This window comes from uncultured Modestobacter sp., assembly GCF_947486615.1.
Lineage (GTDB): Bacteria > Actinomycetota > Actinomycetes > Mycobacteriales > Geodermatophilaceae > Modestobacter.
In genome coordinates, this window is record NZ_CANKUD010000004.1 from 226,841 (window position 1) to 281,604 (window position 54,764).

General features: G+C 74.8%; 58 protein-coding genes and 1 pseudogene (1 of these 59 cut by a window edge). 44 read left to right on the forward strand and 15 right to left on the reverse strand.

Annotated elements, in window-relative coordinates:
• Positions 1–358 precede the first annotated feature (358 nt).
• A complete protein-coding gene (locus Q1A09_RS09760) occupies positions 359–1,030 on the reverse strand; it encodes a DNA alkylation repair protein (RefSeq protein ID WP_299954088.1) in 672 nt (223 codons plus the stop codon).
• Positions 1,031–1,128: 98 nt separating this feature from the next.
• Here Q1A09_RS09760 and Q1A09_RS09765 point away from each other — a divergent pair, with 98 nt between their 5' ends.
• The 9 genes from Q1A09_RS09765 to Q1A09_RS09805 all read left to right on the forward strand — a co-directional run bounded on the left by Q1A09_RS09765 (position 1,129) and on the right by Q1A09_RS09805 (position 8,325).
• Positions 1,129–2,667 carry an acetolactate synthase large subunit gene (locus Q1A09_RS09765; RefSeq protein ID WP_299954090.1) on the forward strand — a complete coding sequence of 513 codons (1,539 nt, stop codon included), beginning with the start codon at positions 1,129–1,131 and terminating at the stop codon, positions 2,665–2,667.
• A gap of 130 nt (positions 2,668–2,797) precedes the next feature.
• On the forward strand, positions 2,798–3,433 hold the full coding sequence (locus Q1A09_RS09770; RefSeq protein WP_299954092.1) for a hypothetical protein: 636 nt from the start codon (positions 2,798–2,800) through the stop codon (positions 3,431–3,433).
• Positions 3,434–3,587: 154 nt separating this feature from the next.
• Positions 3,588–3,992, forward strand: coding sequence for a hypothetical protein (locus Q1A09_RS09775; protein WP_299954094.1), 405 nt, complete (start codon positions 3,588–3,590; stop codon positions 3,990–3,992).
• Between the two features lie 143 nt (positions 3,993–4,135).
• A complete protein-coding gene (locus Q1A09_RS09780; RefSeq protein ID WP_299954095.1) occupies positions 4,136–5,374 on the forward strand; it encodes a CpaF family protein in 1,239 nt (412 codons plus the stop codon).
• Positions 5,371–6,234, forward strand: coding sequence for a type II secretion system F family protein (locus Q1A09_RS09785; RefSeq protein ID WP_299954098.1), 864 nt, complete (start codon positions 5,371–5,373; stop codon positions 6,232–6,234). The genes Q1A09_RS09780 and Q1A09_RS09785 overlap by 4 nt, the downstream gene beginning before the upstream one ends.
• Positions 6,235–6,262: 28 nt before the next feature.
• Positions 6,263–7,204 (forward strand): type II secretion system F family protein, encoded by a 942-nt coding sequence (locus tag Q1A09_RS09790; protein WP_299954100.1) that lies wholly within the window; start codon positions 6,263–6,265, stop codon positions 7,202–7,204.
• Positions 7,205–7,232: 28 nt separating this feature from the next.
• The gene (locus Q1A09_RS09795) at positions 7,233–7,439 is read left to right on the forward strand and encodes a hypothetical protein (RefSeq protein WP_299954102.1); all 207 of its coding nucleotides are present in this window, start codon (positions 7,233–7,235) and stop codon (positions 7,437–7,439) included.
• Positions 7,436–7,846: a TadE/TadG family type IV pilus assembly protein gene (locus Q1A09_RS09800; RefSeq protein WP_299954104.1), complete on the forward strand. Its 411-nt coding sequence runs from the start codon at positions 7,436–7,438 to the stop codon at positions 7,844–7,846. Before Q1A09_RS09795 ends, Q1A09_RS09800 begins: the two co-directional genes overlap by 4 nt.
• Complete coding sequence (locus tag Q1A09_RS09805; protein WP_299954106.1) at positions 7,843–8,325, forward strand: hypothetical protein; 483 nt, start codon at positions 7,843–7,845, stop codon at positions 8,323–8,325. Before Q1A09_RS09800 ends, Q1A09_RS09805 begins: the two co-directional genes overlap by 4 nt.
• 48 nt (positions 8,326–8,373) lie before the next feature.
• On the opposite strand, the gene Q1A09_RS09810 is transcribed toward Q1A09_RS09805, so the two are convergent.
• Positions 8,374–9,948 (reverse strand): DUF4832 domain-containing protein, encoded by a 1,575-nt coding sequence (locus tag Q1A09_RS09810; RefSeq protein ID WP_299954108.1) that lies wholly within the window; start codon positions 9,946–9,948, stop codon positions 8,374–8,376.
• A 206-nt stretch (positions 9,949–10,154) separates the two neighbouring features.
• On the opposite strand from Q1A09_RS09810, the gene Q1A09_RS09815 reads away from it, so the two are divergent.
• Complete coding sequence (locus Q1A09_RS09815; RefSeq protein WP_299954110.1) at positions 10,155–10,970, forward strand: DeoR/GlpR family DNA-binding transcription regulator; 816 nt, start codon at positions 10,155–10,157, stop codon at positions 10,968–10,970.
• A 39-nt stretch (positions 10,971–11,009) separates the two neighbouring features.
• On the opposite strand, the gene Q1A09_RS09820 is transcribed toward Q1A09_RS09815, so the two are convergent.
• From Q1A09_RS09820 to Q1A09_RS09840, 5 genes are all read right to left on the reverse strand, one after another.
• Positions 11,010–11,930 (reverse strand): carbohydrate ABC transporter permease, encoded by a 921-nt coding sequence (locus Q1A09_RS09820; protein WP_299954112.1) that lies wholly within the window; start codon positions 11,928–11,930, stop codon positions 11,010–11,012.
• Positions 11,923–12,942: a carbohydrate ABC transporter permease gene (locus Q1A09_RS09825; protein WP_299954114.1), complete on the reverse strand. Its 1,020-nt coding sequence runs from the start codon at positions 12,940–12,942 to the stop codon at positions 11,923–11,925. Before Q1A09_RS09825 ends, Q1A09_RS09820 begins: the two co-directional genes overlap by 8 nt.
• A 3-nt stretch (positions 12,943–12,945) precedes the next feature.
• The gene (locus Q1A09_RS09830) at positions 12,946–14,259 is read right to left on the reverse strand and encodes a sugar ABC transporter substrate-binding protein (protein WP_299954115.1); all 1,314 of its coding nucleotides are present in this window, start codon (positions 14,257–14,259) and stop codon (positions 12,946–12,948) included.
• Positions 14,256–15,476 (reverse strand): Gfo/Idh/MocA family protein, encoded by a 1,221-nt coding sequence (locus tag Q1A09_RS09835; RefSeq protein WP_299954117.1) that lies wholly within the window; start codon positions 15,474–15,476, stop codon positions 14,256–14,258. Before Q1A09_RS09835 ends, Q1A09_RS09830 begins: the two co-directional genes overlap by 4 nt.
• Before the next feature lie 298 nt (positions 15,477–15,774).
• Entirely contained in the window at positions 15,775–16,572 is a 798-nt protein-coding gene (locus Q1A09_RS09840; protein ID WP_299954119.1) for a DeoR/GlpR family DNA-binding transcription regulator, read from the reverse strand.
• Positions 16,573–16,714: 142 nt separating this feature from the next.
• Here Q1A09_RS09840 and Q1A09_RS09845 point away from each other — a divergent pair, with 142 nt between their 5' ends.
• The 8 genes and pseudogenes from Q1A09_RS09845 to Q1A09_RS09880 all read left to right on the forward strand — a co-directional run bounded on the left by Q1A09_RS09845 (position 16,715) and on the right by Q1A09_RS09880 (position 23,708).
• Complete coding sequence (locus tag Q1A09_RS09845; RefSeq protein WP_299954121.1) at positions 16,715–17,593, forward strand: SIS domain-containing protein; 879 nt, start codon at positions 16,715–16,717, stop codon at positions 17,591–17,593.
• Positions 17,590–18,474 carry an ROK family protein gene (locus tag Q1A09_RS09850; RefSeq protein WP_299954123.1) on the forward strand — a complete coding sequence of 295 codons (885 nt, stop codon included), beginning with the start codon at positions 17,590–17,592 and terminating at the stop codon, positions 18,472–18,474. The genes Q1A09_RS09845 and Q1A09_RS09850 overlap by 4 nt, the downstream gene beginning before the upstream one ends.
• Complete coding sequence (locus Q1A09_RS09855) at positions 18,471–19,595, forward strand: N-acetylglucosamine-6-phosphate deacetylase (RefSeq protein WP_299954125.1); 1,125 nt, start codon at positions 18,471–18,473, stop codon at positions 19,593–19,595. The genes Q1A09_RS09850 and Q1A09_RS09855 overlap by 4 nt, the downstream gene beginning before the upstream one ends.
• A complete protein-coding gene (locus tag Q1A09_RS09860) occupies positions 19,574–20,536 on the forward strand; it encodes a 1-phosphofructokinase family hexose kinase (RefSeq protein ID WP_299954127.1) in 963 nt (320 codons plus the stop codon). Before Q1A09_RS09855 ends, Q1A09_RS09860 begins: the two co-directional genes overlap by 22 nt.
• Positions 20,533–21,372 carry a class II fructose-bisphosphate aldolase gene (locus Q1A09_RS09865; protein WP_299954129.1) on the forward strand — a complete coding sequence of 280 codons (840 nt, stop codon included), beginning with the start codon at positions 20,533–20,535 and terminating at the stop codon, positions 21,370–21,372. The genes Q1A09_RS09860 and Q1A09_RS09865 overlap by 4 nt, the downstream gene beginning before the upstream one ends.
• A complete protein-coding gene (locus tag Q1A09_RS09870; protein ID WP_299954131.1) occupies positions 21,369–22,160 on the forward strand; it encodes an acyltransferase domain-containing protein in 792 nt (263 codons plus the stop codon). The genes Q1A09_RS09865 and Q1A09_RS09870 overlap by 4 nt, the downstream gene beginning before the upstream one ends.
• Before the next feature lie 83 nt (positions 22,161–22,243).
• A pseudogene (locus tag Q1A09_RS09875) lies at positions 22,244–22,510 on the forward strand (ABC transporter ATP-binding protein); the annotation flags it as partial.
• Between the two features lie 160 nt (positions 22,511–22,670).
• Positions 22,671–23,708 carry an ATP-binding cassette domain-containing protein gene (locus Q1A09_RS09880; RefSeq protein WP_299954133.1) on the forward strand — a complete coding sequence of 346 codons (1,038 nt, stop codon included), beginning with the start codon at positions 22,671–22,673 and terminating at the stop codon, positions 23,706–23,708.
• Between the two features lie 86 nt (positions 23,709–23,794).
• On the opposite strand, the gene Q1A09_RS09885 is transcribed toward Q1A09_RS09880, so the two are convergent.
• A complete protein-coding gene (locus Q1A09_RS09885) occupies positions 23,795–24,025 on the reverse strand; it encodes a hypothetical protein (protein ID WP_299954136.1) in 231 nt (76 codons plus the stop codon).
• A 322-nt stretch (positions 24,026–24,347) separates the two neighbouring features.
• Here Q1A09_RS09885 and Q1A09_RS09890 point away from each other — a divergent pair, with 322 nt between their 5' ends.
• The 16 genes from Q1A09_RS09890 to Q1A09_RS09965 all read left to right on the forward strand — a co-directional run bounded on the left by Q1A09_RS09890 (position 24,348) and on the right by Q1A09_RS09965 (position 39,760).
• Positions 24,348–25,010: a GPP34 family phosphoprotein gene (locus tag Q1A09_RS09890; protein ID WP_299954138.1), complete on the forward strand. Its 663-nt coding sequence runs from the start codon at positions 24,348–24,350 to the stop codon at positions 25,008–25,010.
• 90 nt (positions 25,011–25,100) lie between these two features.
• Positions 25,101–26,855, forward strand: a complete 1,755-nt coding sequence (locus tag Q1A09_RS09895; RefSeq protein WP_299954141.1) for a hypothetical protein — start codon at positions 25,101–25,103, stop codon at positions 26,853–26,855.
• Positions 26,842–27,384: a hypothetical protein gene (locus Q1A09_RS09900; RefSeq protein WP_299954143.1), complete on the forward strand. Its 543-nt coding sequence runs from the start codon at positions 26,842–26,844 to the stop codon at positions 27,382–27,384. The genes Q1A09_RS09895 and Q1A09_RS09900 overlap by 14 nt, the downstream gene beginning before the upstream one ends.
• Positions 27,385–27,438: 54 nt before the next feature.
• Positions 27,439–28,341: an ABC transporter ATP-binding protein gene (locus tag Q1A09_RS09905; RefSeq protein ID WP_299954146.1), complete on the forward strand. Its 903-nt coding sequence runs from the start codon at positions 27,439–27,441 to the stop codon at positions 28,339–28,341.
• Positions 28,338–29,594 carry an ABC transporter permease gene (locus Q1A09_RS09910; RefSeq protein ID WP_299954147.1) on the forward strand — a complete coding sequence of 419 codons (1,257 nt, stop codon included), beginning with the start codon at positions 28,338–28,340 and terminating at the stop codon, positions 29,592–29,594. The genes Q1A09_RS09905 and Q1A09_RS09910 overlap by 4 nt, the downstream gene beginning before the upstream one ends.
• Positions 29,595–29,713: 119 nt before the next feature.
• The gene (locus Q1A09_RS09915; protein WP_299954149.1) at positions 29,714–29,884 is read left to right on the forward strand and encodes an LxmA leader domain family RiPP; all 171 of its coding nucleotides are present in this window, start codon (positions 29,714–29,716) and stop codon (positions 29,882–29,884) included.
• 43 nt (positions 29,885–29,927) lie between these two features.
• Positions 29,928–31,697, forward strand: a complete 1,770-nt coding sequence (locus tag Q1A09_RS09920; protein ID WP_299954151.1) for an ABC transporter ATP-binding protein — start codon at positions 29,928–29,930, stop codon at positions 31,695–31,697.
• 48 nt (positions 31,698–31,745) lie between these two features.
• On the forward strand, positions 31,746–31,922 hold the full coding sequence (locus Q1A09_RS09925; RefSeq protein WP_299954153.1) for a hypothetical protein: 177 nt from the start codon (positions 31,746–31,748) through the stop codon (positions 31,920–31,922).
• Positions 31,923–31,994: 72 nt separating this feature from the next.
• The gene (locus Q1A09_RS09930; protein WP_299954155.1) at positions 31,995–32,945 is read left to right on the forward strand and encodes an LLM class flavin-dependent oxidoreductase; all 951 of its coding nucleotides are present in this window, start codon (positions 31,995–31,997) and stop codon (positions 32,943–32,945) included.
• Positions 32,942–33,526: a flavoprotein gene (locus tag Q1A09_RS09935; protein WP_299954157.1), complete on the forward strand. Its 585-nt coding sequence runs from the start codon at positions 32,942–32,944 to the stop codon at positions 33,524–33,526. The genes Q1A09_RS09930 and Q1A09_RS09935 overlap by 4 nt, the downstream gene beginning before the upstream one ends.
• On the forward strand, positions 33,523–34,476 hold the full coding sequence (locus Q1A09_RS09940; protein ID WP_299954159.1) for a phosphotransferase family protein: 954 nt from the start codon (positions 33,523–33,525) through the stop codon (positions 34,474–34,476). Before Q1A09_RS09935 ends, Q1A09_RS09940 begins: the two co-directional genes overlap by 4 nt.
• Complete coding sequence (gene lxmK / locus Q1A09_RS09945) at positions 34,473–35,573, forward strand: class V lanthionine synthetase subunit LxmK (RefSeq protein ID WP_299954161.1); 1,101 nt, start codon at positions 34,473–34,475, stop codon at positions 35,571–35,573. Before Q1A09_RS09940 ends, lxmK begins: the two co-directional genes overlap by 4 nt.
• Positions 35,573–36,535 (forward strand): T3SS effector HopA1 family protein, encoded by a 963-nt coding sequence (locus tag Q1A09_RS09950; RefSeq protein ID WP_299954164.1) that lies wholly within the window; start codon positions 35,573–35,575, stop codon positions 36,533–36,535. Before lxmK ends, Q1A09_RS09950 begins: the two co-directional genes overlap by 1 nt.
• Positions 36,532–37,812 (forward strand): pitrilysin family protein, encoded by a 1,281-nt coding sequence (locus Q1A09_RS09955; RefSeq protein WP_299954165.1) that lies wholly within the window; start codon positions 36,532–36,534, stop codon positions 37,810–37,812. The genes Q1A09_RS09950 and Q1A09_RS09955 overlap by 4 nt, the downstream gene beginning before the upstream one ends.
• Positions 37,809–39,029: a pitrilysin family protein gene (locus Q1A09_RS09960; protein ID WP_299954167.1), complete on the forward strand. Its 1,221-nt coding sequence runs from the start codon at positions 37,809–37,811 to the stop codon at positions 39,027–39,029. Before Q1A09_RS09955 ends, Q1A09_RS09960 begins: the two co-directional genes overlap by 4 nt.
• Positions 39,026–39,760, forward strand: coding sequence for a bifunctional 2-polyprenyl-6-hydroxyphenol methylase/3-demethylubiquinol 3-O-methyltransferase UbiG (locus Q1A09_RS09965; protein WP_299954169.1), 735 nt, complete (start codon positions 39,026–39,028; stop codon positions 39,758–39,760). The genes Q1A09_RS09960 and Q1A09_RS09965 overlap by 4 nt, the downstream gene beginning before the upstream one ends.
• Before the next feature lie 23 nt (positions 39,761–39,783).
• Here the strand turns inward: Q1A09_RS09965 and Q1A09_RS09970 are convergent, their stop codons facing one another.
• The 3 genes from Q1A09_RS09970 to Q1A09_RS09980 form a co-directional block, all read right to left on the reverse strand.
• Positions 39,784–40,239: a hypothetical protein gene (locus Q1A09_RS09970; RefSeq protein ID WP_299954172.1), complete on the reverse strand. Its 456-nt coding sequence runs from the start codon at positions 40,237–40,239 to the stop codon at positions 39,784–39,786.
• 40 nt (positions 40,240–40,279) lie between these two features.
• Positions 40,280–40,543, reverse strand: a complete 264-nt coding sequence (locus Q1A09_RS09975) for a helix-turn-helix transcriptional regulator (protein WP_366139771.1) — start codon at positions 40,541–40,543, stop codon at positions 40,280–40,282.
• A 112-nt stretch (positions 40,544–40,655) separates the two neighbouring features.
• Complete coding sequence (locus Q1A09_RS09980; RefSeq protein ID WP_299954176.1) at positions 40,656–41,258, reverse strand: hypothetical protein; 603 nt, start codon at positions 41,256–41,258, stop codon at positions 40,656–40,658.
• A 630-nt stretch (positions 41,259–41,888) separates the two neighbouring features.
• Here Q1A09_RS09980 and Q1A09_RS09985 point away from each other — a divergent pair.
• The 3 genes from Q1A09_RS09985 to Q1A09_RS09995 are packed head-to-tail and all read left to right on the forward strand — an operon-like array spanning position 41,889 to position 45,364.
• Positions 41,889–42,128 carry a hypothetical protein gene (locus Q1A09_RS09985; protein WP_299954178.1) on the forward strand — a complete coding sequence of 80 codons (240 nt, stop codon included), beginning with the start codon at positions 41,889–41,891 and terminating at the stop codon, positions 42,126–42,128.
• Complete coding sequence (locus Q1A09_RS09990; protein ID WP_299954180.1) at positions 42,125–42,874, forward strand: ABC transporter ATP-binding protein; 750 nt, start codon at positions 42,125–42,127, stop codon at positions 42,872–42,874. The genes Q1A09_RS09985 and Q1A09_RS09990 overlap by 4 nt, the downstream gene beginning before the upstream one ends.
• A 3-nt stretch (positions 42,875–42,877) precedes the next feature.
• Complete coding sequence (locus Q1A09_RS09995; protein ID WP_299954182.1) at positions 42,878–45,364, forward strand: FtsX-like permease family protein; 2,487 nt, start codon at positions 42,878–42,880, stop codon at positions 45,362–45,364.
• Positions 45,365–45,435: 71 nt separating this feature from the next.
• Here Q1A09_RS09995 and Q1A09_RS10000 read toward each other — a convergent pair whose 3' ends face one another.
• Together Q1A09_RS10000 and Q1A09_RS10005 are read right to left on the reverse strand one after the other, a co-directional pair.
• Entirely contained in the window at positions 45,436–45,669 is a 234-nt protein-coding gene (locus tag Q1A09_RS10000) for a hypothetical protein (RefSeq protein WP_299954184.1), read from the reverse strand.
• A 261-nt stretch (positions 45,670–45,930) separates the two neighbouring features.
• Positions 45,931–46,167 carry a hypothetical protein gene (locus Q1A09_RS10005; RefSeq protein WP_299954186.1) on the reverse strand — a complete coding sequence of 79 codons (237 nt, stop codon included), beginning with the start codon at positions 46,165–46,167 and terminating at the stop codon, positions 45,931–45,933.
• Between the two features lie 174 nt (positions 46,168–46,341).
• On the opposite strand from Q1A09_RS10005, the gene Q1A09_RS10010 reads away from it, so the two are divergent.
• Positions 46,342–48,135: a bifunctional diguanylate cyclase/phosphodiesterase gene (locus Q1A09_RS10010; protein WP_299954189.1), complete on the forward strand. Its 1,794-nt coding sequence runs from the start codon at positions 46,342–46,344 to the stop codon at positions 48,133–48,135.
• Positions 48,136–48,160: 25 nt separating this feature from the next.
• Here Q1A09_RS10010 and Q1A09_RS10015 read toward each other — a convergent pair whose 3' ends face one another.
• Positions 48,161–48,475, reverse strand: a complete 315-nt coding sequence (locus tag Q1A09_RS10015) for a DUF6343 family protein (RefSeq protein WP_299954192.1) — start codon at positions 48,473–48,475, stop codon at positions 48,161–48,163.
• Positions 48,476–48,520: 45 nt separating this feature from the next.
• Here Q1A09_RS10015 and prfB point away from each other — a divergent pair, with 45 nt between their 5' ends.
• The 3 genes from prfB (at position 48,521) to ftsX (ending at position 51,491) form a co-directional block, all read left to right on the forward strand.
• Complete coding sequence (prfB, locus tag Q1A09_RS10020) at positions 48,521–49,630, forward strand: peptide chain release factor 2 (protein ID WP_299954195.1); 1,110 nt, start codon at positions 48,521–48,523, stop codon at positions 49,628–49,630.
• Positions 49,631–49,859: 229 nt separating this feature from the next.
• Entirely contained in the window at positions 49,860–50,549 is a 690-nt protein-coding gene (ftsE, locus tag Q1A09_RS10025; protein WP_299954198.1) for a cell division ATP-binding protein FtsE, read from the forward strand.
• A 57-nt stretch (positions 50,550–50,606) separates the two neighbouring features.
• Positions 50,607–51,491: a permease-like cell division protein FtsX gene (gene ftsX / locus Q1A09_RS10030; protein WP_299954202.1), complete on the forward strand. Its 885-nt coding sequence runs from the start codon at positions 50,607–50,609 to the stop codon at positions 51,489–51,491.
• 118 nt (positions 51,492–51,609) lie between these two features.
• On the opposite strand, the gene Q1A09_RS10035 is transcribed toward ftsX, so the two are convergent.
• Complete coding sequence (locus Q1A09_RS10035; protein ID WP_299954205.1) at positions 51,610–52,488, reverse strand: DUF559 domain-containing protein; 879 nt, start codon at positions 52,486–52,488, stop codon at positions 51,610–51,612.
• A gap of 134 nt (positions 52,489–52,622) precedes the next feature.
• Between Q1A09_RS10035 and smpB the strand changes: the two genes are divergently transcribed.
• The 3 genes in view from smpB to Q1A09_RS10050 are tightly spaced (at most 28 nt apart) and all read left to right on the forward strand, a layout consistent with a single transcriptional unit that may run on beyond the window.
• Positions 52,623–53,099 carry an SsrA-binding protein SmpB gene (smpB, locus tag Q1A09_RS10040; protein ID WP_222195993.1) on the forward strand — a complete coding sequence of 159 codons (477 nt, stop codon included), beginning with the start codon at positions 52,623–52,625 and terminating at the stop codon, positions 53,097–53,099.
• The gene (locus Q1A09_RS10045; protein ID WP_299954213.1) at positions 53,096–54,019 is read left to right on the forward strand and encodes an NADP-dependent oxidoreductase; all 924 of its coding nucleotides are present in this window, start codon (positions 53,096–53,098) and stop codon (positions 54,017–54,019) included. The genes smpB and Q1A09_RS10045 overlap by 4 nt, the downstream gene beginning before the upstream one ends.
• A 28-nt stretch (positions 54,020–54,047) precedes the next feature.
• Positions 54,048–54,764, forward strand: partial view of an amidohydrolase family protein gene (locus Q1A09_RS10050; RefSeq protein WP_299954216.1) — the 5' portion only. 174 nt of this gene lie beyond the right edge of the window; 717 of the gene's 891 nt are visible here — the first part of the coding sequence; the start codon lies at positions 54,048–54,050; the stop codon falls past the right edge of the window.

The window sequence follows — 54,764 nt, forward strand, 5'->3', positions numbered from 1 at the left end:
AGACGTCGGCGGCGGAACCGCTCGCTCTGGTCACGGGGCTCGTCGCGGTCGCGGGGGTCATCGCGCTCGCGGGGCTCATCGCGGTCGCGGGGCTCATCGCGGTCGCGGGGCTCGTTGTGGTCCATCGGCTCGACCGGGTCGGTGCTCTCGATCGGCAGCGTCGGGTCGGTGCTGTCGATCGGCAGCATCGGCTTGTTCGGCTCGGTGCTGAGCCTGGGGTCGAGCAGCTCGATCGGCTCGGCCGGGTCGTGGCTGTCGATCGGCTCGGCGCTGTCGGGGCGGTCGCTGTGGTCGGTGCTGTCCTGGGACTCGCGGCGGGCCCTCCGCTCCGCCGGGGACTGTTCGTGCTGCGGTGACGTCACCGGTCCAGGTGCTTGCCCGCCTCCCGACGGGAGAGCGGGCTGAGCTCGTGCCCGGCCAGGAAGCGGCGCACCCACGCGGGGTCGGTCGTGGCCAGGTCGCGCAGCGCCCAGCCGATCGCCTTGCGGACGAAGAACTCCGGGTCGCCGGCGTTGACCTCGATGACCTCGCTGAGCAGCGCGGTGTCGGTGCGCGCCTTCGCGCCGAGCTGGGCGGTGACCGCGCTGCGCCGCAGCCAGCGGTCCGGGCTGCGTGCCCAGCTCTGCAGCACCGGCCGCAGCTGCGCCGGGTGGGCGAGCAGCAGGTCGCGGACCCGGGGCTGGACGCCGTCGACCAGGTCCCACCACGCGCCGGTGGTGATCATCTCCTCGTGCAGCGGCAGCAGCTCCAGGGCGCCGCGGGCGATCGGCAGGCCGGTGAGCGCGATGGCGGCGTACCGCTCCTCCCGGGCGGCCGCCTCCCGCCAGAGCTGGCGGGCCGCCCGCTCGAGCTCGGCCGGCGTCGCCGGTGGGTGCGTGGCCGCCGCCGCGCGCGCGTGCCGGCGGACCTCCGGGAGCCGGACGCCGAGGCAGGGCTCGGTCGTCTTCAGGTAGGCCTGCATGCCGCGGCCGCGCTCCGGGTCGCCGACGGCGCGCAGCGCGTCCCGGACGGCGGTCACCAGCGTCGACATGCGGGCATCCTGCCGCAGCCGGATCGCCGTGCGGGAGAGCCCGTGCCAGGCTGCCGGGGAGGTCGCCCGCCGGTGCGCGGCCACGGTCGGGAGGTCCCGTGAACGGCGCGCAGGCAGTCATCCGCACCCTGGTCGAGGGCGGGGTGGACGTCTGCTTCGCCAACCCCGGCACCTCGGAGATGCACTTCGTCGCCGCCCTCGACGACGTCCCGGAGATGCGCGCGGTGCTGACCCTCTTCGAGGGGGTCGCGACCGGCGCCGCCGACGGGTACGCCCGGATGACCGGCACGCCGGCGGCCACGCTGCTGCACCTGGGGCCGGGGCTGGGCAACGGGATCGCCAACCTGCACAACGCCCGCCGCGCCCGCACGCCGCTGGTCAACGTCGTCGGTGATCACGCGCTGACCCACAAGCGGCTGGACGCGCCGCTGGAGTCCGACATCGACGCCCTGGCCGGCACCGTCTCCGGCTGGGTGCGCCGCTCGCTGACCACCAGTGACGTGGGCGCCGACACCGCCGACGCCGTCGCCGCGGCGGCGCGGGGGCAGGTCGCCACGCTGGTGCTCCCGGCCGACGTCTCGTGGAGCGACGGCGGTGCGTCGGCCGCCGTCCCGGCCCGGCGTCCCGCGCCGCAGGTGCCGGCCGCCGTCGTCGCGGAGGTGGCCGAGGTGCTCGGCGGCTCGACGGTGCTGTTCCTCGGCGGGGATGCGGTGCTCGAGCCCGGACTGCGGGCCGCTGCGCAGGTGGCCGCGGGCACCGGTACCCGGCTGCTGTCGCAGCGGTCCCCGGCGCGGATGCAGCGTGGGGCGGGGCTGCCCGACGTGCTCAAGCTGCCGTATCCGCCCGAGGGCGCCCGCAAGCAGCTGGACGGCGTCGAGCACTTGGTGCTGGTCGGCGCCGCGGAGCCGGTGGCGTTCTTCGGCTACCCCGGCATGGACGGCCGGCTGGTGCCCGAGGGCTGCACGGTGCACGTGCTGGCCGCCCCGGGGGAGGACGGCACGGCGGCGCTGCAGGCACTGGCCGAGCTGGCCGCACCGGACGCCGCACCGCAGGTGGCGCAGGCCCGCCGTCCGGAGCTGCCCACCGGCGACCTGGACATCAAGGCCCTCGCCGAGGTGGTCGGTGCCTTGCTGCCCGAGCGGGCGATCGTGGTCGACGAGGCGCTGACGAGCGGCTACTTCCTCCCCATGGCGACGGTCGGGTCGCCGGCGCACGACTGGCTCACCCTCACCGGCGGCGCGATCGGGCAGGGCATGCCGGTGGCCACCGGGGCGGCCGTCGCCTGCCCCGACCGGCCGGTGGTCTCGCTGCAGGCCGACGGCAGTGCGATGTACACGATCCAGGCGCTCTGGACCCAGGCCCGGGAGGGGCTCGACGTCACCACGGTCATCTGCGACAACGGCGCCTACGCGATCCTGGCCAGCGAGCTGGAGAACGTCGGAGCGGCCGGCGGGGGAGCGCGGGCCGGCAAGCTGCTGGACCTGGGCGGCCCGGCGCTGGACTTCGTCGCGCTGGCCACCGGGATGGGCGTGCCGGCCACCCGGGCCACGACGGCCGATGAGCTGGCCGACCAGTTCCGCAGCGCGCTCGCTGAGCCCGGCCCGCACCTGATCGACGCCGTCCTGCCCCGCGGGTGAGACGTTCGGTGCAGTCGCTGTAACCACTGGTTGCCGGGGCTGCAACGGGCTGCCCCCCGCTGGTCTCGCCGCGACGTTTCCCGTTGATCAACAACGGGCACCTCCCGCTCACCAATCGAGGAGGACCCCCGTGGACACCTGGCTGATCGTCGTCATCGTCGTGGCCGTACTGGTCGTGCTGGCGCTCATCGCCCTGGCCATCGTCAAGCGCGGCGGCGCGAGCAAGGAGCGCAAGCGCGAGCAGGCCCGTGAGCACCTGCAGGAGGCCCAGGTGCTCTCCGCCCGGGCGGAGAAGGACCAGGCGCTCGCCGACGAGCAGGCCGCCCGGGCCCGCCGGGAGCGCGCCGAGGTCGAGGAGCGCAGCGCGCTGGCCGAGCAGCAGGCGCGCGAGCACGCCGCGCAGGCGCAGCAGGAACGGTCGAAGGCCGCGGAGCTGACGGCGAAGGCGGAGAAGCTCGCGCCGGGCCTGGCCCAGTCCGACGGCCGGCATGCCCGCCAGGAGGAGGCGGCCCAGCAGGGTGGTGCCCGGCACGACGACGGGCAGCCGACCGCGCGCCACGGTGAGCCGGTGGGCCACGAGTCGGGGCGCCACGGTGAGCCGGTGAGCCACGGTGAGCCGGTGAGCCACGGTGAGCCGCTGGGCCACGGTGAGTCGCTGGGCCACGGTGAGTCGCTGGCCCATGGCGAGACCCTGCGCCGGGAGGAGCCGGTGGTCCCGGACGGCGCCGTGCGCCGGGACGGCGCGAACGGCGCGACCCGCGCCTGACCGCTCCGCCCTCGACGGGCCGTCTCCCCACTGTGGGGAGGCGGCCCGTCGTCTGTCCGGCCTCCCTCGTCGGGGTGAAGTGGTGAACCGCCGGATTGTGAGCAACCGAATGCGGGCAGTCACCAGTCAAGCGTTCAACTACCAAGGAGTCGTCATGGCTGCTCGTCTCGTCCGCACCGCTGTCGCCGCCGCCGTCCTCGCCGGGACCCTCGGGCTCAGCGCCTGCGGCTCGACCGACGCGGACGCCGAGGCGTCGCCGGCCGCGACCCAGCTGGCGCGCAACGACCACGCCCACGACCTCGCCGCGGCCCAGCGGGCGACCCTGGTCCCGGTGGCCACCCGGCTGGAGCTGCTCGAGCGGGAGAAGCAGCGGGCGCTGCTGGCCGGCGCGGCGGCCGCCGACGTCGACCAGCGGATCGCCGTCCACCGCGACCTCGCCGCGTCGATCGAGGCGGCGCCGTCGGCGGAGACGGTCCGGGTGCTGGTCGACGAGTCCGGCCTGGAGCTCGCCCCGGCCCTGGACGACTCGGCCGTCCCCACCTCCGTCACCGGCGACTGACCCCACCCGTGGGCCCCGTCGCCTGATCGGGTGAACCACCGGGTGAGAGGGTCACGCTTCGTCCACAGGGCGCCCCGCGAGACCGCTCCGTCCGCTTACAGTCACTGGACTCAATCGTCCGATGGCTGGTCAGCGGGGGTGTCGTGCCGGCTCCGAGCAGTGCTGTCGACCTCGTCGACGGCGAGGTCCGCGAGCTCATCCGCAGGCGTGGGCTCGACCCGTTCAGCGATCCGGTGCCGGTGCGGATGCTGGTCCGCGACGTCGTGGCCGACTACGCCGAGCGGTCGCTGTCCTCCGCGCTGCCGCCGGTCGGTGACCCCGAGGGCGTGGCCCGCGACGTGCTCGACCGGGTCGCCGGGTACGGGCCGCTGCAGCGGTGGCTGGACGACCCGGAGGTCGAGGAGATCTGGGTCAACGAGCCCGGCCGGGTGTTCGTCGCCCGCCGCGGCCGCAGCGAGCTGACCACCACGATCCTGGGTGCGGGCCAGCTGGCCGACCTGGTCGAGCGGATGCTGCGCAGCTCCGGTCGACGGATCGACATGTCGACCCCCTTCGTCGACGCGATGCTGCCCGACGGGTCGCGGCTGCACGTGGTGATCCCCGACGTCACCCGCCGCCACATGGCGGTCAACATCCGCAAGTTCGTGCTGCAGGCGCACTCCCTCGACGAGCTCGTCGCGCTGGGCACCCTGACGTCACAGGTGGCGCGCTTCCTGGAGGCCTCGGTCGCCGCGGGGCTGAACATCCTGGTCTCCGGCGGCACCCAGGCCGGCAAGACGACGCTGCTCAACTGCCTGTGCGCGGCGGTGCCGGCCCGCGAGCGGGTGGTCACCTGCGAGGAGGTCTTCGAACTCCGGGTGCCGCTGCCCGACGTGGTCGCGATGCAGACCCGGCAGCCCAACCTGGAGGGCGCCGGGGAGATCCCGCTGCGCCGGCTGGTCAAGGAGGCGCTGCGGATGCGCCCCTCCCGCCTGGTGGTGGGCGAGGTGCGCCAGGAGGAGTGCCTGGACCTGCTCATCGCGCTCAACAGCGGCCTGCCCGGCATGTGCACGCTGCACGCCAACAGCGCCCGCGAGGCCGTGGTGAAGATGTGCACCCTGCCGCTGCTGGCCGGGGAGAACATCGGCCACGCGTTCGTCGTGCCGACCGTCGCCTCCAGCGTCGACCTCGTCGTCCACGTGGGCACCGAGCCCAGCGGGCAGCGCCGGCTGCGGGAGGTCGTGGCACTGCCCGGGCGCACCGAGGGCAGCGTCGTGGAGACCGCCGACGTCTTCACCACCCGGGACGGCCGGCTGGTGCGCGCCGACGGCTACCCGCCGCACGCCGAGCGGTACGCCGCACACGGCTTCGACCTCGCCGCGCTGCTCGGGGACCGGGCGTGACCGTCCCCGGTGGGCTGCTCGGGCTGGCGCTCGGCATCGGGCTCCTGCTGATCTGGCGCAGCGGCAGCCGGGCGCCGGTGCGCCGGGTCGGCACCCCCAAGGCGGGACGCCGGCAGCAGCTGCTGGCCGCGGCCGGCCTGACCGGGATCAACCCCGCCCAGCTGCTCGCGCTGCAGGTCGCCCTGGGGCTGGCGGTCACCGTCCTGGTGCTGGTGACCACCCGGACGGTGACCATCAGCCTGGCGTTCGGCGTCTTCGGCGCCGCCGTGCCGTACCTGCTGGTGCGGCGGCTGGCCGAGAAGCGGCGGGCCGACCTGCGCGAGGTGTGGCCCGAGGTGGTCGACAACCTCGCCTCGGCGGTCCGGGCCGGGCTCTCGCTGCCCGAGGCGCTGTCCGCGCTGGCCGTCCGCGGCCCCGAGGTGCTGCGCGGGTCGTTCGCCCGGTTCGCCGCCGACCACCGGTCCAGCGGCCGGTTCAGCGATGCGCTCGACCGGCTCAAGGACGACCTCGCCGACCCGGTGGGCGACCGCATCGTCGAGACCCTGCGGGTGGCCCGCGAGGTCGGCGGCAGCGACCTCGGCCGGGTGCTGCGGACCCTCGCCGCGTTCCTGCGCGAGGACGCCCGGGCCCGGGCGGAGCTGGAGACCCGGCAGGGGTGGGTCATCCAGGCGGCGCGCCTGGCGGTCGGGGCGCCGTGGGTCGTGCTGCTCCTGCTGGCCACCCAGCAGCAGACGCTCACCGCCTACGACTCCCCGGTCGGCACCGCGCTCCTGCTCGGCGGCGGCGTGGTCTGCGTGGTCGCCTACCGGCTCATGCTGACGATCGGCCGGCTGCCGCAGGACGTGCGGGTGCTGCAGTGAACGGCCCCGGGGTCCAGGGGACCGCCTCGTGAGCGCCGGCCTGGTCGGCATGCTGCTGGGGCTGACCGCTGCCACCGGCCTCCTGCTGGCGGTCGGCTTCGCCCCGCCGTTCCGGCAGGTGCGGTTGGTCGACCGGCTGGCGCCCTACGTGCACGACAGCCCGGCGCCGTCCCGGCTGCTCGGCACGCTCACCCAGCCGGGGATGCTCACCGCCGCGCGTCGGGTGTTCGGCCCGGTGCTCGCCGACGGCGCCCGGTACGTCGACCGGGTGCTGGGCGGCCGGGTCGCGGTGCGCCGGCGGCTGGACGCCCTGGGTGGTGACAGCACGGTCGAGGACTTCCGGATCGAGCAGGTCGTCTGGGGCGGGCTCGGGCTGCTGGGCGGCGCCGTGCTGACCGGGGTCGGGTCCGCGTTCGCCGGTTCGGTCAACGTGCTGTCGGCGGTGCTGCTCTGTGTGGCCGGGCTGGTCGGCGGGGTGCTCGGCCGCGACTGGTGGCTGACCCAGCAGGTGCAGCGCCGCGAGGAGCTGCTGCTCGCCGAGTTCCCGGTGGTGGCCGAGCTGCTCGCGCTGGCGGTGACCGCGGGGGAGAGCCCGACCGCGGCGATCGGACGGATCACCCGGCTCTCCGGCGGCGAGCTGGCCCGGGAGCTGCGGTCGACGCTGGACCGGGCCCGCTCCGGGGTGCCGCTGGTCGAGGCGCTGCAGCAGCTCGCCGACCGCACCTCGCTGGAGGCACTCGCCCGCTTCGTCGACGGCCTGATCGTCGCCATCGAGCGCGGCACCCCCCTGGCCGAGGTGCTCCGTGCCCAGGCGGCCGACGTCCGGGAGGCCGGCAAGCGCCGGCTGCTGGAGGCCGGCGGCCGCAAGGAGATCGCCATGATGGTGCCGGTCGTCTTCCTGGTGCTGCCGGTCACCGTCGTGTTCGCCCTGTTCCCGGGGCTGATCAGCATCGTCTCGCTGGCGCAGTGACGCCGGTGACCAACAGGAAGGACGACGGATGCGTGCCTACGCGTACCTGATGACCGCACTCGCCGCGCTGGCCGACCGGCTGGAGGGGGAGGACCCCGAACGGGGCGACGTCCCGGGCTGGGTGATGATCACGGTGATGACGGCGGCCCTGGTGCTGGCCATCCTCATCCCGTTCCGGACGGCGATCGTCTCGGCCGTGCAGACGGCGCTGAGCTCGGTGACCACCGCGCAGTGATCGCCGCCGACGGGCACGCCGACGACCGCGAGCGGGGCAGCGCCGTCGTCGACTTCGTGCTGGTCGGCGTGCTCGTGGTGGCGCTGCTGCTGGCGGTGCTGCAGGTCGCGGTCTACGTGCACGTGCGCAACGTGGTCGTCGCCAGTGCCCAGCAGGGCGCCCGGTACGCGGCCAACGCCGGGGTGCCCGCGGAGGCCGGTGCGCCGCGCACCCTGGAGATCGTCGGCCGGGCGACGTCGGCGGGGACGGCGGCCGGGCTGACGTGCGAGTCGGTGCAGGAGGTCGACGAGTCCGGGCTGACGCTGGTCGTCGTCCGGTGCGCCGGGTCGGTGCCCAGCCTGTTCGCCCCGCTGGGCGACCTGCTGCCGCTGTCGGCGACCGGCCGGTCCGTCGAGGAGGCGCCGTGAGGTGGCTGCGCCGGAGGCTGGGCAGTGGCGCGGGGCTGGGCGGTGACGCCGAGCGCGGGTCGGCGATCGTGGAGTTCGTCTTCATCGCCCTGGTGGTGTTCCTGCCGCTGGTCTACATCGTGGCCGGCTTCTCCGCGGTGCAGCGCGGGGTGTTCGCGGCCAATGCGGCGGCGCGGGAAGCCGGGCGGGCACTCGGCACGGCACCGGACCTGCTGACCGGACAGGCACGGGCGGAGGCGGCGGTGGCGCTGGCGGTCGAGGACCAGTCGGTGGACGCGACCGACGTCGTCCTGGCCTACGCCCCGGCCGGCGCGGGCTGCGACGCGGCGGGGAGCTGGACGCCGTCGCTGGTGCCGGGGGAGGAGTTCTCGGTGTGCGTGATGGTGACCGTGCGGATCCCGCTGCTGCCGGAGTTCATCGACGCCAACACCGCCACCGGCCAGTTCCTCGTCGAGCGCGACCGCTACGTCGACGGCTGAGGGCGGGACGCCGGCCGGGGGTGGCGCGCACCCCCGGCCGGCGCGCGGTCAGCCGTCCAGCCGGACGGCGGGGATGCAGCCGGCCGCTTGGCGGCCGCTGTTCACCGTGACGGTCTGGCCGAGGTCGTTCCAGCCGGTGTCGGCCTCCCAGGTGCCCTCGTTGGCCGTCTGGATCGACCAGTCCGGGTTCCCGCTGAGCGACGCCTCGGCCGAGGGCAGCTCCAGGTGCGCGGCGTACTTCCCGGCCGGCACGCCGCACGGCGTCGCACTGATCGTGGTGGTGGTACCCGGCGCCCAGTGCCGCGCGTCGGCCGGTGCGGACGCCGCGGGAGCGCCGCCGGCGCCCACCGAGTCCACGAACGGCACCGCCCAGGTGCCCCGGGCGTTCTGCAGCACCAGCCGCGCCGGCCGCTGCTCGTACGGCGCGGCCCAGCCCTCGTTGCGCACCTCGACCGTCACGGTCGGCACGTTGCGCCGCTGGGCGCCGCCCTTGGCGACGGTGCTCTGCGCCAGCACGAACCGGTGGCCCAGCCGCTTGCTGGTCTCGGCGATGCCCTCGGCGCCCCAGGAGTTCAGCACGTCCTGGTTGTAGTCCCGGTTGAGGTAGCTGTAGTGGTAGCGGGCCATCTCGGCCGAGGCGCTGGCCCACTCCGAGCGGTCCGGGTTCACCGTGCAGGTCTCCCCGCCCATCGGCACGAACTGCGTCTCCTGCGCCAGGTACTCCTGGTCGAGCTCGATCGGGTTCGACAGGAAGGTGCCGTAGTCGTCGGGGCTGGCCAGGAAGCAGTCGTTGTGGTGCCCGATGCGGGCGATGTCCGACCCGTCGAAGGCCTGCTCCGCCGTCAGCGCACCAGCCTCCCCGGTGGGCACCCCGAGCACCTGCTGCTTGATCGCCATGGTGCGCACCTGCACCGTCTCGTCCTCCGGGAGGGCGTCCAGCAGGGCGTGCACGACCGCGGCCCGCTTCGCCCAGTCCTCCTCGGTGAGCACGCCGGGGTTCGCCGGGTCGGCCGCGAAGTGGTCGGTGTAATACCACTCGCCCCACAGCCCGACGAAGCCCGCCTGCACGGTGGCGATGACGTCGGCACCGCCCTGCAGCACCGGGGTGAGCTGGTCGATGTGGGCCAGCACGGTGTCCAGCGGGGCGTCGCCGTAGGGCGGGGAGTAGGGCCAGGCGCCGCCCTGGGCGTAGGCGAACCGGGCGATCACCGAGACGCCGGCCTCGCGGGCGGTGTCCAGGTCGGCGTCCACCAGGGCCAGCCACTCCGGGTCCAGGGTGGGGTCGTCGGCGTACTTCTCCAGGTAGAAGACCCGCAGCACCTGCGTGATGCCCTCGGCCCGGTAGCCGCGCAGGGTGGCGGCGTCCAGCGGCGTGTACCCCGACCCGTCCTCCCGGTAGTGGGTCTCGGTGTGGTGGTAGAAGCCGCGGGCCGGGTTGGCGATCACCCGGTCGGTCGGCGCGTACTGCACGGTGACGCCGGGAGCCCGGTGGCCGGTGCCGGCCGCCGCCTCCCCGGCCAGGGCGAGCTGGGCGGGGGCCAGCAGGCAGGCGGCGGCGAGCGCCGCGGTGGCGCCCCGCCGGGTCGACGTCCGGGACGGTCGCGAGCGGGTGGTCTGGGTCATGCTGAGAGTCTGCAGGCTGTCACCACCCGGTCACACGGCGCGCCGGGGAAGTGCTCAGTCGCGGTGAGCGATCGGCCCGGGGAACCGCCCGCAACCGGCGGTCTGGACGAGAATGGCGCGATGGGCCACCCCACCGCGCCGACCCCTCGCCCCGGGCGCGGGTCGGCCGGGCGGGGGTCGGCCGTGCGGCTCGGGGACGGCGACTGATGGTCGGCTCCCTGCGCGGCGTCCGGCTGCCGCACGCGACGACGACCAGACGGGCGACCCGGCTGCTGGCGCTGCTCACCCTGCTCGACGAGAGCGAGGAGGCCGTGCCCGCCGACCTCGCCAGCGCGCTCGGGGTCTCCGGGGCGACGGTCCGCCGCGACCTGGCCGAGCTGGAGGCGCAGTGCCTCGTCGTCCGCACCCACGGGCGCGCCCACCGGGTCGAGTCCAGCGTCGACGTCCCGGTGGCACTCAAGGACACCCGGTTCCGCGAGGCCAAGCGGCGCATCGCCGTGCGGGCGGCGGCGCTCATCCCGCCGGGCCGGCACGGGGTGGCCCTCAACGGGGGCAGCACGACCGCGGAGGTGGCCCGGACGCTGGCCGAGCGCGACGGCCTGACCATCGTCACGAACTCGCTCACGACCGCGGTCCAGCTGTCGTCCCGGCCGGGGCTGCGCGTGATCGTCAACGGCGGCTGGCTGCGCCCGCACTCCGCCGAGCTGGTCGGTCCGCTCACCGAGGGCACCTTCGCCGCGATGGAGGTGGAGTTCGCCCTGCTCGGCATCGACGGGGTCAGCGCGGCGGCCGGTGCCACCACCCACGACGACACGGAGGCGCGGGCCAACCGGGAGATGATCCTGCACGCCCAGCGGGTGGTCGTGGTGGCCGACGGGTCGAAGGTCGGCCGGGTGACCAGCGCGCGGGTGGCCGACGTGGCGGAGGTGCACGACCTGGTGACCGACACGACCGCGGACCCGGGCGAGCTCGCCCGGATCCGCGACGCCGGCGTCCGCGTGCACCTCGTCGACGCGCGCTGAGGGCCTCCGGCTGACCGGGGCCGGCCGGCCCCGGTCAGGTCACTTGAGCCCGGAGCTGGCCAGCCCGTCGATCACCCGGCGCTGCAGGGCGATGAACAGGATCAGGATCGGCGCCATCGCCATCAGGCTGGCCGCGAGGACCACCGGGTAGTCGACGGTCCGGTCGCTGACCAGCGTGGCCAGGCCGGCCGACAGCGGCATCCGCTCGCTGAAGGTCGACACCACCAGCGGCCACAGCAGCTCGTTCCACGACCACAGGCTCGCCGTGATGGCCAGCACGCTCATCGTGGGACGGGCCAGGGGCAGCATCACCCGCCAGAAGATCTGCAGCGGGTTCGCGCCGTCCAGCCGCGCGGCCTCCTCGAGCTCCGGGGGCATCGCCAGGAAGGCGGTGCGCATGAGGAACGTGCCGAAGGCGCTGAACAGACCGGGCAGCACCAGGCCGCCGAAGGTGTTGAGCAGGCCCAGCCCCTGCACGATCTGGTACTGCGAGAGCAGGTAGACCTGCGAGGGCACCATCAGGATCGACAGCACCATCACCAGCAGCACGTTGCGGCCCCGGAAGTGCATCCGGGCGAACGCGTAGCCGGCGAGGGTGCAGAACAGGATCTGGGCGAGCGTGCGGGCCACGGTGATCATCACCGAGGTCTGCAGCTGGCTCAGGAAGGGGAGCTGCCGGAAGACCTCCGCGTAGTTCTCCCACCGCAGCGTCTCCGGCCAGATGGTCGGGGTGACGCTCTGCACCTCGGCGTTGGTGCTCAGCGACATGATGAGCTGCCAGACGAACGGGAAGGCCATCACCAGCGCGCCCGACGCCAGCACGACGTGGGCGACGACGTGCGAGCCCTGCCGGCGGCGGCGTCGACGACGGCCGACGGCGCGGCCGCTCGGCGGTGTGGTGCCGCGCAGGGCCTCCCGCTGCTCGTCCGGTGTGCGCACCGCGATCAGGTCGTCAGCCACCGTGGACCCACCTCCGCTGGAACCGGAACTGGACCGCGGTCGCCACACCGATGATCAGCAGGATCACCATGGCGATGGCGGCGGCGTAGCCCTTGTCGTTCTGGACGAAACCGGCCTGGTAGAAGAAGTAGACCAACGACATGCTCCGGGGCAGGGTCGGGTTGGTGCTCCCCAGGATCGCGTAGAGCAGGTCGAACAGCTGGAAGCTGGAGATCACCGTGATGATCAGCAGGAACGAGATGCTGGGGGTCAGCAGGGGCACGGTGATCGACCGGAACTGGTTCCACCGCGACGCACCGTCGAGCTCGGCGGCCTCGTACAGGTCCGGGGGGATGTTCTTCAGCCCCGCGCCCAGCACGATCATGGAGAAGCCGAGGGACGACCACAGACCGACCAGCGCCACGGCGACCATCGCGGCACCGGGCGTGCTGATCCAGTAGGGGCCCTCGATCCCGACGAGCCCCAGGACGTAGTTCAGGACGCCGAAGTCGCCGTTGTAGATGATCCGCCAGACCATCGCGATCGCGGTCGGCATCGCCACGTAGGGCAAGAAGTACAGGACCCGGTAGAACGAGGCGAACCGCAGGTCCGGCAGGTTCAGCAGGCTGGCCAGGTACACCGCGATCGGGATGCCCAGCAGCACGATGGCCGTGTACAGCAGGGTGTTGCCCAGTGCCCGGTAGAGGGCCGCATCCGCGACGAGCTGGCGGTAGTTGTCCAGGCCGGAGAAGGTCGCCCCGCCGAACACGCCGAAGGTGGTGAGGGAGTACCAGGCCGTCTGCAGGATCGGCCAGAGGTAGAAGACGACGATGCCTGCGGCGAGGGGGGCCACGAACAGCCAGGGCCAGGCGCCGTCGTTCCGCTTCCGCCGGCGCCGGCTCTCCGGCTGCCCGGGGGCCCCACCCCGACCGACCGGGCCCCGGCCGGCCCGGACCCGGGGGACCGGGCTGCTCGGGGCCTGGCTGCTCGGCGCCTGGCCGGCCGGGGCCTGCTGCTGCACGCTGTCACTCATGGGTCACTCGGCCGCGAGCGCCGTGTTCATCCGCTCGGCCAGCTCGGCCGTCACCTCGTCGACCGGCCGTGCCCCGGAGAACGCCTCGGGCAGCAGCTCGGTCTCCGCGGCGTTCCACTCGGCGGTGTTGGCGCTGACCGGGAGCGGGCGGGCGTAGTCCAGCGCGTCGAGGAACACCTGCAGGTCCGCGCCCTCCAGGGAGTCGGCGAAGGCGTCCTGGGTGCCGGTGTAGGCGGGGATGACCGAGCCTGCCTCACCCAGTTGGCGCTGGGCCTCCTCGCCGGCCAGGAACACCTGCAGGGCCTGCGCCGCCTGCTTGTTCTCCGAGTCGGCCGCCACCACGTTGGACACGCCGTGGATCACCGTCGCCTGCTCCTCGCCGATCGGCAGGGGCAGGGCGGTCACCGTGCCGACGAGGTCGGAGTCGGTGATGGCGGACCGGAACCAGCTGCCGCCGAAGTACATCGCCAGCTTGCCGGAGACGAACCACTGGTCGGCGGTGGTGTCGGTGAGCTGCTGCATGCTGGGCGACCCACCGCTGGCGATGAGGTCGGTCCAGAACTGGATGCCCTGCTGAGTCTCCGGGGTGTCGTAGCCGGAGCTGTCGCCGTCGATGACGGACCCGCCGCTCTGGAAGATCGTGTTGTAGTACGTGGTCTGGCCGTCCATCCCGCCGGCCGCGCCGTAGACCCCCTGGCCGGAGAGCTTCTGGGAGATCTCCGCCGCGGTGGCCTGGAAGTCCTCCCACGTCCAGTCGCCGCTGGGCAGCTCGACGCCGGCCTGCTCGAAGAGCTGGGTGTTCACCCAGACGCCGATGGTGTCGAAGTCCTTGGGCACGCCGTACTGCACGTCGTCGAGCGTGTAGAGCTCGTTGAGCGCCTCCGGGTAGTTCGCCGGGTCGATGTCCCCGGCCTCGACGACCTCGGTGATCGGCTCGAGGAGGTCGTTGGCGGCGTAGAGCTGGAAGTTCGGCCCGTTCATCCAGAACAGGTCGGGCAGCGTCTGGCTGGACCCCTGCGTCTGCAGCTTCGTCCAGTACTCGCTGTAGGGCGTGACGTTCACGTTCACCGTGACGTCGGGGAACTCCTCGTTGAACGCGGCGATGTTCTGCTCGATCACCGGGACCTGGTTCTGGTCCCACACGCCGTAGGTGATGGTCGCCGACAGGTCGCTCGAGGCGGGCTCGTACGCGGCGGCCTCCCCGCCGCCGGACGAGCTGTCGCCGCAGCCGGCGACGGTCAGGGCAACGGCCAGGCCGGTGGCGAGTCCGGCGGTGCGACGGCCCCGGCGGGACGGGCGGTGGAGGGCGGTGCTCATCGGGTGGTCCTTCCAGAGGCGGCGCGGGGGGTGGGCGAGGTGCGGGCGAAGTGGTCGAGCACGTGCTGCGGCAGCTCGGGGACGGTGCGCGGACGGGACCCGTCGCGCAGCGACTCGGCCGCCGACGATCCGGCGGCGACGGCCTCGCGGGCCGCGACCGGGGAGACGAGCGTGGGCGTCCCGTCGATGACCAGGTCGAGGAACTCGGTCATCGTCAGGAGGTCGGCGTCGGCGTGGCCGGTGGTGACGCCGGAGATGGGGTGCTCGCGGTCGCCCGCGGCCTGCCACTCGTGCCGGCGGTTCCACACCCGGACGACGCCGCCGGCGGTGTCGCCGAAGTTCTCCAGCCGCCCCTCGGTCCCGATGACGGTGTAGTTCCGCCAGTAGTCGGGGGTGAAGTGGCACTGCTGGTAGCTGGCCAGCACCCCGTTGTCCAAGGTCATCAGCATCATCGAGACGTCCTCGACGTCGACGACCGGGTTGAGCCCCGTCTGCGCGGCCGGCGGCCAGTTGTCCATGGAGAACCAGTCGGTCATCGTCTCGCCGACGCGCTCCCGGCGGTCCGGCAGGCCGCCGTAGACCATCAGGTCGCCCATGCCGACGACGCGGCGGGTGTAGCCGGAGGCCAGGTGGTGGACGACGTCGATGTCGTGGCTGGCCTTCTGCAGCAGCAGCGTCCCGGTCTTGCTGCGGTCGGCGTGCCAGTCCTTGAAGTAGTAGTCGCCGCCGTGGCCCACGAAGTGGCGGACCCAGACGGTCTTCACCTCGCCGATCTCGCCGCGCTCGATGATCTCGCGCATCGTGCGGACCACCGCGGCGTGGCGGAAGTTGTGCCCCACGTAGAGCGGGGTCCCGGTCTCCGCGGCGGTGGTCAGCACCCGGTCGGCGTCGGCGAGCGTGGTCGCCAGGGGCTTCTCCAGGTAGACGGCCACCCCGGCGCGGAGCAGGTCGACCGCGATGTCGGCGTGGGTGTGGTCCGGCGTCGTCACGATCGCGGCGTCCATGCCCCCCGCGGCGATCAGGGCGTGGTGGTCGGCGTGGACGGGCACGTCGCCGAACAGCGCCCGGGCCCTCTCCCGGCCGACCGGGTCGGGGTCGACCGCCGCGGCGACGCGTGCGCCGGGCCTGGCCTCCGGGACGTGCAGCCCGATCTCGCTGCGCTGCCCGGTGCCGATCACGGCGACGGTCAGGTCTGCGCCGGCAGCTGAGGTGGTCATCGATCGACCGACCCGGCAGCACCGACGACGATGTCGATGAACTCTGTGAGCGAACTTGTCGCTGCAGGCCCTGAACTGAGCATGAACAGACACTAGCGGGCAGGTTCACGAATGCCTAGGAGACCCGTGAGCCGTTACAAGCCGGACATGTCGCCCCGGTCCCGGGCGCTCGCGGCCGGACCGCCAGGGGCTGGCGGGCCCGCAACCGGGCGCCCGGACGTGCGCTCCGACGAGGGCGCCGTCCGGGACGGCGCATCCGTTGCGGTGTCCTGCGGGTCGGTCGGGTCGGTCGGGTCGATCAGGCCCCGGGCGCGGCCACGATCACCTCGACGCCGGCGGCGCCGAGCTCGCCGGCCAGCTCGGGCGGGACCGGGGCGTCGGTGACCAGCACGTCGATGTGGTCCAGCGGGCAGATCCGGGCGAAGGTGGTCCGGCCGAGCTTGGTGGCGTCGGCGGCGATCACCACCCGGCGGGCGACCGCGGCGAGCTGGCGGGAGGCCTCGGCCTCCCCCTCGTGCACGGTGGTGGCGCCGAACTTGCCGGTGATCCCGTCGACGCCGAGCACGGCCAGGTCGAGGCTGAAGTCCTGCAGCGAGTTGCCGACCAGCGGTCCGACCAGCTCGTACGACTGCCGGCGGGGCACCCCGCCGGTCACCACGATCTTGACGTGCTCCCGGATCGACAACTCGTAGGCGATGTTCAGCGCGTTGGTGACGATCGTGACGCCCGGGGTGTCGCCGGACATGCCGAGGCGCTCGCTCCAGCCCAGGACGCGGCCCACCTCGCTGGTGGTCGTGCCGCCGTTGAGCCCGACCGAGTCGCCCGGTGCCACCAGGTCCGCCACCGCCCGGGCGATGGCCCCCTTCGCCTCCGCCTGCCGGACGATCTTGTACTGCAGCGGCAGTTCGTACCCCGAGCCCAGTGCCGAGGCGCCGCCGTGCGTCCGGGTGATGAGCCGCTGGTCGGCCAGGGTCGTGAGGTCGCGGCGCACCGTCGCGGTGGACACGCCGAGCGCTTCGGCCACCTCGATGATCGAGACGTTGCGCCGTTCGCTCACGAGCTCGAGCACCAGGTTGAGGCGCTGCTGCTGGGTCATGGCCGGGGCCCTCCTGGATTCGTCTCGGGTGATCCTACGAGGTGTTTGACGGCCGTGATTACTTCTGCTCAGATTGGGGGAGACTGATCAGAACCGATCTGCGGCTGTGTCTGCGCCCAGGTCGCCCAGCGGAAAGAAGCCGATGCCCTCCACGTTCGTCGATGCCGAGATCGCCTCTCAACCTGACGCCTGGCGGCAGGCGGCCACCCTCCTCCCGTCCGTCGCCGAGGCGCTGCCGCGCGCCGGCGAGCGGGTCGCGGTCGTCGGCTGCGGCACGAGCTGGTTCATCGCCATGAGCTACGCGGTGCTCCGTGAGCAGGCCGGGCACGGGGTGACCGACGCCTTCGCCGGGTCGGAGTACCCGCTCGGCCGCCGGTACGACCGGGTGCTGCTGATCTCCCGGTCGGGCACGACCACCGAGATCATCGACCTGCTGGGCGAGCTGGCCGGCGTCCCGACCACGCTGATCACGGCCGTGCCGACGTCCCCGGCAGCGCAGGTGGCCACCTCGACCGTCGCGCTCCCGTTCGCCGACGAGCGGTCGGTGGTGCAGACCCGGTTCGCCACGACCGCGCTGACCCTGCTGCGCGTCCACCTGGGTGCCGACGTCGAGGTGCTGGCCGCACAGGGCGAGCGGGCGCTGGCGGTGCCGATCGAGGAGCTGCTGGCCGCCGACCAGTGCACCTTCCTCGGGCGCGGCTGGTCGGTCGGCCTGGCTGCCGAGGCCGCCCTCAAGACCCGGGAGGCGGCGCAGTTCTGGTCGGAGTCCTACCCGGCCATGGACTACCGGCACGGCCCCATCTCCATCGCCCAGCCCGGCCGGCTGGTGTGGGCGCTGGGAGAGGCCCCGGACGGGCTGGCCGAGGAGGTCGCCGCCACCGGTGCGACGTTCGTCCAGCACCCGCTCGATGCCCAGGCCGGGCTGGTCGTCGCCCAGCGCTTCGCCGTCGCGGTCGCGAAGAGCCGCGGCCTCGACCCCGACCAGCCGCGCTCGCTGACGCGCTCCGTCATCCTGACGTGACGGGTGCGCCGCTGGTCGTCGGCGTCGACGTCGGCGGCACCAGCGTCAAGGGCCTGCTCCTGGACGCGGGCGGCCGGGCGGCCCGGGAGCTGCGGGTCCGTACCCCGGCGCCGGACCCCACCGGGACGCAGGTCGTCGAGGCCGTCGCCGACGTGGTGGCCCAGCTGACCGCCCGCGCCGACCCGGACGTCCCGGTCGGCGTCGTCGTCCCCGGGATCGTCGACGAGCACCGCGGGACGGCGGTGCAGTCGGTGAACATCGGCTGGCGCGACCTGCCGCTGCGCGAGCTGCTGCAGACCCGGCTCGACCGCCGGGTCGCGCTGGGCCACGACGTGCGGGCCGGTGCCGTGGCCGAAGCGCGGACCGGCGCTGCCCGCGGCGCCGAGGGCGTGGTGGCCTTCGTGGCCGTGGGCACGGGCATCGCGGCGGCCGTGCTGGTCGACGGGGTCCCCGTCGTCGCCGGGGGCTGGGCGGGCGAGGTCGGGCAGCGGGTCCTGGTGCACGGCCCCTTCGCCGGGCTGCGCGTGGAACAGGTCGGCTCGGCGCGGGCCACCGCCGTCCGGGCCGGTGAGCCGCACGCGCGCGCCGTCGCCGACCGGGTGCGGGCCGGCGACGCCGCCGCCCGCGCGGTCTGGCAGGAGACCGTCGACGTGCTGGCCGACGTGCTGGTCGACCTGGTGGTCACGGTGGCCCCCTCGGCGATCGTGCTGGGCGGTGGCCTCGCGCTGGCCGGCGACGTCCTGCTGGACCCGCTCCGCGCCGCCCTCGGCCCGCGGGTGGCCGGGCTGCGCGCGCCGCACCTGGTGGTCGCCGCGCACGGCGACACCGCCGCGGCCCGCGGGGCGGCGCTGCTCGCCCAGGACCTGGCGGTCGGGTCGTGACCGGCAGCGTGCTGCTGGCCGTCCGGCGGCTGGTGGACGGCGCCGGCACGGACGGCCCGGCCTGGCTGCGCGTCCGGGACGGGCTGGTGGTCGAGCGGGGGACGGGGGAGCCGCCGGCGCCCGCCGACCGGGACCTCGGCACCGTCGTGCCCGGCCACCTCGACATGCACGTGCACGGCGCCCTGGGCACCGACTTCGGCACGCTGGGCGCCGACCCCGGCCCGGCCGTCGAGCACCACGCCCGGGCGGGCAGCACCACCCTGGTCGCGTCGGTGGCCACCGCGGCCCTGGACACCACCGCCGCCCGGCTGCGGGAACTGGTCCCCGTCGTGCGCAGCGGCGCCCTCGCCGGCGTCCACCTCGAGGGGCCCTGGCTGTCCGCGGCCCGGTGCGGCGCGCACGACCCGCTGCTGCTGCGCGCTCCGCACCCTCGGGACGTGGCGGCCCTGCTCGCCGCGGGCGACGGGACGGTGCGGATGGTGACGCTCGCCCCCGAGCTGCCCGGTGCGCCGGCCGCCGTCGCCGAGCTCGTCGCCGCCGGCGTGACGGTCGCGCTGGGCCACACCGACGCCGACGCCGACACCGTGCGCCGGGCCCTGGACGCCGGCGCCACCGTGTTCACCCACCTGTTCAACGGCATGCCGCCGCTGCACCACCGCCGTCCCGGGCCGGTCGGGGTGGCGCTGAGCGACGACCGGGCCACGGTCGAGCTGATCGCCGACGGCCACCACGTCGCCGACGAGGCGCTGGCGCTGGCGCGCCGCGCGGCTCCCGGCCGGGTCGCGCTGGTCTCCGACGCCATGGCGGCCACCGGCCTCGGCGACGGCCGGTACCGGCTCGCCGGGTCCGACGTGCTGGTCGAGAGCGGTGTCGCCAACCTCGCGGACGGCTCCTCGCTGGCCGGCAGCACCGCCACCGTGGCGGACGTCGTGCGGCGGCTGCGCGCCCGCGGGGTCGGGCTGCCCGAGCTCGTCTCCGCCAGCACGCGCGCCCCGGCCGCCGCCCTGGGCCTCGCCGGCGACCCGCTGCAGATCGGCCGGCCGGCCGACCTCGTCGAGCTGCGGGACGAGGGTCCGCACCGGGTGATGCGGAGGGGTCGATGGCTCGCATCGTCGTCCTGACGCCCAACCCGGCCGTCGACGTCACCTACCGCGTCGACCGCCAGGTGATCGGCGAGACGGTCCGGGTGCGCTCGGTGCAGCGCCGGGCCGGCGGCAAGGGCCTCAACGTGGTCCGGGTGCTGCGCGTGCTCGGGCACGCCGCGGCGGCCGTGCAGCCGCTCGGCGGCGAGGCCGGCCGCTGGGTGCAGGACCAGCTGCTGGCCGAGGGCACGGAGAGCGTCGCCGTCCCCGTCGGGGGCGAGACCCGCAGCACCCTCGCGGTCGTCGACAGCGCCGCGCACCCGACCCTCTACGCGGAGCCGGGGCCGCAGGTGACCGACGAGGCGTGGACCCGGATCGGCGCGGCGGTCACCGGGCGGTGCGAGCCCGGCGGTGTGCTCGTGGTCTCCGGCTCGTTCCCGCCCGGGACCGCCGGCCGGCACGTGCAGGCCCTCGTCACGGCCGGGCACCGGGCCGGGGCCCGGGTCCTGGTGGACACCAGCGGCGCGGCGCTGCTCGCGGCCGCGGACGCCGGCGCCGACGTGGTGAAGCCCAACGCGGCCGAGGCGTCCGAGGCGACCGGCGTCGCCGACCTCGACGGCGCGCTGGCGTCGCTGCGCCGCCGTGGTGCGGCGGCGGTGGTGGTGTCCCGGGGCGCCGAGGGGCTGCTGGCGGTGGGCGCCGACGGCGTACCGGTGACCCAGCCCGCCGTCCCCGGGGTGCACGGCAACCCGACCGGGGCCGGTGACGCCGCGACCGCCGGCCTGGTGGCCGCCCTGGTCGCCGGGGCGCAGCTGGCGGAGGCGCTGCGCTGGGCCGCCGTGCTGGGCGCCGCCGCCGTCTGCCGGCCGACCGCCGGGGACGTCCGGCTCGCCGACCTCGACCCGCTCGCCGACCGCCTGCCGGGTGCCCCCGGTGCGCGCATCCCGTTCCCCGCCGTCCCCGAACAGAGGCGCTCATGACCACCACCGACCTGACCACCGACCTGCCCTGCGAGGCCCGCACCGCCGGCCGCGGCCTGGGCGCGTTCAACGTCGTCCTGCTCGAGCACGCCGAGGCGATCGTCGCCGGTGCCCAGGCGGCACAGCTGCCCGTCGTGCTGCAGATCAGCCAGAACTGCGCCGCCTACCACGGGTCCTTCGAACCGATCGCCCTGGCGACGCTGGCGCTCGCCCGGCGGGCGGCCGTGCCGGCGGTGGTGCACCTGGACCACGCCGACGACGTGGAGCTCGTGCACGCGGCCGTGGCGCTGGGGGTGCAGAGCGTCATGTTCGACGGCTCGCACCTGCCCTACGAGGAGAACCTCGCGGCGACCCGGGCGGTGGTCGAGCACTGCCACGCCCGGGGCGTCGTGGTGGAGGCCGAGCTGGGCGAGGTGGGCGGCAAGGACGGCGTGCACGCCCCCGGGGCGCGGACCGACCCGGCCGAGGCGGTGGCCTTCGTCGCCGCGACGGGGGTCGACTCCCTGGCGGTGGCGGTCGGCACCTCGCACGCCATGACCGAGCGGGTCGCGGCCGTGGACACGACGCTCATCGCCGACCTGGCCCGTGCGCTGGACGTGCCGCTGGTGCTGCACGGCTCCTCCGGCCTGTCCGACGACCAGCTCGGTGCGGCGGTGCGCGCCGGGATGACCAAGGTCAACATCTCCACGCACCTCAACGCGCTCTTCACCGGCGCCGTGCGGGACGCGCTCGGCGCGGCACCGCAGCTCGTCGACCCGCGCAAGTACGTGGCGCCCGGGCGGGAGGCCGTCACCGCCGAGATCGAGCGGCTGCTCCGCCTGCTCGCGTCGGCGTGAGCGACCCCGCGGCGCTGCTGGACCTGGACCCGGGAGCCTGGCCGGCCACCGCCCCGGCGCCGCAGGTGCTGGCGGAGCTGGCCGCCGGGCTGGCCGCGGACGAGCCGCCGGCGCCCTCCGTCGCCGCACCGGATGCCGTGCCCGCTCTGGTGGCGCTGCTGCCCGCGGCCCTGGACCGGCACCGGCGCCTGGACGTGCCGGCCGACGTCACCCGGGACACGCTGGCCGACGTCGGGCGCAAGCTCCGGGCCTACGGCGCGACGACCGACGTCGGCTGGCTGCTCGGTCTGCTGCGGGCCGACGTGCTCGCACTGGGGCGCCTGCAGTTCCAGCGGCTGGCCGGCGCTGCGGGGCGCGCGGTGCACGTCCCGGAGCAGGGGCCGCTCGACCCGGTGCGGGTCGACACCGCCCTGCGCCGGGCCGCCACGGAGCTGGGCCCGGGGCCGGTCACCTGCACCTCCTGGCTGCTGGACCCGGCGCTCCCGGACGGGCTCCCCGCCGACAGCAACATCGTGCGCTTCGCCGCCCGGTTCGCCGTGCTCCCCGGCGAGGAGGCCGCCGGCGGCGAGGGCGGCCCGACCGCCGGGGACCACGCCGTGGCCCGGTTCGTCTTCCGGCAGCCGCTGGACCGGGTGCTCGACCCCTCCGCCGTGCTGCCCACGACCCGGCTGGAGCACCTCGTGGCGGCCCACCTCCGGGCGGGCCGCCACTGGACCGAACCGTGTGGCGTGCTGCGGCAGCACCCTCCGGACGGCCCGGCCCGGTGCGACCGTCACGTCGACGGCTGAGCCGGTGAACCGGTCGCGCGGGAGCCGGCCGCACCGGCCTCGTCGCGCCCAACGGCGCGGGCAAGAGCACGCTGCTCCGGCTGATCGCCGGTGAGCTCCGCCCGACCGCCGGCAGCATCGCCGTCGAGGGGCTGCTCGGCCACCTCCCGCAGACGCTGCCGCTCTCCGGTGAGCTCACCGTCGCCGAGGCGCTCGGGGTCGCCCCGGTGCTGCACGCCCTGACGGCCATCGAGTCCGGTGACGCCGCCGACGAGCACTTCGCCACCGTCGGCACCGACTGGGACGTCGAGGAGCGCACCCGCGCCCAGCTCGACCGGCTCGGCCTCGGCGCCGTGACGCTGGACCGGCGGCTCGGCACGCTCAGCGGCGGGCAGGTGGTCACCCTCGGCCTGGCCGCGCAGCTGCTGACGCCCCGACGTCCTGCTGCTCGACGAACCGACCAACAACCTGGACGGCGACGCGCGCCGCACCCTGCACGTCGCGCTCGACGGCTTCAGCGGCTGCCTGCTGGTGGTCAGCCACGACCGCGCCCTGCTCGACCGGATGGACCGCATCGCCGAGCTGGAGCGCGGGGAGCTGCACACCTACGGCGGCGGGTTCACCGACTACACGGCCGCCGTCCGGGCCGAGCAGGAGGCGGTGGAGCGCGACGTCCACACCGCCGAGCAGCAGGTGAAGCGGGAGAAGCGGGAGCGGCAGCTGGCCCGGGAGCGGGCGCAGAAGAAGTCGGGCAACGCCGCCCGCACCGTCGCCGACGCCGGCCTGCCGAGGATCGTCATCGGGAAGATGAAGCGCACCGCCCAGGAGTCGGCGGGCAAGGCCGACGACGTGCACGCCGCCCGGCTGGACGGCGCCCGCGCCCGGCTGGCGGAGGCCGTGCACGCCCTGCGCGACGACCGGGCGATCGCCGTCGAGCTGCCCGGCACCGCGGTGCCGGCCGGGCGCACCCTCTTCGCCGGCCAGGGGCTGCAGGTCCGGGAGCTGTTCGCCGGGGGCGGCCTCGACCTCGTCGTCCGCGGCCCGGAGCGGATCGCGTTGACCGGCCCGAACGGCGTCGGCAAGTCCGCACTGCTGCAGCTGATCACCGGTCTGCAGCCCGACGCGGGGGAGGTGCGGCGGGCCGAGGGCCGGATCGCGTACCTCTCCCAGCGGCTGGACCTGCTCGACCCCGACCGCACCGTGGCCGAGGCCCTCGCCGACGCCGCACCCGGCCTGCCGACCGCGGAGCGGCTGACCCTGCTGGCCCGGTACCTGTTCCGCGGCGCCCGGGCGCACCTGCCGGTGCGGGCGCTGTCCGGGGGCGAGCGGCTGCGGGCGACCCTGGCCTGCGTGCTGCACGCCGAGCCGGCGCCGCAGCTGCTGCTGCTGGACGAGCCGACCAACAACCTCGACCTGGTCAGCGTCGGCCAGCTGGTCGGGGCGCTCGCCGCCTACCGGGGCGCCTTCGTGGTGGTCAGCCACGACGACCGTTTCCTGGCCGAGCTCGGCATCACCCGCCGGCTCCACCTGTCAGCCGGCCACCTGCAGGAGGTCGCCGCGCCCCGATGACCGGCCGCCGTTGGTCACCCAGGGACGCCTCGTGGCTGACGAGGCAGCATCCCGTGACCAACGGAGGGCCCAGCGGGTGCGCGGGGTCAGCCGGCGATGCGGGTGCACTCCGGGCAGCGGTCGGTGCCGGGGAAGGCGAGCCAGTCCTGGTCGGCGACGGCGGAGACCAGCACGCCGCAGACGGACTGGTCCAGGCCGTCGACGACCGGCCGGGCGACGGCGTGGGTGAGCTGGCTGCTGCTGCGCGGGTCGTGCGCCACCGAGGCGACATGGGTCCCGAAGCGGGAGGTGCCGGTCAGGGAGAGGCTCGCGGTCATGGGCAGCACCCTGCCGCACACACATGACGATCCGACGACGACCGGACGTTGATCGTGCGATGGCTCGTCACATCGGGCGGCCGGGCACCGGAGGAGGCAGCCGCCCGGTCGGCGTCCCCGGAGGCCGGTCGCCGGCCGCCCCTGCCCGGCGGTCCGGTGCGTTACGTTCCCGGCGCGGGAGCCTTCCGCTCCGTCGTGCCGGCGACCGGGCGGCTGCCGGCCACCCCGGGGCGGTCACGCCGCCGACGGCGAGGGAGCGCCTCGCCCGGCCGACGGGACCGCCGCCGGGCCCCTGAGGTCCTGACGGACGGAGAGCACCCCGATGACGAGGTCCGGATCGACGATCGACCGCCTGGGCGTGCCCGGCGCGCTGATGCCCCTGCTGCACACCTCCGCCGGGCAGCCCTACCAGCGCTTCCAGCCGCCGAAGGTGGCGGCCGCCGCCGAGCTGCTGGAGCTCACCGTCCGCGGCGACGTCCAGGTCGTGGACGGGGCCGTGGTGGCCGCCCGGGCCACCACCGACGGGCCGGCCTGGCGCGACGAGGTCAGCGCCGACCTGGCCCGCCGCTGCTCGGGAGGCGGCGCGGTGCGCCTGGCGACGTGGCTGCGTCTGCGGCGCGGTGCACTGGCCGTGCAGCAGGCCGCCGCCGTCACCGCCGGCGCGCTGCGGCCGGGGCGGGGCCGCCTCCTCGGCCTGATCCCGTACCGCACCCGGGTGCCCGACGCGGCCGTGCGGGCCGCGGTGATCGCCGAGCTGACCGAGCGATCCGGCAGCCCGTCCGCGCGGGTCGCGGCACTGGCCGGGCTGGTACACGGCGCGAAGATCGAGGCGGTCCTCGACCTGGACGCCCACCGGCGTGCGGCGCTCGCCGACGCAGCGGCCGACGCCCCGGCCGGAGGCCCCGGCGACCAGGTGGCGGCGTCCGTGCAGGCGGCGAACGCCGCCCTCGCGACCGTCCTGTACCTGCAGCTCGCCGGGGACTGAGCGTGGACGACGTCGACGGCTCGCGCCCCGGGACGGCAGGTTGTTGCCATCTCGTTGACCTGCACGCCCGGGGCCGGGAACGCTCCCGGCATGCTCTCGGGCCGGGTTGCTCCCCGTGACCGGTCGGCCGCCGTGGCCGCCGCCGAGCGGCTCGCCGCCGTCAGCACGCTCATCGCCGGGTTGGAGCACGTGGCCGCCGAGCGCGACCACGGTCCGGGCGGCCTGCTGGACTGGTCCGTGGTGCGGGAGTCGACCGGTCTGCGCTCCCCGCTCGCTCGCCGGATCGCCGACGCCGCGGCCGGCCCGCAGGTGGCCCGCTGCCTGGCGCTCACGCAGGTCGCGGCGTCCCTGGCGTTGCTGGCACCGACCGGGCCGCGTGCCCGGCTGGTGGCCGACGCGACCGTCACCAGCACCATGGCGTTGCTGCGTGCCCGGCTGAAGCCAGGGGCGGACGGCGCCGACCAGACCGCGTTCTGCGTCCACGCGCTCAACACCGTCGCCCGGGCGGGGGAGGGCGATCCCGCCGTCGTGGACGCCGTGCTGTGGGCGAGCGCCCTGCAGTCCGTCGGGTCCTACGCGGTGTCGGGGTGGCTCAAGGTCGGCAGCCCCAGCTGGCGCTCGGGACGGGCCCTGCCGGAGCTGCTGCGCACCCGCAGCTACGGCGAGCCCCGCGCCTACGACCTGGTGCGCAGGCACCCGACCGCCGCCCGGGTGCTGACCCACGGCGTCGTCGCCCTCGAGTCGGCGATGCCCCTGGTGTTCGCCCGGCGCGGTCGCTGGGCGCCGGCCCTGCTGGGCGGTGCGGCGGCACTGCACGCCGGCAACGCCGTGGCGATCGGGCTCAACCGCTTCCCCTGGGCCTTCGGGGCCACCTATCCGGCGGTCCTCTACGCGGCGACCCCGCACGCCGGCCGGTCCGACGCTCTGCCCCGGGTCGTGGCCGCGGCCACGGTGGCGGCCGGTGGGATCCTGCAGTTCGCGCACCTGCGACGGCGGGCCGCGGTACGCCGCGGCATGGCCGGTGGCCGGGTGGTCCGGCTCGCGTCGGGACGGCGCGTCGTCCACCGGCTCGACGGCCCGGCGCACGGGCCGGTCGTCGTGCTGGAGGGCGGTCCGATGCTCACCGACGCCCAGTGGACGACCGTCCGCAACGCGCTCGGCCCGGGCATCGCCACGCTGTCCCACCAGCGCTGCGGGCACGGCGGCAGCGACGAGGTGCCCGCGACGGGGCCGGCGGTGGCGGCCGACCTGGTCGAGCTGCTCGACGCCGTCGTGCCCGGTCGCGACGTGCTGCTGGTGGGGCACCACCTCTCCGCCGGTCCGGTGCTCGACGCGGCCGCGGAACTCGGCGGCCGGGTCCAGGCGATCGTGCTGCTCGACCCCGTCTGGCCGGGCTCCTCGGCCCAGGCCCACCAGTCGATCGCCGCGGTCGTGCGGTGGCTGCGGCTGGGGCTGGGGCGGCTGCTGGAACGCCCGGACTGGGCCCAGGACCTGCCCCGTGCCGCCCGGGCGGCAGCGCTCGCCGAGTACCGCGACCCGCGGCTGTGGACCGCCGCCGACCGGGAACGCAGTGCCCTCCGGGGCAGCTCCCCACCGACCCGGGTCGAGCAGCCGCTGCTGCTGGTCGCCTCCGGGCAGGACCCGTTCACCCATCCCGTGCTGCGGGGGACGGCCCGGGCGCTGCGGCGGGCGGCCCCGGGCCTGCGGGTCGCCGTCGTCCCCGAGGTCGAGGGCGCCGACCGGCTGGTCACCGCGCCCGGTGCCGGCGCACGGGTGGCCGCGCTGATCGAGTCACTGGTCACCGGCTCGGCTGCCCGGCAGGAGGACCGACGTGCGGCCGGCTGACCGCGCGCGGCGGGTGGCCGTCGTCGGCGGGTTGTCGGCGTGGCTGACCGCCACGCTCGCCACGCAGCACCCGTCGCGGGTCTTCCACGGGCCACGCCGCCGTGACCCGCTCGGACTGTGGTTGCCGACCTGGCGGTTCTTCGCACCTCAGCCCGGGCAGCACGACTACCTGCTGGCCTGGTGCGCCGTCGATGGCGAGGAGCAGGGGCCGTGGCAGCACACCGCCCCGGTGCTCGACCGGCGGCCGCTGCAGGCCGTCTGGTTCCCGGCCCGGCGCCGGGAGAAGGCGCTGCTGGAGGCCTGTGCCCGCCTGCTGTCCGGCCGGGGGATGCGCGGCTCGGACGTCCGGACCTCGCCGTCCTACCGCCTGCTGCGGGGGTGCGCGGCGCGGGCGGCGCGACAGCGCCCGGAGGTGGAGGCGTTCCGCTTCGGCGTGCAGCGCAGCGCGGGCCGTGACCCGGCGGAGGAGCCGGTCTGGGTGTTCGTCTCGCCGGTCTGCGACCTCCGGCAACCGGGTCGATCAGCTTGACCTGACGTTGGGTTTTCCCAATACTCAACTCTGTTCACACAACGGAGGTGAGTCATGCTCGAGGTGCGTGGAGTGCGCAAGGCGTTCGGGGACGTCACCGCGCTGGACGACCTGTCGTTCGAGGTGCGACCCGGGGAGATCTACGGCTTCGTGGGCGCCAACGGTGCCGGGAAGACCACGGCGATGCGGGTGGTGCTCGGCGTCACCGAGCCGGATGCCGGCAGCGTCACCTGGCGGGGGCGCTCGATCGGCCGCCGCGCCCGGCGGCGGATCGGCTACATGCCTGAAGAGCGCGGCCTGTACCCGGCGATGAGGGTCCGGGCGCAGCTGGCCTACCTCGCCGAGCTGCACGGCCGCGATCGGGCCGCGGCCCGGCGCGCGGCGGACTCCTGGCTGGCGAGGCTGGGGGTGACGGGCAAGGACGACGCCCGGGTGCAGACCCTGAGCCTGGGCAACCAGCAGCGGGTCCAGCTGGCCGCCGCCCTGGTGCACGACCCGGAGCTCCTGGTGCTCGACGAGCCGTTCTCCGGGCTCGACCCGGTCGCCGTCGACGTGATGAGCGAGGTGCTCACCGAACAGGCCGCGGCGGGCGTCCCGGTCATCTTCTCCAGCCACCAGCTGGAGCTGGTCGAGCGGACCTGCGACCGGGTCGGGATCATCGCCGGTGGCCGCATGCGCGCCAGCGGGACGATCGCCGAGTTGCAGTCGACCGGTCTCCGGCAGTTCTGGCTCGACGCCCCCGGGTTCGTCCCCGACCAGCACGGCGTGACCCCGATCCGGACGGTCGGCACCGCGCGCCTGCTCGCCGTCGACGACACCGTCGACGAGCGGGCGCTGCTCTCTGCCGCGCTGGCCGTCGGCCCGGTACGTGAGTTCCGGCCGCACCGGCCCTCGCTGACCGACCTCTACCGGGAGACGGTCGCCGCCGACCTCCAGGAGTCGGCGGCCGGGCGATGAGCGTCGACCTCCGGTCCCCGGCACCGGTGCCGACGGCCCCGGCGGAGGACCTCGACCGCGACCACGTCCTGCGCGAGATCTGGCTGGTGGTCCGGCGGGAGCTGGTCAGCACGATGGCCACCCGCGGGTTCGTCCTGGGGACCGTCGTCATGGTCGCCGCACTCGCGGCCTTCGTGTTCGTCCAGGCGCCCACCGGCTCGTCCGGCCCGACGGTCGTGATCGCCGGCGAGTCGGGCTCGTCGGCCGCCGCAGAGGAGGACGTGCAGCAGGCGTTCTCCGCCGCCGGGCTCCCGGCCCAGGTCCGGGTCGAGGACGACGCCGCAGCCGCCGCCACCGCCGTGCGCAGCGGGGAGGCCGACGCCGCCGTCGTGGCGACCGTGGACGGCGATCTCCAGGTCGTCGTACTGCACACCCTGGACGACGCGGTCGAGGAGCCGCTGCGGGACGTCGTCCGGCAGCGGGCCCTCGAGACGGTGCTCACCCAGAACGGGCTGGACCCCGGGGCGGTGGACGAGGAGGTGAGCGTGCAGGCGCTGGAGGTGGTCCAGCTGGAGCCGCTCGGTGCGATGGCCAGCCTGCGCCTGTCGATGGGGCTGATCGCCTGCATCCTCATCTACGTCTCGCTGATCCTCTACGGGGTGGGTCTGGCGCAGAGCGTCGTGGAGGAGAAGAGCAGCCGGGTCGTGGAGATCCTGCTGTCCACGATCCGCCCGTGGCAGCTGCTGATCGGCAAGGTCGTCGGAGCCGGGATCTGCGGCCTGGTGCAGCTCGGTCTGCTGGCCGGCTGCGGGCTCGTCGGGGCGGCCGTGTCGGGCTCGTTGCGGCTGCCGACGTCGGTGCTGACCACCGTGGGCTGGGCCTTCGTCTGGTACCTGCTCGGCTTCCTGCTCTTCGCCACCCTCATCGCCGCGGCCGCGTCCACGGTGTCGCGGCAGGAGGAGGTCGCGGCGGTGTTCCAGCCGATGGTCCTGTTCATGGGGGCGCCGTTCCTGACCGGCATCCTGCTGGCCGGCAACGACCCGGAGGGGACCTTGTTCGAGGTGCTGTCCATGGTGCCGGTGTTCAGCCCGATCATGATGCCGATCCGTGCCGGTCTGGGCACCGTCCCGCTCTGGCAGAGCCTGCTGGCCCTGGTGCTCACCGGACTGACCATCGCCGTCGTCGCACTGGGGGCGGGCCGGGTCTATGCCAATTCCGTGCTGCGCAGCGGTGGCCGGATCGCCTTCGTGGAAGCCCTCGGCATACGTCGATGACAGCAAGTTGCCAACTGTCCCTCGAATTCTTGTGACCACCTCCGGGTCGAGTTAGACAAGGGGTGCACAAACCGTTCCGGAAATCCCGGAGCGGGTCTGCACTCATCAGGAGGAATGGCATGGACGCTCAGGAACTGATGGCCGGCTACGACACCTACACCACCGCCGACGAGCTGGCGATGGACGACGACAACGGGGCGCTCGCGATCACCCCGACGATGACGTCGTCCGTCCCCTGCTCGGCGATCTCCGCCGTCTCGATCGACAACACCTTCGACCACTGGTGCTGATCGAGCGACGCGGCTGACGACTGCCGGACAGGAGGGCGCGCAGATGACCGACCCGGTGGACGACCGGCCGGTGCGTCTGCGCGTCCTCCGTTCGGTCGCCTCCGGCCGGCGGCGGTTCGTGCTCGGCGCGGCGCTGCTGGCCACTCTCGCGACCGGCTGCACCGTGGCCCTCCCGCTCGCGGTGCGGTCGCTGGTGAACGGGCTGTCCGAGCCGGGCAGCCTGGTCGCCTCGGCCGGCCTGCTGGCGGTGCTGGCCCTGGTGGGGGCCTTTGCGTCCGGGGCGTCGGCGGCCCTGCTCGGGCACGCGACGGAGTCCATGGTGCGGGAACTGCGCATGCGGATGATCCGGCACACCCTCCGGCTCCCGGTCCCCCTGGTGCGCAGGTGGGGGGCGGGGGACCTGGTGACCCGCACGGTCGCCGACGTCGCGAACCTCCGGTCGGTGGTGGAGCTCGGTGTCGTCCAGTTCCCCACGGCGGTGATGCAGGTCCTCGTCACGGTCGGGGTCATGGCCTACCTGGACCCCGTCCTGCTGGGGATCACCGTCGGCTGCTTCGCGGTCGCCGGTGGCGCGGTGTCGCTCATGCTCAGGAGCATCCGCCGGCACGCCGGTCACCAGCAGGGCATCATCGGCGGCCTGGCCACCGACTACACGGCCGCTCTCGATGCCCTCGTCACGCTCAAGGCCAGTCGCGCAGAGGTGCAGACCGCGGCGGGTCTGGACCATTCCGCTGAACGCGGCATGATCGCTGCACAGTCAATGGCGAAACTGCAGTCGCTGATAAGTCCGGTCATGCAGTTCGGTCAGCAGGCGGCGATGATCGGCGTCGTCCTCGGCAGTGGCGTCCGGCTCAGCACGGGCGCACTCGGGATCGCCGACTTCGCGGCATTCCTCCTGTACCTGCTCCAGTTGGTGGGGCCGCTGACCATCCTCGGGATGGGCGCCGGGAGGTTGCAGATGGGGCTCACTGCGCGCCGCCGGGTCGATGAGCTGATGGCACTGCCCGCGGAGTCCGGCGGCACCGCCCGGCCACAGGCCCGGGCCCGCCCCGCCCTCGAGTTCCGCCGCGCGGGTGTGGTGCACCCCGACGGGAGCCCCGCGCTGCGCGAGGTGACCTTCACCGCCCCGCGGGTCGGGCTGACCGCTGTCGTCGGCCCGTCCGGTGCCGGCAAGACGACGCTGCTGCACGCGGCCGACCGGCTGACCGGCCCGCACACGGGCGCGATCCTGCTGCACGGCGTCGACCTCGCCGAGTGGGACCTGGCGGCGCTCCGGCAGACCGTGTCGCTGGTCGACCAGGACTGCACGCTGGTGCGCGGCACGGTCCGCGCGAACCTGGTCCTCGGGCACCCGGAGCCGCCGCCGGACGAGGAGCTCGAGCTCGCCCTCGAGCGGGTCGGGCTCGCCCGGGAGATCGCTGCGCTGCCGGCCGGCCTGGACACCGCGCTGGGCTCGAGTGCGGCGCTGTCCGGTGGGCAGCGGCAGCGGCTGACCATCGCCAGGGCCCTGCTCCGGCGTTCGGACGTCGTGCTGCTCGACGAGCCCACCTCGGCCCTGGACGGCGGCAACGAGCGGATGCTCCGGGTCGCCTTGCGCACCCTGGCTGCCTCCGCGTGCGTGGTGGTGGTCGCCCATCGCCTGTCCACCGTGCACGACGCCGACCGGATCGTGCTGCTGGACGGCGGCACGGTCGTCGATGTCGGCACCCACGACGAGCTGGTCCACCGGTGCCCTGCCTACCGCGAGCTGGTGCTCGGCCAGCTCATGCCGGCCTGGGACGAGGAGCCGACACCCCTTGACAGTTCGTTGTGAAAACACAAGACTGTGCTGTGTCAACCCAACAACTGCGGAGGTACTCCGATGAGCTCCAAGGTCACGTTCGCGACCTTCAGTGCCGGCTTCCTCGCCCTGTTCGTCGTCCTCTTCCTGCTCGAGGTGCACTGGGCCGTCCTGGTCGCCGTCGCCGTCGTGGCGATCCCGGTGAACGCGCTGCTCTACCGCAGGTCGCAGGGGGTCGGCGGCACCGCCAGCCGCTGACCGCGGGCATCGGGCCGGCCCGCCCGTCCACCGGGCCGTGAGCCACCTCGGGACCGAAGGAGCGCGACCCCCATGCAGCTCTCCGTGCTGTACCCCCTCCAACCGAGCGACCCTCGTCAGGTCCTCCCGTTCGCGACGCTCGCGGGGCAGTTCCCCGGCGCCCGCCTGTGGACCGGGCAGTCGCTGCTGATCGACGCCTATGCGCTCTTCGCGCACCTGGCCGGGGCAGGGACGCGCGTCCCGCTCGGCATCTCGGTCGGGCTGATGCCCCTGCGTCACCCGCTGGAGGCCGCCGTCCAGGCGCGCAGCCTGGCTGCCCTGACCGGCCGGCCGGTGGTGGCCGGCTTCGGCGTCGGTACCCCGCGCTTCGTCGCGGCACTGCGCGGAGCCCCCTACGAGAAGCCCGCCACGGCCGCGGCGGAGTACGCCACCGCCGTCCGGTCGGCCCTGGACGGCGGTCAGGGCGGGCTGCCGCCGCTGACCACGGCCCCGGTCGAGGTGGGTCTCGGGGTGCTGCGGCCACGGATGGCCCGCCTGGCCGCGGCTGCCGCCGACGTCGTCATCACCTGGCTGACCCCGGACCGGTACCTGCGCGAGCAGATCATCCCGGCCCTCGACGCCGGGACGCCCGAGGGCTCGGCCCGCCCACGGGTCGTCGCGATCGTGCCGATGGCGCTGCGCGCACCGGGGCGGGACGTGGCGCGGGTCGCCGAGCTGGGCTCGGCCCGCCATCTCGGCGCTCCGCACTACGCGGACATGCTCGCCCGCGCCGGCGTGCACTACCCGGCGGGCGACACCGCGGCGGGTGCCCGGGCGATCGTCGAGGCCGGCGCCTTCCTCACCGGGAGCGCCGAGGACGTCGTCGCCGCGCTCGAGGGGTACCGGGAGTGCGGGGTCGACGAGGTGGTCCTCAGCACGGCCGGGCTCATCGCCCAGGACGGCCCGGCTGTCGCCCTCGCCGAGCTGACCGAGGTCCTCGCCACCGCGACGGCCGGTGCCCAGACCGTGAGCAGGGCGTCGTGACGGCCGTCCCCGAGCCGCTGGGCATCGACCGGCTGCTGCTCGTCGGCACCGGCTCGCTCGGGGTCGCCCACCTCCCGTTCTGGGTGAACTGGCTGCGGATCGCCCACCCGGACGTCGAGCTCCGGATCGTGCTCACCCGGGCGGCCACCCGGTTCGTCGCCCCGCAGGCGCTCAGCCCGCTCATCGACCGGCCGGTCGAGATCGACGAGTGGCCCGACGAGGCCGTCGTCGCGGCCCCGCACGTCGAGCTGGCCGAGTGGGCCGACGCCGTCGTCGTCGACCCGGCGACCCTGCACTTCGTCTCCCGGCTCGCGCTCGGGGCCGCCGACACCCCGGTGCTGCTGGCCCTCCAGTGCACGCAGGCCCCGATCGCGGTCGCTCCCGCGCTGCCACCGGGTGCCCTGGCCAACCCGCTGGTCGTCGAGCACCTGGACCGGCTCCGCCGGCGTCCGAACGTCCTCGTCACCCCTGGCCGGCCGGGGCTCAGCGCCACGACCGGCCGGCGGGAGACCCACGCGCCGCCCCCGTTCTCCGACGTCGTCGCAGCGGTCGCGGGGCACCGCCGGGCGGCGGCCGCATGATGCTCGTCGCCGGACCGGCCCGCCCCGGCTGCCTGGTCGTCGAGCGGGCCACCGCCTTCGTGCGGCTCACCGTGCACTCCGACGGCGAGGGGTTCCGCTGGGGCCGCACCGCGGGCCCGGCCCGCCCGGGGTCGCTCAGCTGCGCGGACCCGGCGCTGCTGGCACTGCTGCCCGACACCACGGCCACCGGCGCGGTGCTCACCCTCCCGGAGGTCCGGCCGCCGGGGCTGGTCTTCCACACCCGCGGGAGCACCTCGCTGCTGGCCGCCGCATCCACCGGTGACGGCCCACGGGTCGTCACCGAGGCGCTGGCTGCGACCGGCCGCGCGCTGCGGGCGCTGCACGGGGTCGTGGTCCCGCACGGGACCCCGGGGGCGCCGCCGGCCGGCCCGGTGCGGTTGTCCCGCTGGCTGGCCGGGGCCGCGCAGACGCCGGCGGCCGGCAGGCTGCACGTCGAACTGTCCGCCCGGCTGGGGCCGTCGCGGGTGCGCTGGCTCCGGGAGTGGACCGACGCGGTCCTGCTGGGCGGCACGACCCTCGTCCACGGCGGCCCGAGCCTGGGCCAGATCGTGCCGCCGGACGACGGGGTCGGCCCGGTCGCGGTGCTGACCGGGGAGGACGTGACCGCCGGCCACCCCGGCGCCGACCTCGGCTGGCTGCTCGGTGAGCTCGTCGAGCTGGGCCGTGGTGGCAGGCGCAGCTGGGTCGGGCCTGCGGCCGGCGCCCTGGTCAGCGGCTACGGGGCCGGTGGCGCGGGGGAGCTGCCCGCGGGCACCGCGCGTGCCTGTGCCGTGCGGATGGCCACCCACCTGCACGACTACGCCGCCTACGTCGGCTGGCACGACGACCTGCCGGCTCGTCTGCACACCATCGCCGAGCTGGTCGACGACCCAGCCGCGGCTCTGGTGCGCGTCGTGGCCGGGACCCACGACCGCCAGGAGCAGCCATGACCGCACTCACCGATCCGACGCCGGTCCTGCGCGTACGGCCGGCCGACCTCACCGGTCACCCGGCGGTCGAGCAGCTCCTCGACCGCCTCGGGCTCGGCACCTTCGTCGGCCACGACCTGACCGCCCGACCCGGGCGGAACGAGAACTGGGCCGGCACCACCACGTCGGGCACCGCGGTGTTCGTCAAGCAGCTGAGCCAGGACCCCCTCGAGTCGGTCGGCCGGATCCGCCGGGCGATCTCCTTCGAGCAGCTGCTCGCGGGCTCGGCGCCCGGGCCGCTCCGGGCCCCGAGCTGCCTGGGGTGGGCGGACGGTCTGATGGTGTTCCGCCTCGTGGACGCCGGCCGTACCGGACTGGAGCTCGCGCTGGGTGAGGAGTTCGACGAGCGCCGGGCCGCCGAGGTGGGCGCGGCGATCGCCCACCTCCACTCCCTGGCGCCGGTGGTCGACCTGGACGAGACCGCGCCGCCGTTCCCGCCGTTCCACTGGCTCGACGGGTTGCCGTGGGCCGTCTACGGCACCGCGAGCGCGGGCCTGCTGGAGCTGTGGCGCACCATCCACGCCGACCCCCAGTTGCGCGCCGACCTCCGCGCCGTCGCTGTCCGGGATGCCGCGGCCCCGCGTGTCCCGGCGCACTGCGACCTGCGGCTGGACCAGCTGCTGTACGACTCGGACACGCTGCTCATCAGCGACTGGGAGGACTTCCGCCGGGCCGATCCGGCGCGGGACGTGGGGGCGTTCGCCGGGGAGTGGCTCTACCGCGCCGTGCTGGCGCTCCCGGCCTTCCGTGACCAGGAGGCGGCAGCCGACGGCGCCGGCCCGGCCGGCCTGATCGCCCACGGCGTCGCCGAGCTGGCCCGCGTCCGGCCGGTCGTCCACGCGTTCTGGGGCGCCTACGTCGCCGGCCGGCAGCCCGACCCCGAGCTGACGACCCGGGCGACCGCCCTCGCCGGCTGGCACCTCTTCGACCGGCTGATGGCCGCCGCCCCGGACTCCCCACGGCTCTCGGCCACCCAGCGGGCGGCGGCAGGGATCGGTCGCCTCCTGCTGCACCGCCCGGCCGACGCCGCGGCGCTGATCGGGCTGGGTGGCCGGTGATGACGAGCACGCTCGGGACCGTTCTCTCCCCGGCGCTGGCGAGGGCGTTGGACGAGGTCCACGTCGCGCCGGGTGGCCGCAGCGCCGTCGTCCACGGTGACGTGATCGAGGCGGACAGCCCACGCGCCCTGCGGGCGACGCTGTCGTCGACGCTGTACCGACGGCTGCACATGGGCCAGCCCCCCGCCGCTGCCCTGGGTGCCGGGGCCGACCGGCCGCGCAGCTCCCGCGACGCGCCCTTCGAGCGCGCGCTCTCGGCGGCCGTCCCGCACCGGCACACGGTGGTGCGCGGGCGGGTGCTCGCGGAGGTCGACGGCGGCGCCGTCGTCGCACTCCCGGACGCGGTCGTGCAGGTGCCGGCGAGCGCGCTGTCGGCCCCCGGCGTCCCCGGCGACGTGGTCGAGGTGCGCGTCCCCGCGGCGCGACCGGGACTGTCGCCGGGCTTCCTGCTCGTGCAGTCGACCGGACCGGCGAGGCCGCCGGGTGATGACGGTCTGCAGCGGGTCTACGTGCACGTGCCCGAGGCGGATCGGGCCGCCAGTGTCTGGGCGGAGGTGCTGTCGGTGCTCGCCGGGCACGGCGGCGGTCACCGCAGCAAGGTCGCGTCGTCGCCGCAGGCCTACCCGCGTCAGGACGCCATCGTCGTCTACAGCGGCTCGGCGGCAGAGATCGCCGGCCTGCTGGTCCGGCGGTTGGCCGGTCATCCCGGGACCGGTGCCTCGACCTCACCGTTCGCCGAGGCCGTCGGTCCGGGCGTCGCGGTCGCCAGCGAGCCGGCTGACGACCGGGCCGGTCGGCGCGGCCTCAGCTTCGGCGAGCACCGTTGCGGTCTGGTCGCCGACGCGCTGGTCGCCTGCGCCATGGGCGCCGGGAGGTGGGACGTCCACGGCGCCGTCGCCGCGGCGCTGGTCGCCGGCCGGGTGGACCCCTTGCGGCCCGCGTACAACCTGCCGCCCGCATGACCGCGGCGCTGCGGACCGTGCTGGGCAACGGCCTGCGTCTGCTGGTCGCCCACGAGCCGGAGCTCCCGGTCGCGGCCGTCTCGCTGCACGTCGGCGTCGGCTACCGGGACGAACCGGTGGGTCGCAGCGGTTTCGCCCACCTGTTCGAGCACCTGGTGTTCGCGCCACGGGCCGCCGGCGGGGTCGACCACATCCAGGCCGTGCAGGCGCTCGGCGGGAGCGCCAACGCCCACACCCGCCCGGACCACACCTGCTTCTACGAGACGGTGCCCCCGGCGGAGCTCGGCGCGGTGCTCGCCCTGGGTGCCGATCGGCTGCGTCCCCCGGAGGTGGACGGCCCGTACCTCCGCAGGGAGGTGGGCATCATCGAACGCGAGATCGCGCTGACGATCGGCGGCCGGCCGCACGGTGGGTTCCCCTGGCAGGTGCTGCCCCCGGCCGTGTACCGGGACTTCGCCAACGCCCACGACGGTTACGGCAGCACGGCCGACCTCGCCGCCGCGACGCCGGAGGAGTGCCGGGCCTTCGCCGCGCGCCACTACGTGCCGGCCAACGCGGTGCTCACCGTGCTGGGCCCGGTGCCCCCCGAGCAGGTGCTGGACGTGGTGAGGGAGGCCTGGGAGCCGATCCCGGCGGGCGTGGCCCACCCGCGGCCCGCGCTCGACGACACGTTGACCGGGAGCACGTCCCACACCGTGCGCCGCCCCGGTCTCGACCAGCCCGCCGTCGCACTCGGTCTCCGGCTGCCCGACGCGGCGGTCGCCCGCGCGGAGCACCTGGCCCACGTGGCCCTCGTCGCGCTGCTCGACGGTCCCGACGGGTTGCTGGCGCAGGCCCTGCGCCGCGCGGGCGTCCGCGGAGTGGGGTCGCGGGCGCACTGCGGGCTGTTCGGGTCGCCGTTGCAGGCGCGCCATCCCGACACCGTCGTGCTCTCCGCCCGGCACGGTCCCGACCAGTCCGGCGCCGCGGTCGCGGCGGTGCTGCACGGCGCGCTCGTCGGTGCGTCGACCGGCCGGCTGCGGCCGGCTGCGCTCCGCGCCGCCGTCGCCCGCGTCGCCACCGCGACGGCGGTGCACCTCGACCAGCCCGCGGTGCGATGCGCCAGTCTCGGGCTCGGCGAGCTCCTGCACCGCGAGCCCGGGCTCCTCGTCGAGCTGCCCCGACTGCTCACTGCCGTGCCGCTGGACGCGGTCGTGGCGGCGAGCGAAGAGCTGGCGGCGCAACAGCCGCACCGCGTCGAGCTGGTCGGCGACCTGCCGGCGGTGCGGGCATCGTGAACGTCGACGACGTCGTCCTCCCCACCGGGCTGCGGGTCCAGGTGGTGCGGCGTCCGTCCGTGCCGGTGGTCCGGGCCCGTCTGCAGCTGCCCCGGTGCAGCCGGACCCCGATCGACACCGCGGCGACGGAGCTGCTGGCGGCCGAGGTCGCCGTCGCCCGCACGCCCTGCGCTCGCCGGGTCCGGCGGGCCGGCGGGCAGGTCGTGGCCTGGGTGACCGCCGAACGGCTCAGCGTCGACGGCCACGCGCCGGCGCACGCGCTGACCGACCTGCTGGCCCGGGTCGCGGAGGTGGCCCGGCCGGGGACGGCGCCGAGCGGGCTCGGCCAGGTGCGCGACGAGCTCGCCCGCCGGCTCGCCCGCGCTCCGCGTGACCCGAGCGCCGCAGCCGCGGACGCCCTGAACCGACTGAGGTTCGACGACCACCCCGCGCTGCGGCCTCCCGACGCCGGTGCGCTGGCCCGCCTCCGGCCCGGCGATGTCGAGGCGGCGGCCCGGGGGCTGCTCCGGCCGGGGGGTGCGGTCCTGGTCGTCGTCGGCGACCTGGACCCGGCCGAGGCCGTGGAGCGGGTCCGTGCCGCGTTCGGGGACTGGCGTGCCGACGGTCCCGCGCAGCAGCTCGCGCTGCCCCCGGCGAGGGAGTCCGAGCAGGGGCTGCACCTGGTGGGGGAGGACTCGGCGCTGCTGCGGCTGGTCACCGGTGCGCCCGGTCGTGACGATCCGGCGGAGGGCGCGTTCCAGCTGGCCACCCTGGTGCTCGGTGGCTTCTTCAGCTCCCGGCTGGTGCGCAGGCTGCGCCACCGGTCCGGGATGGCCTACTCGGTGCACGCCGGACCCGACGCCCTGGCCGCGACGCGCAGCGTCACCCTGGACGTCCGGGTGCGCGCCGCGGACGTGCCCGCGGCCATGCGGGCCGTCCGCGATGAGCTGTCCCGCTTCGCCGCGGGCGGCCCGGCGCCCACGGAGCTCGCCGCCGCCCGCCGCTACGCCCTGGGCCAGTTCGCGGCCGCGGGTGCCACCCAGGCCGCACTGGTGGAGGGCCTGGCGGTGCTGGCCACCCAGCAGCTGGACACCGGCTGGCCCGACCGGCACGCCGAGCGTCTCGAGACCGCGACGGCGGATCAGGTGGCCGCGGCCGCACACCGGATCGGGACAGCGACCTGGAGTCACGCCCTGGTCGGTGGGCGACCGGGCAGCCACGTGGAGGGGGCAGCATGATCAAGCTCGAGGGCGACTACGGGACGACGCACCGGGGGATCTACGACGTCCTCTACCCGCACGGCCCCGACGTCGAGGACGCGGCCGACGCCATCGCGGCGATGTGCCCGCCGGACGGGCGGGTGCTGGAGCTCGGCATCGGCCACGGGAGGCTGGCCATCCCGCTGGCCGAACGAGGTGTGCGGGTGCACGGCCTGGACGCCTCACCGGCGATGCTGGCGTGGCTGCGCGAGCGGGACCCCGACGGGCGCATCACCACCGAGCTGGGTGACTTCACCACGACGGTGGCTGGTGAGGGGTTCGCCGTCGTCGCCATCGTGATGAACACCCTGTTCGCGGTGTCGTCGGCGGACGGGCAGATCGAGTGCCTGCGGCGGATGGCCGAGCAGGTCGACGAGGGGGGAGTGGTGCTCGTCGAGGCCTTCGACCCCACGCCGTACCACGGTCAGGTCGGGGCGACCAACGACCTGGTGCACCTGCCGGACGGGATCCTGGTGAACACGACGCAGATCGACCCGGCGCGTCAGTTGATGCTGGTCATCCGGACCCTGATGGACGACAACGGGATGGCCAAGGCCCGTGAGCTGGTGCGGTACACCTGGCCCTCGGAGCTGGACCTGATGGCCCGCATGGCCGGGCTGGAGCTCGTCTCGCGCAGCGCGGGCTGGTCGGGGGAGCCGTTCACGGTGGGCTGCCCCCGACACGTCACGACCTATCGCCGAGTGCGCTGAGCGGCGCGCGGGGGACCGTGCGGTCAGTCGTCGTCCGGGTCCTCCGCCGTCCAGGCGCAGAGGAACGACGGCACGCACGCCGCGCCGACGACCAGGCTCAGCATCAGGGACCCTCCCCGGGCGAGCAGCTCCGGATCTCCCTGCACGGCGAGGAGGTAGACCGCGCCGGCGAAGCCGGCCGCCAGGGCACACACGTACCCGACCCGGCTGAGTCGCCAGCGGATCTCGTTCTCCAGCTCGTCCAGTCGCTCAGGGGTCCCGTTGGCGACGTCACCCGTGGCGATCCGGGCACCCGCCCACAGCACGGCGACCGCGACCAGCGACAGCAGCCAGGCCCAGTTGCCCTCCGCGTTGTCGGTGAGGGCAGCCAGGCCCACGAGCAGGAGCCAGCAGAGGGCGGCGAGCACGGTCAGGGCACGCCGTGCGGGGCGGGAGCGCCACCAGGTCACCGTGGACACAGCCGGGTGCGTCTCGCTCATCGTCGTCCCCCCCGGCCACGCAGGAGCTGCATCATCCCGGTCACGACTCCGTCCTCTGCGACTCGTCGGTGCGCCGCTCGTAGACCGATGCGGACATCGGCGCGAACGGCTCCCGGCTGAACATGGCCTCCACCGGCAGCCCGAACACCGCACAGATCCGGAAGGCGAGGTCGAGGCTCGGGTAGTGGTCCCCCCGCTCGAGGGCGCCGATCGTCTGCGGGTTGACCTCGACCTTCTCCGCGAGCTCTGCCCGGGACATGTTGTACTCCGCCCGCAGCACGCGGAGGCGGTTGTACATCGGCAGCTCGCGCCCCCGTCGGACCGGACTCATCCCGGCATCCTCTCACCGCTGGTCGGCGTGTCCGTGACACCGTCACCTCCCGGCTCGCCTCGCACGCCCGCGTCCTCCCGCACACCTACAGCCAGCCGCGCGCCACGGCCTGCACCCCGGCCTGGAACCGGCTCTGGATGCCGAGGGAGTCCATCACCTCGGCGACGTACCGGCGGTAGGTCCGCACCGAGACCGCCATCTCCTTCGCGGCGGTCTCGTCGGTGACGCCCCGGTTCATCAGCTCCAGCACCTGGCGGTGGCGGCGCGGGCAGGGGGTGGACTCGTCGGCTCGCACGTCGCCGAAGCTGCGGGACCGCTGCCACAGGCTGCTGAACAGTCCGCACAGCTCGGCGATGACGCGGCACTCACGCACCACGACCACCTCCGACGTCTCGAGCCGGGGGTCGCTCCCGAGCAGCGCCACGCGCCGGTCGATGACGGCCAGCCAGTGCGGCACCCGGGTGATCACGCCGACCCGGGCCCCCGCGTCGAGGCGCAGCCTGACCTCCGCCGCCGTCTCGGGGTCGGCGGCCCAGCCGGGTTCGCAGAGGACGCGGGTGGTCACGCTCCGCCGCAGCAGTTCCAGGTGCTGGGACCGGGTCCGCTGCATGGCAGCGGCTCCCCGGCCGTCGTCGGGGAACATGCCGATGACCTCGCGGTCGGCGGCCCCGGCGAGCTCGTCGAACAACTCGGGTGCCTCCCGGGGCGGCCGCGGGCGGTGTCCCTCCGAGGGGGCGACGACCTCGTCGACGAAGGACTCCAGGAACGACCTGCTCCCCGCGGGGGACCCGGTGTCCGGCGGGCGACGCCCCGACGGGCGAGGTGTCCTGGTGCTGCGCTGTTCGAGTCGCCCGTTCCCCACGCCTGACCCCCTGCTCGGGACACTCCCAGGTGCCCGTGGCGGAGCCGCTCGCCGGCTCCACACGTCCTGATCGCCCGTGGAGCAGGCGTGCCCCTGGGCGGGCCGGACCCGGGTGCACCGGTCACTGCCGGTCCTCGGCGTGGTCGCTCGAGAACCGACGTGACGCGGCCGACCGGCCCCGGGCATGACCCGACCGTAGTCCGGGATCTGCTGTGCAAGCAACACTTGTTGACGTACTGGTCCAACAGGTCAATAGGTAGAAGCAACAGTGCACCAAGACTGTGCAATCCCGTTTCGGGCGGGCTGCGGGCTGCGGGATGACGCCCCGACCGCCCCGGCCGGCCGGAGGAGCGGCAGCCTGCTGTACCCGAGGTCGGCAGCCGAGGGGATCGGCGCGAGGCCGCCGCGTGCCCAGGATCAGGAGTGACTCGACGAGCCACGACCTGAGGAGCCCCCGTGCCCGATCCCTACGCCCTGCGCAACGACCCCACGACCGGCGCCCCCGCCCCCAGTGAGCCGACGGCACACCGCGCCGATCCGGTGCGCGCGCTGCTCTGGGCGCTGCTGGTGCTCAGCGTCGCCGCCAACACGATCACCTCCTTCGGCGTCGTGCCGCTGGCGGTCAGCATCGGTCTCGGCGTGGTCACCGCCGCCACCGGCATCACGCTGATCAGCCTGCACGTCCGCGGCCGATGAGCACCACGCTCGCGCCGGCGGCCACCGACACCGCCGCCGTCGCGCTCCGGCACGTCACCAAGACCCACGCGAACAGCGTCCGGGCCCTGGACGACGTCAGCCTGGAGGTGCCGCCCGGCACCTTCCTCGCCGTCATGGGGCCGTCGGGCTCGGGCAAGAGCACGCTGCTGCACTGCGCCGCCGGGCTGGACACACCCACCAGCGGCGAGGTGCTGCTGGCCGGCACCGAGATCGGCCGGCTCGACGAGACCCGCCGCACCGAGCTGCGCCGCGACCGGATCGGCTTCGTCTTCCAGGCCTACAACCTGCTGCCCGCACTCACCGTCGCCGACAACATCACCCTGCCGCTGCGCCTGGCCGGCCGGTCGCTGGACGCCGACTGGGTGCAGCACCTCGTCGAGCGGGTCGGGCTCACCGGCCGGCTCGGGCACCGCCCGGCCGAGCTCTCCGGCGGCCAGCAGCAGCGCGCGGCGATCGCCCGGGCGCTGGTCGCCCGGCCCGCCGTCGTCTTCGCCGACGAGCCCACCGGCGCCCTGGACCTGCACAGCGCCGCCGAGGTGCTCGACCTGCTGCGCGAGCTGGTCGACGAGCTGGGGCAGACGGTCGTGATGGTCACCCACGACCCGGCCGCGGCCGCCCGCGCGCACCGCGCCGTGGTGATGGCCGACGGCCGGGTGGTCGACACCCTCGAGCGGCCCGCCGCGGCCGACCTCGCCGCCCGCCTCGTCGCGCTGCGGGAGGGCTGAGCCGTGCTCTCCCTCGCCGTCGCGATGGCCCGCCGCCGGCTGACCGCGCTGATCGCCGTGCTGTGCGCGGTGCTCGGTGGCGCGGCCATCGTCACCGGCACCGGCGTGCTGGCCGAGTCCGGGCTGCGCTCGCACCTGCCGGCCGGCCGGCTGGCCGGCGCCGACGTGCTGGTCTCCGCCGACCAGACGGTGCGCCCCAGCGGTGACCTGCCGGTCGCCCTGCCCGAGCGCGCGCCCGTGCCGGCCGGCCTGGTCGGCGAGCTCACCCAGTTGCCCGGCGTGGACGCCGCGGTCGCCGACGTCAGCTTCCCGGCCGCGCTGGTCACCGACGGCGGGGACGTCGTCGAGACCGCCGACCCGCGCACCGCCGGGCACGGCTGGTCCTCCACCGGGCTGCTCGCCGACCGGCAGGTGCGCGGCACCCCACCGCAGGCCCCCGGCGAGGTCGCCGTCGACGCCGCGCTGGCCGAGGCCGCCGGGCTGCTCCCCGGGGACGACGTGCAAGTGGTCGTCGCCGGCGAACCCGGCGTGCACCGGGTCACCGCCGTGGTCGGCACGCCGGGCGCGGGCATCCTGCTCGCCGACGACGTCGCCGCGGACGTGCACGGCTCCGTCGACCTGATCGGGCTGCGGGTCAGCACCGACCCGGACGCTGTCGCCGAGGCCGCCCGCCCGCTGCTGCCCGCCGGGGTGGTCGTCAGCACCGGCGACGACCGCGGCGACGTGGCGCTGCCCGGGGCGACCGCCGCCCGGTCGATGCTGGTCGTGCTCGCCGGCTCGCTGGCCGGGGTGCCGCTGCTCGTCGTCGGCTTCCTGATCGCCGGGGCGCTGTCGGTCTCCATCGGCGGCCAGCGCCGCGAGCTCGCCCTGCTGCGCGCGGTCGGCACCACCCCGCGGCAGCTGCGCCGGCTGGTCGCCGCCCAGGCCAGCGTGGTCGCCGCGGTCGCGCTGGTGCCCGGCATCGCGCTGGGCTACCTGCTGGCCGGGCAGTTCCGCCGGCTGCTGGTGCACATCGGGATGCTGCCCGACGCCCTGCCGCTGAGCATCGGCCCGCTGCCGGCGCTGGCCGCCGCCGTCCTGCTGCTCCTGGTCGTGCAGGTCGCCGCCCGCTCGGCCGCCTGGCGCACCTCGCGGGAGCCGGTCACCAGCGTGCTGGGCGAGGCCCGGACCGGGCCCCGCACGCCGTCCCGCGGGCGGTACCGCGCCGGGTTGCTGCTGCTGGTCGCCGCCGTCCCGCTGTCGGTGCCGCCGCTGCTGCTGCCCTCGGCGATCGGCGCCGCGGGCACCTCGCTGGCCGGCATCGTCGCCGCGATCGGCCTCGCCCTGGCCGGCCCGACGCTGCTCCGCCGGGTCAGCGGCCGGCTGGCCGCCCGGCTGCCGGCCCGCGTCTCGGCGCCGTCCTGGCTGGCGGTGGCCAACCTGCACGGCTACGCGCTGCGCTCGGCCGGGGCGATCACCACCCTGGCGATGGCCCTGGTGTTCGTGCTCACCTACGCCTACGCGCAGACGACGGTCGCCGACGCGACGGCGGAGCAGACCCGGGCCGGCACGCTCGCCGACGTCACGATCACCGCCGACGGGCTCGGTGGCGTGCCGGCCGGCCTGCTCGACGAGGTGCGGGCCACCCCCGGCGTGCAGGCCGTCGCACCGATCGGCTCGACCACCGTGCTGTGGTCGGAGCGGGTGCTGGGGGAGGAGGAGGTCACCGCCGAGCCGGCCCTGGTGCTCACCCCGGCCGCCGCCGACGTCCTCGACCCGGGCGTCACCGACGGCGACCTGGCCGACCTGTCCGGGGCCACCGTCGCCGTCGCCCGGGACGTGCCGGTCGGCAGCTCCGTGCAGCTGGTGCTCGGGGACGGCGCGCAGGTCGAGGCCCGGGTGGTGGCGCGCTACGACCGCGGCCTGGGCTTCGGGTCGGTGGCCCTCTCCGCCGACCTGGCCGCCGGGCACACCACCACCGGCCTCGCCCAGCGGCTGCTGGTGCGCACCGACGGCAGCGCCGCCGCCGGCCGGGCGCTGGGCGACCTGGTCGCCGACCGGCCCGGGGTGACCGTGTCCGGCGACGGCCCGCTCGGCGACCGCCCCGCCGCACCGCCGGAGACGTGGGTGAACCTCGCCGTCCTCGGGGTGCTGCTGGGCTACCTGCTGCTGGGCATCGCCAACGCCCTGGTCGCGGCCACCGCGCAGCGGCGCGAGGAGATCGCCACGCTGCGGCTGACCGGCACCACCCCGCGCCAGGTGCGCACCATGATGCGGCGGGAGGCCGGCCTGGTGTCCGCCGCCGCGATCGTCGCCGGGGTGCTGGTCTCGGCGCTGCCGCTGGCCCTGCTGGGCATCGGCTTCCAGGACCGGCCGTGGCCCTCGGGCCCGCTGTGGCTGCTGCCGGTGGCCGCGCTGGTGGTCACCGGGATCGCGTACGCGGCGATCGAGCTGCCCACCCGGGCGGCGCTGCGGGTGCCACCGGCGGAGGCGCTGATCCGGGCCACCTGACCGGCACGGGGGCGTCGGGCCGCAACGCCCCCGTGCCGGTGCTGCTCGCGGAAGCGGATGGTCGCGGGCGGTCACTGCCCGAGGTCGCGGTTCTGACTGTGTTCGCTCAGCTGCAGGTCGTCGGCGTCCGCAGCGGGACCGGGGTGCGTGGCCGCGGTGCTGCGGGCCCAGCACAGCCGGCACAGGTGCGTGGGCTCCGGCGGCAGCAGCGGGCGCCCGCCCAGGGGGCGCACCTCCACCCAGCCGACGGCGTCGGCGGCATCAGCCACCTCCGCGCACTGGTCGCAGCGGTACTGCGCGGTCATGCGTCCGGGCCTCCTGGGGCGAGGAACACCGTCGGTCCTCGACGGCTCCCACCCTGCCCGCCGCGCGCCGCGGTCGCAGAACGGATCAGGCCAGTGGCAGGCAGTCGCGCAGCTCCGCCTCGAACCACTCGGCGTCCAGCTCCTCGACCTCGTGCAGTTCCAGCTCGGCGAGCAGGGCGAAGGCGGTCTCGATGTCCATGGCCAGGACTCTCCGGCGGCTTCCGCGCGACCGGCTCCAGCCAACCGCAAGAGAACCGCAGATCAGCCGCCGCGGTTGACCTCGGCCTGCACCACGCCCAGCAGCGCCGTCCGCAGCGTCTGGTCGGCGTGGTCGCCGCGGGCAAGGGCCTCCTGGGCAGGGCCGGGGAGGCTGCCCACCTGGACGTCGTCCAGCCAGACGGTGTCCCCACCGACCTGCCGGCCGAGCTTGAGCGCGTCCCCCTCGCGCTGCACCTGGTACTCCTCGCCACCGAGCTCGATCGTCGTCGATTCGCTCATGCGGCAGCCCCTACCCTGGTCGGACGCCGGCCTACACGCCGGCTGCCCGTGCGGCCCTCACCCTTTCCGGTCGAACTGGGCCGGCGGGGGTACAGCTGTGCCGGCTGCGGTCGATGCAGTCAGCGACACGGGGTGCCGGACGGGCCTCTCGGAGGCTCCAACCAGGGGGTGGACGTGCCGCGAGCAACCGGTGGACCGCAGCTGCCGCACGACGTCCGCCGCCGGGTGGACACCGACCACGCGGACGCCGAGCACGCCGACGCCGGCCTGGTGACCGGGGTGCTGGACGCGCTGCCCTCACCGACGGTGCTCATCGACCCCGACGGCACGATGCTGCTGGTCAACGGCGCCTGGCGGGCGGCCGGCGACCTGCTGGACGACGACCGGCTGCGGGTCGGCGTGGGCGGCAACTACTTCTCGGTGATGCTCAGCCTGTCCGACGACGCGGTGAACCAGCAGCGGATCGCCCGGCTGCGGGAGCTGTCCCGCGGCGAGCGGGACCTGGTCTCCGCCGACTACGCGCTGCCCACCGCCTCCGGGGTGCGCTGGTACCACCTGCAGGCCTCCCGGGCCGACGAGTCCGGCCGGGTCGTGGTCACCCACACCGACGTGACCTCACGGGTCGCGGCCGAACGCGCCTCGGCCTGGCAGGCCCGGCACGACCACCTCACCGAGCTGCCGAACCGGGCGCACCTGCACCACCTGATCGACGCCGAGCTGGCCCGGGCCGACCGCGGGCCGGTGGCGGTGCTGTTCCTGGACGTCGACGGCTTCAAGGACGTCAACGACACCCTCGGCCACGAGGTCGGCGACCACCTGCTGCGCGAGCTGGCCACCCGGCTGACCAGCCGCACCCGCGTCCAGGACACGGTGGGCCGGCTGGGCGGAGACGAGTTCGTCGTGCTGTGCCGCGACTGCGACGTCGAGGGGGCGCTCGCCCTGGCCGAGCGGTTCCAGTCGACCTTCGACGAGCCCTTCCAGCTCGGCGAGCGGGCCACCCGGCTCACCGTCAGCATCGGGGTCGCCGCCGCCGCCGCGGGCACCCGGCTGCGCTCCACCGACCTCGTGCGGGACGCCGACCTGGCGATGTACGCGGCCAAGGGCGCCGGTCGCAACCGGGTGCGGGTGTTCAGCCCCGACCTGCGCTCGGCGGTCGAGCAGAAGGTGCTGGTGGCCGCCGAGCTGCGCGACGCGATCGAGGCCGGCCAGCTGGTGCTGCACTACCAGCCGGTCCTGCACCTGCCCAGCGGCCAGGTCCTGGGCGCCGAGGCGCTGGTGCGCTGGCAGCACCCCGAGCGCGGTCTGCTGATGCCGTGTGACTTCATCCCGCTGGCCGAGCAGAACGGTGTCGTCGTCCCGCTCACCCGCTGGGTGCTCGGCGAGGCCGCGCGGCAGACCGCCGCCTGGGAGCGCGACGGGCTGATCCTGGTGACCGGGGTGAACATCAGCGCGGCGCACTTCGGCACCGGCACGCTCGTCGCCGACGTCCACGACGCGCTGGAGGCCGCCGGCCTGGCGCCGGACCGGCTGATCCTGGAGCTCACCGAGACCAGCGTCGCCGAGGACCCGCTGCGGGCCGCCGCCCAGTTCGCCCAGCTGCGCATCTCCGGCGTCGAGGTGTCCATCGACGACTTCGGCAGCGGCTTCTCCTCGCTCAGCCAGCTGGTGTCCATCCCGGCCGGGGTGCTCAAGCTCGACCGCAGCCTCATCGCGACCACGGCTACCCGGCGCAGCGAGTCGGCCGCGGCGATCGCCGCGGTCGTCGGGCTGGCCACCGCCTGCGGCATGCGGAGCCTGGCCGAGGGCGTGGAGACCGACGACCAGCTGGAGCTGGTGACCGAGCTGGGCTGCACCTACGCCCAGGGCTTCCACATCGCCCGGCCGATGCCGCCGGCGGAGCTGGCCGGCTGGCTGGCCGAGCGCGCCGGCGGGCGGCCCCCGGCCCCCGTGCAGCTGCAGACCGTCTGACCCGGCCGGCGGGCGCCCGCCGGGGTCAGCCCGGTTCGCCGCGGAGCTTGCGCCGGGCCACCACCACCAGGTCGACCAGGGCGATCACCGCCAGCACGACGAGGGCGACCGGGAGGACGACCGGGACGTCGGCGGCGAAGGCCAGCACCGCGAGGACCCCGCAGAGCACCAGGCCGAACGCGGCCAGCACCAGCCGCAGGGTCAGTGCGCTGCGCGCCGCGCCGGCGCCCCCCTCCGGGATCCGGGGCTGGGAGTCCGGGATCCCGTGCGGGAACTGGTCGCGCTCGTACTCGGTGAGGTCGTCCGGCGTGCGTCGGTCGTCAGGTGGTGGCGTGCTCATGCCGCTGGAGGTACCCGGGAGGGGAGCGCACTACCCTGGACTGTCGTGGCCGCTGACTTCTCCGTCGTCCTGGACGAACTCGACACGACCCTGAGGTCCATCGAGGCCGTCATGCGGGTCGATGACCTCCGCCGGGAGGTGGCCGAGCTCGAGCAGAAGGCCGCCGCCCCCGACCTCTGGAACGACGTGGAGGCCGCCCAGGCGGTGACCTCCCGGCTGTCCTACCTGCAGGGCGACCTGCGCCGGGTGGAGGAGCTGCGCAGCCGGCTCGACGACGTCGGCCTGATGCACGAGATGGCCGCCGACGAGGGCGACGAGGCCACGCTGGCCGAGACCGAGCGGGAGCTCGCCAGCATCCGCACCGTGCTCGACGAGCTCGAGGTGCGCACCCTGCTGTCGGGTGAGTACGACGCCCGCGAGGCGCTGGTCACCATCCGCTCGGAGGCCGGGGGCGTGGACGCCGCCGACTTCGCCGAGATGCTGATGCGGATGTACCTGCGCTGGGCCGAGCGGCACAAGTACCCCACCGAGGTCTACGACGTCTCCTACGCCGAGGAGGCCGGCATCAAGTCGGCCACCTTCGCGGTCAAGCAGCCCTACGCCTACGGCACCCTCTCGGTCGAGCAGGGCACCCACCGGCTGGTGCGCATCTCGCCCTTCGACAACCAGGGCCGCCGGCAGACCTCCTTCGCCGGGGTCGAGGTGCTGCCCGTCGTGGAGCAGACCGACCACGTCGACATCCCGGAGAACGAGATCCGGGTCGACGTCTTCCGCTCGTCGGGCCCCGGTGGGCAGAGCGTGAACACCACCGACTCCGCCGTCCGGATGACCCACATCCCGACCGGCATCGTCGTCTCCTGCCAGAACGAGAAGTCCCAGATCCAGAACCGCGCCGCCGCGCTGCGGGTGCTGCAGGCCCGGTTGCTCGTCGTCCGTCAGGCCGAGCAGCGGGCCGAGATGGACGCGCTCAAGGGCGAGGGCAGCAGCTGGGGCAACCAGATGCGCTCGTACGTGCTGCACCCCTACCAGATGGTCAAGGACCTGCGGACCGAGGTGGAGAGCGGCAACCCCTCCAGCGTCCTGGACGGCGAGCTCGACTCCTTCATCGAGGCCGGCATCCGCTGGCGGCGCCAGCAGGAGGCCCCGGCCGGCTGAGAAAGGACCTCGGTGCCTCAGGCCTCGCTGCAGGGTGCCGCGGCGAGCCTGCGAGCCGTGGGGGGCGGGGAGGTCTTCCGTCGAGGCCGAGGGACTGGTCACATCAAGCGGGCTGGGCGACGGAACGTGATCGGCCGGCCTGGGCGTGGTCACTGTGCGCGAACACAGTTGGCCGCCGCGCCGAGCGGGCGGACCATCATGCGGCCCGGGGCAGGTACCGTCGTCCCTCGTGATCGAATTGCAACACGTCACCAAGGTGTACCCGACCAGTCCACGGCCGGCCCTGGATGACGTCTCCATGCAGATCGACAAGGGCGAGTTCGTCTTCCTCATCGGTTCTTCCGGTTCGGGCAAGTCGACCTTCCTCCGGCTGCTGCTGAAGGAGGACGACCCCACCAAGGGCGTCATCACGGTCAACGACAAGAACCTGAACACCATGAGCAAGTGGCAGGTGCCCAAGCTCCGCCGCACCATGGGCTGCGTCTTCCAGGACTTCCGGCTGCTGCGCAACAAGACGGTGGCCGAGAACGTGGCCTTCGCCCTCGAGGTGATCAACAAGCCGCAGCGCACCATCAAGCGCGTCGTCCCCGAGGTGCTGGAGATGGTCGGCCTGGACGGCAAGGAGAACCGGCTGCCCGGCGAGCTCTCCGGTGGTGAGCAGCAGCGGGTGGCGATCGCCCGGGCGTTCGTGAACCGGCCGCTGGTGCTGCTGGCCGACGAGCCCACCGGCAACCTGGACCCCGAGACCAGCCAGGACATCATGCTGCTGCTGGAGCGGATCAACCGCACCGGCACCACCGTGGTGATGGCCACGCACGACTACCACATCGTCGACTCGATGCGGCGGCGCGTGATCGAGCTGAACGACGGCATCCTCAGCCGCGACCAGAGCCGTGGCGTCTACGGCGTTGGTCGTTGAGGTGCGGGTCGCTGAGATGACCGTTCGCCGCACGCTGAACGACACGACAGGGAACTGATGCGCGTCAACTTCGTCCTCTCCGAGGTGGCCGCCGGGCTGCGCCGGAACCTGACCATGACGATCGCGATGATCCTGACCACCGGGATCTCGCTCGGCCTCATGGGCACAGGTCTGCTGATCGCCAACATGATCGGCGACATGCGGGAGATCTACTACGAGAAGATCCAGGTCTCGATCTACCTCGCCGAAGAGGTGACCGAGGAGCAGCGCGACGCGATCGCCGCCCAGCTGGACGCCTCCCCGGAGGTCGCGGACTACCTCTACGAGTCCAAGGCCGACGCCTACCAGCGGTTCCTCCAGGCATTCCAGGAGCAGCCCGCGCTGGTCGCCAACACCCCCGAGGACGCCCTCCCCGAGAGCTTCCGGGTGGAGCTGGTCAACCCCGAGCGCTACCCGGTCATCGCCGAGCAGTTCCCCAACGGGGAGAACGGCGTGGAGGAGGTCCGCGACGAGGGCGACTTCCTCGACCGGCTGTTCAGCCTGCTCAACGGCGCCCGCAACGCGACCATCGCGGTGGCCGTCGTCCAGGCGCTGGCCGCGTTGCTGCTGATCTCGAACACGATCCAGCTCGCGGCGTTCAACAGACGCAACGAGACCAACATCATGCGGCTGGTCGGCGCCTCGCGCTGGTACACCCAGCTGCCGTTCATCCTCGAGGCCGCGCTCGCCGGCCTGATCGGTGCCGGGCTGGCGATCGGTGGTCTGGTGCTGACGAAGATCCTGTTCGTCGACAAGACCCTGGCCGGCCCGATCAAGGCGGGCATCATCCCGCCGGTCGACTGGTCGGCGATCGTGGCGATCTCCCCGATCATCGCCGGCGCCGGCGCCGGCCTGGCCGCGGTGGCCGCCTACGTCACCCTCCGCCTCTACGTCCGTCTGTAGCCCGCGGCTCCGCCGGTAGCCCGCGGCTCCGCCGGTAGCCCGCGGCTCCGCCGCTGGCCCGCGGCGAGTTCTGCGATCTCGTGGCCCTGGGACCTCCGGGGCCACGAGATCGCAGATGTCAGAGCCCGAGGGCCCGGCGGACGGCCGCGACCGCCTCGCCCGGCCGGCCCAGGACGTCTGCGGAGCTGAATCGCAGGACCGTCCAGCCCTCGAGGACCAGCCGGTTCTGCCGACGCAGGTCAGCGACGAAGACGCGACGGTCCCGGTGCACGTCTCCGTCGAACTCCACCAGCACCTTGCGGTCGGGCCAGGCGATGTCGCCGAAGCCGATCTGGCGTCCTCGGTCGTCCGACACCCGGTGCTGCAGGGTGGGCCTGGGCAGCCCCGCGTCGTGCAGCAGCCAGCGCAGCACCGACTCCATGGGGGAACCGGCGCGCGGATCGGTGATCGTCAGCGCCCGGCGGCATCGCAGGGCACCACGGCCGGTCGGGATCCGGGCCAGTGCTCGTTGCAGGTCCTCCGGTCGGCAGAGGCAGTCGAGCAGCTGGTCGGTGACGGCCAGCAGTGCGGGCGCCTCCAGCACGGCCCCGAGGTCGCGCCAGGTGCGGGCCGGCGCCGTCACCGGCATGCCCCAGCGCCGCTCGACGTCCTCGGGCGGCATCGGTGTGCGGTGCAGGCGGCGGTCGCGGCGATTGCGCGCCCGGGAGCCGACCGGCACGGTCAGGTGCACCGGCTGGTCGGCCTGCTGCAACGGGATCTCGATCCGCCACAGCGCGGCCGCGGAGTGGTGACTGACCACAGCGCCGGGCGGCGCGGTCAGCAGGACCGCCGGCAGTCGGGTCCGCACGTCGGCGACGTCCGCGCGGGGCAGGTAGGTGTCGCGGGAGAGCCGGACGACGTCCCGGTGGCGCAGGTCCCAGTCGGTGATGCCCTCGGCTCGGGCTCCGGGGCGGGTCATGGGCTCGCGGACGCGGGACTGCACGGGAGGGCGGGGCATCGGCAGAGAGTGGCAACTCGGCACCCGGCCACGCCGGCGCTGTCCACAGCAGCCCGTGAGATGTGCGGTCTCGGGGCCACCGGCGCCCGTGCGGCCCCGAGATCGCAGTTGTCGCGGGCGACTAACCTGGGGGCATGCCGCGTGAACAGGGGCGGAAGCTCATCGCCCAGAACAAGAAGGCGCGGCACGACTACTCCATCCTCGACACCTACGAGGTGGGCCTGGTGCTCACCGGCACCGAGGTGAAGAGCCTGCGCGCCGGTCGTGCCTCGCTGGTGGACGGCTTCGCCACGGTCGACCAGGGTGAGGTCTGGCTGCAGCACGTGCACATCCCCGAGTACACCGAGGGCACGTGGACCAACCACGCCCCGCGGCGCAAGCGGAAGATCCTCATGCACCGCGCCGAGATCGAGAAGCTGATCGGCAAGACCAAGGAGGGCGGGCTCTCGCTCGTCCCGCTCGACCTGTACTTCAAGGACGGCAAGGTCAAGGCGACCCTCGCGCTGGCCAAGGGCAAGAAGAGCTACGACAAGCGCCAGGACCTCGCCGAGCGTGACTCCCGCCGGGAGATGGAACGCGCCTTCGGCCGCTACGTGAAGGGCCGCAGATGAGGGGCATCGCCTACGACCGGTTCGGCGACGAGTCGGTCCTGCAGTTGCGGGACGACCTGCCCGAGCCCCCGGTCGGTCCGGACACGGTGCTGGTCCGCACCCGCGCGACCGGGGTCAACCCGGTCGACATGGGCATCCGGGAGGGCCATCTCGCCGGCTTCTTCCCGCACCACTTCCCGATCGTGCCGGGCTGGGACCTCGCCGGCGTCGTCGAGCAGGTCGGGCCGGCCGTCGTCGACTTCGCGCCGGGTGACGAGGTCTTCGGCTACCTGCGCCGGGACGACGTCCAGTGGGGGACGGCGGCGGAGCTGGTGCCCGCGCCGCAGCGGTGCCTGGCGCACAAGCCGGAGTCGCTGGGGTTCACCGAGGCCGCCGCCCTGCCGCTGGCCGGGCTGACCGCCTACCAGGCGCTGACCGAGGCCCTGGACGTGGGCGAGGGCGACCGGGTGCTGGTGCACCGGGCCGCCGGCGGGGTCGGCTTCTTCGCGGTGCAGATCGCCGCCGCGCTCGGCGCGCACGTGATCGGCACCGCCAGCCCGCGCAACCACGGCTTCCTCCGCGACGCCGGCTGCGCCGAGGTGCTCGACTACTCGGCCGGGCCGATCTCCGGCCAGCTGTCCGACCGGGTGGACGCGGTGCTCGACCTGGTCGGCGGGCCGGCGCTGGGTGACGCCCCCGACCAGGTGAAGACCCCCTCGCGGATCGCCAGCGTGGTCGACCCGGTGGTGCGCGACCTGGGCGGCCGCTACGTCTTCGTCCGCCCGGAACAGCACGACCTGGAGGAGCTCGGCCGGATGGCCGACGCCGGCCAGCTGCGGGTGCACATCGCCCGCACCTTCCCGCTGGCGCAGACCGCCGACGCGCAGCGGCTGGTGGCCGAGGGGCACGTGCGCGGCAAGGTCGTCGTCACGCTCGACTGAGTGAGCGGCTCTGCCTAGGGTCGGCCCCGTGGTCGCCCCGCCCGTCGATGACGACGACGTCCCGCGGTACTGGCGCGAGCTGGGGCTGCCCGGCCTGGTCGACGTGCACGTGCACTTCCTGCCCGAGCGCGTGCAGGCGAAGGTCTGGCAGTACTTCGCCGAGGCGGAGGCGCACTACGGGACGCCGTGGCCGGTCACCTACGCCCTGCCGGTCGCCGAGCGGCTGGCGGTGCTGGACCGGCTCGGCCTCCGGGCCTTCCCGACGCTGCCCTACCCGCACAAGCCGGGGATGGCGGCCTGGCTGAACGACGAGGCCGCCGCGTTCGCCGCCGAGCACCCGCGGGTGCTGCACTCGGCGACCTTCTTCCCGGAGCCGGCGGCGCCGGCGTACGTGGACCGCGCGCTGGACGCCGGGGCCCGGGTGGTCAAGGTGCACGTCCAGGTCGGCGGCTTCGACCCGCGCGACCCGCTGCTGGAGCCGGTGTGGGCCCGGCTGGAGGAGACCGGCACCCCGGTGGTCATCCACTGCGGCTCCGGTCCGCTGGTCGGGGAGCACACCGGCCCGGCGCCGATGGCCGGCCTGCTGGAGCGCCACCCGCGGCTCCAGCTGGTGATCGCGCACCTGGGCATGCCGGAGTACGCGGCCTTCCTGGACCTGGCCGAGCGGTACGAGCGGGTGCACCTGGACACCACGATGTTCGCCACCGACTTCATGGAGCGGCGGGCGCCGTTCGACCGCGCCCTG

What these genes read in the sequence shown, in the direction of transcription:
- Q1A09_RS09905 (WP_299954146.1), top strand. Translation starts at nt 27,439, where the DNA reads ATGCTCGAGGTGCGTGGAGTGCGCAAGGCGTTCGGGGACGTCACCGCG.
- ftsX (WP_299954202.1), top strand. Translation starts at nt 50,607, where the DNA reads ATGCGCGTCAACTTCGTCCTCTCCGAGGTGGCCGCCGGGCTGCGCCGG.
- Q1A09_RS09815 (WP_299954110.1), top strand. Translation starts at nt 10,155, where the DNA reads ATGGTCGGCTCCCTGCGCGGCGTCCGGCTGCCGCACGCGACGACGACC.
- Q1A09_RS10005 (WP_299954186.1), bottom strand. Translation starts at nt 46,167, where the DNA reads ATGAGCGAATCGACGACGATCGAGCTCGGTGGCGAGGAGTACCAGGTG.
- Q1A09_RS09775 (WP_299954094.1), top strand. Translation starts at nt 3,588, where the DNA reads ATGGCTGCTCGTCTCGTCCGCACCGCTGTCGCCGCCGCCGTCCTCGCC.
- Q1A09_RS09760 (WP_299954088.1), bottom strand. Translation starts at nt 1,030, where the DNA reads ATGTCGACGCTGGTGACCGCCGTCCGGGACGCGCTGCGCGCCGTCGGC.
- smpB (WP_222195993.1), top strand. Translation starts at nt 52,623, where the DNA reads ATGCCGCGTGAACAGGGGCGGAAGCTCATCGCCCAGAACAAGAAGGCG.
- Q1A09_RS09890 (WP_299954138.1), top strand. Translation starts at nt 24,348, where the DNA reads ATGACGAGGTCCGGATCGACGATCGACCGCCTGGGCGTGCCCGGCGCG.
- Q1A09_RS09970 (WP_299954172.1), bottom strand. Translation starts at nt 40,239, where the DNA reads ATGAGCGAGACGCACCCGGCTGTGTCCACGGTGACCTGGTGGCGCTCC.
- Q1A09_RS09825 (WP_299954114.1), bottom strand. Translation starts at nt 12,942, where the DNA reads ATGAGTGACAGCGTGCAGCAGCAGGCCCCGGCCGGCCAGGCGCCGAGC.
- Q1A09_RS09950 (WP_299954164.1), top strand. Translation starts at nt 35,573, where the DNA reads ATGACGAGCACGCTCGGGACCGTTCTCTCCCCGGCGCTGGCGAGGGCG.
- Q1A09_RS09925 (WP_299954153.1), top strand. Translation starts at nt 31,746, where the DNA reads ATGAGCTCCAAGGTCACGTTCGCGACCTTCAGTGCCGGCTTCCTCGCC.
- Q1A09_RS09895 (WP_299954141.1), top strand. Translation starts at nt 25,101, where the DNA reads ATGCTCTCGGGCCGGGTTGCTCCCCGTGACCGGTCGGCCGCCGTGGCC.
- Q1A09_RS09955 (WP_299954165.1), top strand. Translation starts at nt 36,532, where the DNA reads ATGACCGCGGCGCTGCGGACCGTGCTGGGCAACGGCCTGCGTCTGCTG.
- Q1A09_RS09990 (WP_299954180.1), top strand. Translation starts at nt 42,125, where the DNA reads ATGAGCACCACGCTCGCGCCGGCGGCCACCGACACCGCCGCCGTCGCG.
- Q1A09_RS09965 (WP_299954169.1), top strand. Translation starts at nt 39,026, where the DNA reads ATGATCAAGCTCGAGGGCGACTACGGGACGACGCACCGGGGGATCTAC.
- Q1A09_RS10045 (WP_299954213.1), top strand. Translation starts at nt 53,096, where the DNA reads ATGAGGGGCATCGCCTACGACCGGTTCGGCGACGAGTCGGTCCTGCAG.
- Q1A09_RS09830 (WP_299954115.1), bottom strand. Translation starts at nt 14,259, where the DNA reads ATGAGCACCGCCCTCCACCGCCCGTCCCGCCGGGGCCGTCGCACCGCC.
- Q1A09_RS09930 (WP_299954155.1), top strand. Translation starts at nt 31,995, where the DNA reads ATGCAGCTCTCCGTGCTGTACCCCCTCCAACCGAGCGACCCTCGTCAG.
- Q1A09_RS09940 (WP_299954159.1), top strand. Translation starts at nt 33,523, where the DNA reads ATGATGCTCGTCGCCGGACCGGCCCGCCCCGGCTGCCTGGTCGTCGAG.
- Q1A09_RS09840 (WP_299954119.1), bottom strand. Translation starts at nt 16,572, where the DNA reads ATGACCCAGCAGCAGCGCCTCAACCTGGTGCTCGAGCTCGTGAGCGAA.
- Q1A09_RS10035 (WP_299954205.1), bottom strand. Translation starts at nt 52,488, where the DNA reads ATGCCCCGCCCTCCCGTGCAGTCCCGCGTCCGCGAGCCCATGACCCGC.
- Q1A09_RS09885 (WP_299954136.1), bottom strand. Translation starts at nt 24,025, where the DNA reads ATGACCGCGAGCCTCTCCCTGACCGGCACCTCCCGCTTCGGGACCCAT.
- Q1A09_RS09795 (WP_299954102.1), top strand. Translation starts at nt 7,233, where the DNA reads ATGCGTGCCTACGCGTACCTGATGACCGCACTCGCCGCGCTGGCCGAC.
- Q1A09_RS09915 (WP_299954149.1), top strand. Translation starts at nt 29,714, where the DNA reads ATGGACGCTCAGGAACTGATGGCCGGCTACGACACCTACACCACCGCC.
- Q1A09_RS09920 (WP_299954151.1), top strand. Translation starts at nt 29,928, where the DNA reads ATGACCGACCCGGTGGACGACCGGCCGGTGCGTCTGCGCGTCCTCCGT.
- Q1A09_RS09810 (WP_299954108.1), bottom strand. Translation starts at nt 9,948, where the DNA reads ATGACCCAGACCACCCGCTCGCGACCGTCCCGGACGTCGACCCGGCGG.
- Q1A09_RS10015 (WP_299954192.1), bottom strand. Translation starts at nt 48,475, where the DNA reads ATGAGCACGCCACCACCTGACGACCGACGCACGCCGGACGACCTCACC.
- Q1A09_RS09865 (WP_299954129.1), top strand. Translation starts at nt 20,533, where the DNA reads ATGACCACCACCGACCTGACCACCGACCTGCCCTGCGAGGCCCGCACC.
- lxmK (WP_299954161.1), top strand. Translation starts at nt 34,473, where the DNA reads ATGACCGCACTCACCGATCCGACGCCGGTCCTGCGCGTACGGCCGGCC.
- Q1A09_RS09835 (WP_299954117.1), bottom strand. Translation starts at nt 15,476, where the DNA reads ATGACCACCTCAGCTGCCGGCGCAGACCTGACCGTCGCCGTGATCGGC.
- Q1A09_RS09845 (WP_299954121.1), top strand. Translation starts at nt 16,715, where the DNA reads ATGCCCTCCACGTTCGTCGATGCCGAGATCGCCTCTCAACCTGACGCC.
- Q1A09_RS10000 (WP_299954184.1), bottom strand. Translation starts at nt 45,669, where the DNA reads ATGACCGCGCAGTACCGCTGCGACCAGTGCGCGGAGGTGGCTGATGCC.
- Q1A09_RS09860 (WP_299954127.1), top strand. Translation starts at nt 19,574, where the DNA reads ATGGCTCGCATCGTCGTCCTGACGCCCAACCCGGCCGTCGACGTCACC.
- Q1A09_RS09910 (WP_299954147.1), top strand. Translation starts at nt 28,338, where the DNA reads ATGAGCGTCGACCTCCGGTCCCCGGCACCGGTGCCGACGGCCCCGGCG.